Source organism: Bradyrhizobium nanningense, assembly GCF_004114535.1.
Lineage (GTDB): Bacteria > Pseudomonadota > Alphaproteobacteria > Rhizobiales > Xanthobacteraceae > Bradyrhizobium > Bradyrhizobium nanningense.
This window is the reverse complement of the sequence record NZ_LBJC01000007.1, coordinates 115,344-171,635: the sequence shown is the minus strand read 5'-3', so window position 1 is coordinate 171,635 and position 56,292 is coordinate 115,344. Positions and strand designations below refer to the sequence as shown.

The 56,292-nt window shown below is 64.5% G+C and carries 52 protein-coding genes (1 of these 52 cut by a window edge); 30 read left to right on the top strand and 22 right to left on the bottom strand.

The annotated features are described in order from the left end of the window. The 4 genes in view from XH84_RS04735 to XH84_RS04720 are tightly spaced (at most 32 nt apart) and all read right to left on the bottom strand, a layout consistent with a single transcriptional unit that may run on beyond the window. Nucleotides 1-860, bottom strand: the 5' portion of a protein-coding gene (locus XH84_RS04735) for a malate/lactate/ureidoglycolate dehydrogenase (RefSeq protein ID WP_128917005.1). The gene continues 214 nt to the left of window position 1, outside the view; only the first 860 of its 1,074 coding nucleotides appear in the window; its start codon is at nt 858-860; its stop codon lies beyond the left edge, outside the window. 11 nt (nt 861-871) lie between these two features. Beyond that, a complete protein-coding gene (locus XH84_RS04730; RefSeq protein WP_128917006.1) occupies nt 872-1,783 on the bottom strand; it encodes an NAD(P)-dependent oxidoreductase in 912 nt (303 codons plus the stop codon). Nucleotides 1,784-1,795: 12 nt separating this feature from the next. Continuing rightward, nucleotides 1,796-3,046 (bottom strand): Zn-dependent hydrolase, encoded by a 1,251-nt coding sequence (locus tag XH84_RS04725; RefSeq protein ID WP_128917007.1) that lies wholly within the window; start codon nt 3,044-3,046, stop codon nt 1,796-1,798. 32 nt (nt 3,047-3,078) lie between these two features. Then, entirely contained in the window at nt 3,079-3,996 is a 918-nt protein-coding gene (locus XH84_RS04720; RefSeq protein ID WP_128917008.1) for a LysR family transcriptional regulator, read from the bottom strand. 120 nt (nt 3,997-4,116) lie between these two features. On the opposite strand from XH84_RS04720, the gene XH84_RS04715 reads away from it, so the two are divergent. The 6 genes from XH84_RS04715 to XH84_RS04690 all read left to right on the top strand — a co-directional run bounded on the left by XH84_RS04715 (nt 4,117) and on the right by XH84_RS04690 (nt 9,701). Beyond that, nucleotides 4,117-4,932, top strand: a complete 816-nt coding sequence (locus XH84_RS04715; protein ID WP_128917009.1) for a putative hydro-lyase — start codon at nt 4,117-4,119, stop codon at nt 4,930-4,932. Between the two features lie 88 nt (nt 4,933-5,020). After that, nucleotides 5,021-6,265, top strand: coding sequence for an ABC transporter substrate-binding protein (locus XH84_RS04710; protein WP_128917010.1), 1,245 nt, complete (start codon nt 5,021-5,023; stop codon nt 6,263-6,265). 191 nt (nt 6,266-6,456) lie between these two features. Beyond that, nucleotides 6,457-7,290 (top strand): branched-chain amino acid ABC transporter permease, encoded by an 834-nt coding sequence (locus XH84_RS04705; protein ID WP_245471619.1) that lies wholly within the window; start codon nt 6,457-6,459, stop codon nt 7,288-7,290. Beyond that, nucleotides 7,290-8,285, top strand: coding sequence for a branched-chain amino acid ABC transporter permease (locus tag XH84_RS04700; RefSeq protein WP_128917012.1), 996 nt, complete (start codon nt 7,290-7,292; stop codon nt 8,283-8,285). Before XH84_RS04705 ends, XH84_RS04700 begins: the two co-directional genes overlap by 1 nt. Then, nucleotides 8,282-9,013, top strand: a complete 732-nt coding sequence (locus XH84_RS04695; RefSeq protein WP_128917013.1) for an ABC transporter ATP-binding protein — start codon at nt 8,282-8,284, stop codon at nt 9,011-9,013. The genes XH84_RS04700 and XH84_RS04695 overlap by 4 nt, the downstream gene beginning before the upstream one ends. Beyond that, a complete protein-coding gene (locus XH84_RS04690) occupies nt 8,997-9,701 on the top strand; it encodes an ABC transporter ATP-binding protein (RefSeq protein WP_128917014.1) in 705 nt (234 codons plus the stop codon). The genes XH84_RS04695 and XH84_RS04690 overlap by 17 nt, the downstream gene beginning before the upstream one ends. A 151-nt stretch (nt 9,702-9,852) precedes the next feature. Here the strand turns inward: XH84_RS04690 and otnC are convergent, their stop codons facing one another. Next, a complete protein-coding gene (otnC, locus tag XH84_RS04680) occupies nt 9,853-10,527 on the bottom strand; it encodes a 3-oxo-tetronate 4-phosphate decarboxylase (RefSeq protein ID WP_164937331.1) in 675 nt (224 codons plus the stop codon). Here otnC and ltnD point away from each other — a divergent pair. From ltnD to XH84_RS04655, 5 genes are all read left to right on the top strand, one after another. Continuing rightward, a complete protein-coding gene (gene ltnD / locus XH84_RS04675; protein WP_347338863.1) occupies nt 10,487-11,551 on the top strand; it encodes an L-threonate dehydrogenase in 1,065 nt (354 codons plus the stop codon). The two genes, otnC and ltnD, sit on opposite strands and share 41 nt — an antisense overlap. Before the next feature lie 15 nt (nt 11,552-11,566). Further along, complete coding sequence (otnI, locus tag XH84_RS04670) at nt 11,567-12,349, top strand: 2-oxo-tetronate isomerase (RefSeq protein ID WP_128917017.1); 783 nt, start codon at nt 11,567-11,569, stop codon at nt 12,347-12,349. Further along, complete coding sequence (otnK, locus tag XH84_RS04665) at nt 12,346-13,623, top strand: 3-oxo-tetronate kinase (RefSeq protein ID WP_128917018.1); 1,278 nt, start codon at nt 12,346-12,348, stop codon at nt 13,621-13,623. The genes otnI and otnK overlap by 4 nt, the downstream gene beginning before the upstream one ends. A gap of 170 nt (nt 13,624-13,793) precedes the next feature. Next, nucleotides 13,794-15,485, top strand: coding sequence for a methyl-accepting chemotaxis protein (locus XH84_RS04660; RefSeq protein WP_128917019.1), 1,692 nt, complete (start codon nt 13,794-13,796; stop codon nt 15,483-15,485). Between the two features lie 291 nt (nt 15,486-15,776). Then, nucleotides 15,777-17,873: a methyl-accepting chemotaxis protein gene (locus XH84_RS04655; protein WP_245471595.1), complete on the top strand. Its 2,097-nt coding sequence runs from the start codon at nt 15,777-15,779 to the stop codon at nt 17,871-17,873. Nucleotides 17,874-17,949: 76 nt separating this feature from the next. Here the strand turns inward: XH84_RS04655 and XH84_RS04650 are convergent, their stop codons facing one another. Beyond that, complete coding sequence (locus tag XH84_RS04650; RefSeq protein WP_128917020.1) at nt 17,950-19,458, bottom strand: acetyl-CoA acetyltransferase; 1,509 nt, start codon at nt 19,456-19,458, stop codon at nt 17,950-17,952. A 108-nt stretch (nt 19,459-19,566) separates the two neighbouring features. Beyond that, nucleotides 19,567-20,700: a nitronate monooxygenase gene (locus XH84_RS04645; protein WP_128917021.1), complete on the bottom strand. Its 1,134-nt coding sequence runs from the start codon at nt 20,698-20,700 to the stop codon at nt 19,567-19,569. A gap of 337 nt (nt 20,701-21,037) precedes the next feature. On the opposite strand from XH84_RS04645, the gene yghU reads away from it, so the two are divergent. Further along, nucleotides 21,038-21,913, top strand: coding sequence for a glutathione-dependent disulfide-bond oxidoreductase (yghU, locus tag XH84_RS04640; protein ID WP_128917022.1), 876 nt, complete (start codon nt 21,038-21,040; stop codon nt 21,911-21,913). 101 nt (nt 21,914-22,014) lie between these two features. Here yghU and XH84_RS04635 read toward each other — a convergent pair whose 3' ends face one another. The 4 genes from XH84_RS04635 to XH84_RS04620 form a co-directional block, all read right to left on the bottom strand. Further along, complete coding sequence (locus tag XH84_RS04635) at nt 22,015-22,632, bottom strand: flavin reductase family protein (RefSeq protein WP_128917023.1); 618 nt, start codon at nt 22,630-22,632, stop codon at nt 22,015-22,017. A 133-nt stretch (nt 22,633-22,765) separates the two neighbouring features. After that, a complete protein-coding gene (locus XH84_RS04630; RefSeq protein ID WP_128917024.1) occupies nt 22,766-24,043 on the bottom strand; it encodes an acyl-CoA dehydrogenase family protein in 1,278 nt (425 codons plus the stop codon). Nucleotides 24,044-24,364: 321 nt separating this feature from the next. Beyond that, nucleotides 24,365-24,745, bottom strand: a complete 381-nt coding sequence (locus XH84_RS04625; protein ID WP_128917025.1) for a VOC family protein — start codon at nt 24,743-24,745, stop codon at nt 24,365-24,367. Between the two features lie 132 nt (nt 24,746-24,877). Next, nucleotides 24,878-25,657, bottom strand: a complete 780-nt coding sequence (locus XH84_RS04620; RefSeq protein WP_128917026.1) for an SDR family NAD(P)-dependent oxidoreductase — start codon at nt 25,655-25,657, stop codon at nt 24,878-24,880. A gap of 181 nt (nt 25,658-25,838) precedes the next feature. On the opposite strand from XH84_RS04620, the gene XH84_RS04615 reads away from it, so the two are divergent. Genes XH84_RS04615 through XH84_RS04605 form a run of 3 tightly spaced genes read left to right on the top strand, consistent with a single transcriptional unit; the run spans nt 25,839 to nt 27,991 of the window. Beyond that, complete coding sequence (locus XH84_RS04615) at nt 25,839-26,627, top strand: enoyl-CoA hydratase/isomerase (protein ID WP_104462367.1); 789 nt, start codon at nt 25,839-25,841, stop codon at nt 26,625-26,627. Next, a complete protein-coding gene (locus XH84_RS04610; RefSeq protein ID WP_128917027.1) occupies nt 26,624-27,610 on the top strand; it encodes a phosphotransferase family protein in 987 nt (328 codons plus the stop codon). The genes XH84_RS04615 and XH84_RS04610 overlap by 4 nt, the downstream gene beginning before the upstream one ends. Nucleotides 27,611-27,613: 3 nt before the next feature. Next, nucleotides 27,614-27,991 (top strand): DUF6285 domain-containing protein, encoded by a 378-nt coding sequence (locus XH84_RS04605; RefSeq protein WP_128917028.1) that lies wholly within the window; start codon nt 27,614-27,616, stop codon nt 27,989-27,991. 166 nt (nt 27,992-28,157) lie between these two features. On the opposite strand, the gene XH84_RS04600 is transcribed toward XH84_RS04605, so the two are convergent. Beyond that, entirely contained in the window at nt 28,158-28,937 is a 780-nt protein-coding gene (locus XH84_RS04600; protein ID WP_128917187.1) for an enoyl-CoA hydratase-related protein, read from the bottom strand. A gap of 213 nt (nt 28,938-29,150) precedes the next feature. On the opposite strand from XH84_RS04600, the gene XH84_RS04595 reads away from it, so the two are divergent. Then, complete coding sequence (locus tag XH84_RS04595; RefSeq protein ID WP_128917029.1) at nt 29,151-30,425, top strand: acyl-CoA dehydrogenase family protein; 1,275 nt, start codon at nt 29,151-29,153, stop codon at nt 30,423-30,425. Between the two features lie 167 nt (nt 30,426-30,592). Here the strand turns inward: XH84_RS04595 and XH84_RS04590 are convergent, their stop codons facing one another. Continuing rightward, nucleotides 30,593-32,170, bottom strand: a complete 1,578-nt coding sequence (locus XH84_RS04590) for a fatty acid--CoA ligase (protein ID WP_128917030.1) — start codon at nt 32,168-32,170, stop codon at nt 30,593-30,595. A 271-nt stretch (nt 32,171-32,441) separates the two neighbouring features. Then, a complete protein-coding gene (locus XH84_RS04585; RefSeq protein WP_128917031.1) occupies nt 32,442-33,314 on the bottom strand; it encodes an SDR family oxidoreductase in 873 nt (290 codons plus the stop codon). A 106-nt stretch (nt 33,315-33,420) separates the two neighbouring features. Here XH84_RS04585 and XH84_RS04580 point away from each other — a divergent pair, with 106 nt between their 5' ends. From XH84_RS04580 to XH84_RS04560, 5 genes are all read left to right on the top strand, one after another. Beyond that, nucleotides 33,421-34,230: a crotonase/enoyl-CoA hydratase family protein gene (locus tag XH84_RS04580; protein ID WP_128948013.1), complete on the top strand. Its 810-nt coding sequence runs from the start codon at nt 33,421-33,423 to the stop codon at nt 34,228-34,230. A 108-nt stretch (nt 34,231-34,338) separates the two neighbouring features. Further along, nucleotides 34,339-35,883, top strand: coding sequence for an acyl-CoA synthetase (locus tag XH84_RS04575; protein ID WP_128917033.1), 1,545 nt, complete (start codon nt 34,339-34,341; stop codon nt 35,881-35,883). Between the two features lie 75 nt (nt 35,884-35,958). Beyond that, nucleotides 35,959-36,363, top strand: a complete 405-nt coding sequence (locus XH84_RS04570) for a YccF domain-containing protein (RefSeq protein WP_128917034.1) — start codon at nt 35,959-35,961, stop codon at nt 36,361-36,363. A gap of 189 nt (nt 36,364-36,552) precedes the next feature. Continuing rightward, a complete protein-coding gene (locus XH84_RS04565) occupies nt 36,553-37,605 on the top strand; it encodes a medium chain dehydrogenase/reductase family protein (protein ID WP_128917035.1) in 1,053 nt (350 codons plus the stop codon). 189 nt (nt 37,606-37,794) lie between these two features. Continuing rightward, on the top strand, nt 37,795-38,358 hold the full coding sequence (locus XH84_RS04560) for a hemerythrin domain-containing protein (RefSeq protein WP_128917036.1): 564 nt from the start codon (nt 37,795-37,797) through the stop codon (nt 38,356-38,358). Nucleotides 38,359-38,696: 338 nt separating this feature from the next. Here XH84_RS04560 and XH84_RS04550 read toward each other — a convergent pair whose 3' ends face one another. Further along, nucleotides 38,697-39,611 carry a LysR substrate-binding domain-containing protein gene (locus XH84_RS04550; protein WP_128917038.1) on the bottom strand — a complete coding sequence of 305 codons (915 nt, stop codon included), beginning with the start codon at nt 39,609-39,611 and terminating at the stop codon, nt 38,697-38,699. Between the two features lie 179 nt (nt 39,612-39,790). Here XH84_RS04550 and XH84_RS04545 point away from each other — a divergent pair, with 179 nt between their 5' ends. From XH84_RS04545 to ppc, 3 genes are all read left to right on the top strand, one after another. Then, nucleotides 39,791-40,144 (top strand): hypothetical protein, encoded by a 354-nt coding sequence (locus XH84_RS04545; RefSeq protein ID WP_181769390.1) that lies wholly within the window; start codon nt 39,791-39,793, stop codon nt 40,142-40,144. Between the two features lie 14 nt (nt 40,145-40,158). Further along, on the top strand, nt 40,159-40,683 hold the full coding sequence (locus XH84_RS04540; RefSeq protein WP_128917039.1) for a hypothetical protein: 525 nt from the start codon (nt 40,159-40,161) through the stop codon (nt 40,681-40,683). A gap of 381 nt (nt 40,684-41,064) precedes the next feature. Next, entirely contained in the window at nt 41,065-43,863 is a 2,799-nt protein-coding gene (ppc, locus tag XH84_RS04535) for a phosphoenolpyruvate carboxylase (RefSeq protein WP_128917040.1), read from the top strand. A gap of 131 nt (nt 43,864-43,994) precedes the next feature. Here the strand turns inward: ppc and XH84_RS04530 are convergent, their stop codons facing one another. From XH84_RS04530 to XH84_RS04515, 4 genes are all read right to left on the bottom strand, one after another. Then, the gene (locus XH84_RS04530; protein ID WP_128917041.1) at nt 43,995-45,107 is read right to left on the bottom strand and encodes an SMP-30/gluconolactonase/LRE family protein; all 1,113 of its coding nucleotides are present in this window, start codon (nt 45,105-45,107) and stop codon (nt 43,995-43,997) included. 116 nt (nt 45,108-45,223) lie between these two features. Beyond that, nucleotides 45,224-46,138, bottom strand: a complete 915-nt coding sequence (locus tag XH84_RS04525) for an SDR family oxidoreductase (RefSeq protein WP_128917042.1) — start codon at nt 46,136-46,138, stop codon at nt 45,224-45,226. Between the two features lie 126 nt (nt 46,139-46,264). After that, nucleotides 46,265-47,404 (bottom strand): thiolase C-terminal domain-containing protein, encoded by a 1,140-nt coding sequence (locus tag XH84_RS04520; RefSeq protein WP_128917043.1) that lies wholly within the window; start codon nt 47,402-47,404, stop codon nt 46,265-46,267. 4 nt (nt 47,405-47,408) lie between these two features. Beyond that, complete coding sequence (locus tag XH84_RS04515; protein ID WP_128917044.1) at nt 47,409-47,822, bottom strand: Zn-ribbon domain-containing OB-fold protein; 414 nt, start codon at nt 47,820-47,822, stop codon at nt 47,409-47,411. A gap of 178 nt (nt 47,823-48,000) precedes the next feature. On the opposite strand from XH84_RS04515, the gene XH84_RS04510 reads away from it, so the two are divergent. The 4 genes from XH84_RS04510 (at nt 48,001) to alkB (ending at nt 51,593) form a co-directional block, all read left to right on the top strand. Continuing rightward, a complete protein-coding gene (locus tag XH84_RS04510) occupies nt 48,001-49,350 on the top strand; it encodes an amidase (RefSeq protein WP_128917045.1) in 1,350 nt (449 codons plus the stop codon). Beyond that, a complete protein-coding gene (locus XH84_RS04505) occupies nt 49,343-50,029 on the top strand; it encodes a DUF2848 domain-containing protein (RefSeq protein ID WP_128917046.1) in 687 nt (228 codons plus the stop codon). The genes XH84_RS04510 and XH84_RS04505 overlap by 8 nt, the downstream gene beginning before the upstream one ends. Before the next feature lie 157 nt (nt 50,030-50,186). Beyond that, complete coding sequence (locus XH84_RS04495) at nt 50,187-50,930, top strand: 2OG-Fe(II) oxygenase (RefSeq protein WP_128917048.1); 744 nt, start codon at nt 50,187-50,189, stop codon at nt 50,928-50,930. A 9-nt stretch (nt 50,931-50,939) separates the two neighbouring features. Continuing rightward, nucleotides 50,940-51,593: a DNA oxidative demethylase AlkB gene (alkB, locus tag XH84_RS04490; protein WP_128917049.1), complete on the top strand. Its 654-nt coding sequence runs from the start codon at nt 50,940-50,942 to the stop codon at nt 51,591-51,593. Nucleotides 51,594-51,715: 122 nt separating this feature from the next. On the opposite strand, the gene XH84_RS04485 is transcribed toward alkB, so the two are convergent. The 3 genes from XH84_RS04485 to hpaH form a co-directional block, all read right to left on the bottom strand. Continuing rightward, nucleotides 51,716-53,344 carry a thiamine pyrophosphate-dependent enzyme gene (locus XH84_RS04485; RefSeq protein ID WP_128917050.1) on the bottom strand — a complete coding sequence of 543 codons (1,629 nt, stop codon included), beginning with the start codon at nt 53,342-53,344 and terminating at the stop codon, nt 51,716-51,718. Nucleotides 53,345-53,429: 85 nt separating this feature from the next. Continuing rightward, on the bottom strand, nt 53,430-53,828 hold the full coding sequence (locus XH84_RS04480; protein ID WP_128917051.1) for a 5-carboxymethyl-2-hydroxymuconate Delta-isomerase: 399 nt from the start codon (nt 53,826-53,828) through the stop codon (nt 53,430-53,432). 32 nt (nt 53,829-53,860) lie between these two features. Further along, complete coding sequence (gene hpaH, locus XH84_RS04475) at nt 53,861-54,667, bottom strand: 2-oxo-hept-4-ene-1,7-dioate hydratase (protein WP_128917052.1); 807 nt, start codon at nt 54,665-54,667, stop codon at nt 53,861-53,863. A gap of 111 nt (nt 54,668-54,778) precedes the next feature. Here hpaH and hpaR point away from each other — a divergent pair, with 111 nt between their 5' ends. After that, entirely contained in the window at nt 54,779-55,297 is a 519-nt protein-coding gene (hpaR, locus tag XH84_RS04470) for a homoprotocatechuate degradation operon regulator HpaR (protein ID WP_128917053.1), read from the top strand. A gap of 115 nt (nt 55,298-55,412) precedes the next feature. Beyond that, nucleotides 55,413-56,189 (top strand): HpcH/HpaI aldolase family protein, encoded by a 777-nt coding sequence (locus XH84_RS04465; RefSeq protein ID WP_128917054.1) that lies wholly within the window; start codon nt 55,413-55,415, stop codon nt 56,187-56,189. Nucleotides 56,190-56,292 lie beyond the last annotated feature (103 nt).

Genomic DNA, 56,292 nt, shown 5'->3' with positions numbered 1-56,292 from the left:
GCGAGATTCTCGCCGGTGCCGAGCTTGTCCGGGTCGATGACGATCGAGAGCATGCCGTTGAGGACGTTGTACTTGCCGTCGGACGGACCCTTGACCACCTGGCCACCGGAGAGTGCGCCGCCGAGGATTTCGCACACCAGCGCGAGCCCCGAACCCTTGTGCTCGCCGAACGGGAGGATGGCGCCGTACGGCGGGATCACGGTGTAGCGCGGATTGACCGTGGGCTTGCCTTCATCGTCGATGATGGTGCCGGGCTCCAGCTCGACGCCCTTGTTGTGGGCGACGCGGGTCTTGCCCTGCGCGATCCTGCTGGTGGCGAAGTCGAGCACGATCGGGTCCTTGTCCCGGCGCGGAATGCCGACGCAGAACGGGTTGGTGCCGTGGCGCGCATCGCTGCCGCCCCAGGGCGCTACGATCGGACGCGATATCACGTTGACGAAGTGGATCGAGACCAGGTCGTGGTCGATGCACTGCTCGGCCCAATGGCCGATGCGGCCGATGTGATGCGAATTGGAGAGGCCGACGAGGCACACGCCGTTGCGCTTGGCACGCTCCGCCGCCAGCTCCATCGCTTCATGGCCGATCACCTGGCCATAGCCGGTGAGGCCATCGAGAGTGAGGAGTGGGCCGGTGTCGAGCACGATCTTGACGTGCTGGTTTACGGCGAGGCCGCCGTTGGTGACGCTCTGGACGTAGCGCGGGATCATGCCGACGCCGTGCGAGTCGTGTCCCTTCAGATTGGCCTCGACAAGATTGGTGGACACGAGCTCGGCCTCGCGGTCCGAGGAGCCGCCGGCCTTGACGATGGCGTGGATGGCATTGGTGAGCGGCTCTGCCTTGATAGTGCGGTAATCGGCCATTGTTGTTGCTCTTATCCCTTCACGATCCGGCGGCAATGGACCCATGCGGCTTCAATCAGGTTCTCGCTCGCTTCGGGCGTACGGAACGCCGAATGCGCCGAGAGCGTCACGTTCGGAATCTTCGTCAGCGGATGATCGCCGGGCAGGGGCTCGGTGTTGAAGACGTCGAGGCCGGCATGACGGATATGGCCCGACTTCAGCGCCTCGATCATGGCGGCTTCGTCGACGATCGCGGCGCGGGCGGTGTTGATGAGGATGACACCGCGCTTCATCGCAAAGATCTTCTCGCGCGTGATCATGCCGCGCGTTTCGTCGTTGAGCAGCAGATGCAGCGACACCACGTCGCTTTTCGCTAGCACCGTGTTGAGATCGGTGAAGTCGACGCTCGGATGGCTCTTCGGCGAGCGGTTCCAGGCGATTACTTTCATGCCGCTGCCGGACGCAATGCGCGCGACCTCCGCGGCGATGCCGCCAAAGCCGATCAGCCCGAGCGTCTTGCCGGTGAGCTGCATGCCGTCCTCGCGCAGCCAGTTGCCGGCGCGCATCTCGCGATCCATCATCGCGATGACGCGGGCCGAGGCCCACATCAGCGCGATCGCGGATTCGGCGACCGCGGTGTCGCCATAGCCCTTGATCAGATGCACGGAAATGCCGAGCTGGCTAAGCTCATCCGGGTTCATGTAGCTGCGCGCACCGGTGCCGAGGAACACGACGTGCTTGAGGCCGGCGCATTCCTTCGCGACCTCGGTCGGCAGCGCGGTATGGTCGACGATCGCGATTTCGGCGCCGTCGAGAATATCAGGATATTCCTCCGGCTTGATATCGGGGTTCCGGTGAATTCGCACCTTGGGATCGCCGGGCCTCGTTAGCCGCTCCATGATCACGGCCAAGGTTTCATTGGCGTCGACGAAAACTCCGCGCATGGCTCTCTCCGGTCAGGACGCGACGCCGGCGATTGCCAGCACGGTATGCATGAGGACGTTGGTGCCCGCGGCGCAGTCGGGCTGCGTCGCGTCCTCCAGCTCGTTGTGGCTGATGCCGTCCTTGCAGGGCACGAACACCATCGCGGCAGGCATGATTGTGTTGAGGTTGCAGGCGTCATGGCCGGCGCCGGAGGTGATGCGGCGGGATGAATAGCCGAGCGTCTTCGCCGCGCTCTCGACCGCCGCGATCAGCTTGGGATCGAAATGGGTCGGCGGCTTGCGCCAGACCAGATCGATCTTCACCTCGACCTTGCGGCGGGCGGAAATCTCGGCAATCGCTCCGCGCAAATCGCGGTCGAGAGCATCCATGATCGCGCCGTCTGCACTGCGGCAATCCATCGTGAAGGCGATCTCGCCGGGAATGACGTTGCGCGAGGGATTTGCGATCACGGCCTCGCCGATGGTGCCGACCGCGTTCGGCCCGTGCTTCCTGGCAATGGCTTCCATCGCCAGCACGATCTCCGACAACGTCGCCAGCGCATCGCGGCGCAGCGGCATCGGTGTCGAGCCGGCATGGCTCTCGAAGCCGGAAATCTTGCCGTCGTACCACAACACGCCCTGGCCGGAATCGACGACGCCGATGGTCTTGCCTTCGGCCTCCAGGATCGGGCCCTGCTCGATGTGCAGCTCGACGAAGCAGCCGAGCTTCTGAAAGCCCACCGGCTTGTCGCCGCGATAGCCGATGCTATCCAGCGCCTGGCCGACAGTGGTGCCCTCGGCGTCCTTGCGCGACAAAATGTCGTCGGTGGTGAAATCGCCGACGTACGCCGCGGAGGCCATCATCGCGGGTGCGAAGCGCGAGCCTTCCTCATTGGTCCAGTTGACGACGCAGATCGGTGCGTCGGTCTCGATCCCCGCGTCGTTCAGCGTGCGGATCACTTCGAGCGCACCAAGTGTGCCCAGAATGCCGTCATATTTGCCGCCGGTCGGCTGGGTGTCGAGATGCGAGCCGATGCCGACCGGCGGCTTCGACATGTCGCGGCCTTTGCGCAGGCCGAATTGCGAGCCGAGTGCATCGGTGTGCACCTCAAGCCCTGCCTCCTCGCACGCCTTGCGGAACCAGTCGCGCACCTGCTTGTCCTCGGCACTCAGCGTCAGCCGCCGTACGCCACCCTTGGCCGTCGCGCCAAATTGCGCGGTCTCGTGGATGGAGCCCCAGAGGCGGGCGGAATCGATTTGCAGGTTGGTGACGGCTCGGCTCATGCGTTCGTTCTCTCGATTTTCCGGCGCCTTTTTCAATGACCCGCCAGCGCGGGCGCGTCAACCGCGAGGCTGCTCTGCGCAATCTGCCGTGCAAGCTCGGCGACGCGCTCCACGGCGACGACGTCAGGCGAGGCGAGCCAGCTTGCGGTGAAGGTCAGCGGCGCGATGGCAAGATCGGTGTCGAGCAGTTGCAGCCGCCCGTCGGCGAGCTCGCTCTCGACGATGGCGTCGGGAATCACGGCGACGCCGAGCCCTTCCACTGCCATGTGGATCACGGTCGCAAGCGAAGCGGAGGCGTGCAGTCGGATCGGCGGCAGCTCCGGCCGGTCGAATACCTCGCGCACGACCTCGTAAGGCTTGGTCTTGCGCGGGAAGGTGATGATCGGAAACCGCGCAAGCTCCGCCGGTGTCACAGGGCCCTTGCCGAGCCCGAGCGAAGGACTTGCGAGAAAGCCGATCGGATAGTCGGCGAGCACGCGGTTGTGCACGCCGGAGGCGGACAGGGGGCCGACGACGAAGGCGAGCTCGATCTCCTGCGCGAGCAGGCGTGCGGTGAGGTTCGGCGTGATGTCGACCTCGATCTCCAGCGACAGGTTCGGATAGACCTGGTTCACGCTCTTCACGAGGCGCGGCAGCCAGGTGTGCACGATGGTCTCGGCGACGCCGAGCCGCATCACGCCGCGCATCGCCGAACGGTCGCCAATCTCGGCCATCATCTGTGCACGCAGGCCGATCAGCTTCTCCGCATAGACCATCATCTGCCGGCCGCTCGGGGTGGGTGAGGCCACGCGATGATCGCGGTTGAGCAGCTTCACGCCCATTTCGCGCTCGAGCTGGGCGATCCGCTGGGAGATCGCCGGCTGGGTCGTGTTGAGGCGTTGGGCGGCGCCGCGAAAGCTGCCGAGCTTCACAACCCAAAGGAATGTCTCGATCGACCTGAAGTCCAGCATTGGAAGGATTTTCCCGATCGATAAATCAGATTTATCGAGATTGATTAGAAACGACGATTAGACTTTATAGCACGCTTGGTGTTGGCTTGTCTTTGTCGAGTTTATAGGCAGGTCGATCACATGACTGTTTTGGTGGCAGCGCAGCAAACTGAAACGCCCGACACGCTCCCGAGCCGCAAGGCCCGGCTCGCTTACCGCGAGGGACAGGTCGCCTCCACCGCCGGAATCGCTCCCGGCTTCGTTCAGGGCAATCTCGCGATCCTGCCGGCGGACTATGCCGGCGCCTTCCACCGCTTCTGTCAGCTCAATCCGAAGCCGTGCCCGATCATCGGCATGTCCGACGTCGGCAGTCCTTTCATCCCCGCGCTCGGCGCCGATCTCGACATCCGCACCGACGTGCCGCGCTATCGCGTCTGGCGCGATGGTGAGGTCGTCGACGAGCCGACTGATGTGACGAAGTACTGGCGGGACGATCTCGTGACCTTCGTGCTCGGCTGCTCGTTCTCGTTCGAAGAGGCGCTGCTCGACGAGGGCATGCCGATCCGCCACATCGAGCAGAACGTGCGCGTGCCGATGTACCGCACCAACATCGCCTGCGGCGAGGCCGGCCCGTTCGCAGGTCCCATGGTGGTGTCGATGCGGCCGTTCAAGCCGGCGGACGCGATCCGCGCGGTGCAGATCACCTCGCGCTATCCCGCCGTGCACGGTGCGCCCGTGCATCTCGGTCATCCGCATCTGATCGGCATCAAGGACATCTCCAAGCCCGACTACGGCGATCCCGTGCCGGTCGCCGACGACGAGATTCCGGTGTTCTGGGCCTGCGGCGTGACGCCGCAATCGGTGATCAACGCCGCGAAGCTCCCGTTCGCGATCACGCATTCGCCCGGCCTGATGCTGGTAACGGATCTCAAGAACAGGACCATGGCCGTGATTTAGTGGGCAGCATCTGCTGCTTCTTCGAGCTTTACCGCATCCATCAATCGCTTCATTCGATCAGCCAAATTCAGTCACAGGGGACTTTGCCATGACGATCACTCGCCGCGACGTGTTGTTAGGAGCCACCGCCACTGCCGCTCTGGTGCCGCTCGCTGCGCGCGCGCAGACGCCGGAAGTCGTGATCGGCGTGATCTATCCGTTCTCCGGCGGCAGCGCGCAGCAGGGCGTCGACGCGCAGAAGGCGTATGAGACTGCGCTCGAAGTCATCAACAAGGATACCGACTTCGATCTGCCGCTGGCCAAGGGCGAAGGCCTGCCGGGTCTCGGTGGTGCCAAGGTCCGCCTCGTCTTCGCCGACCACCAGGCCGATCCGCAGAAGGGCCGCGCCGAGGCCGAGCGCCTGATCACGCAGGAGAAGGTCTGCGCCATCATCGGCACCTATCAGAGCGCGGTCGCCGTCACCGTCAGCCAGATCTGCGAGCGCTACCAGGTCCCGTTCGTCTCCGCCGACAATTCCTCGCCGAGCCTGCATCGCCGCGGCCTGAAATATTACTTCCGCGCCGCGCCGCACGATGAGATGTACTCGGCCGCGATGTTCGACTTCTTCGATGCCATGAAGAAGAAGGGCACCAAGATCGAGACGCTGTCGCTGTTCCACGAAGACACCATCTTCGGCACCGATTCCGGCAACGCCCAGGCCAAGATCGCGGGCGAGCGCGGTTACAAGATCGTCACCGACATCAAGTATCGCGCCAACTCGCCCTCGCTCTCGGCCGAGGTGCAGCAGCTCAAGTCCGCGAATGCCGACGTGCTGATGCCCTCGAGCTACACCACCGACGGCATCCTCCTGGTCAAGACCATGGCCGAGCTCGGCTACAAGCCGAATGCGATCGTGGCGCAGGACGCCGGCTTCTCCGAGAAGGCGCTCTATGATGCCGTCGGCAACAAGCTCGAAGGCGTGATCTCGCGCGGCACCTTCTCGCTCGACCTCGCGCAGAAGCGCCCGATGGTCGGCAAGATCAACGACATGTTCAAGACGCGATCGGGCAAGGACTTCAACGACCTGACCTCGCGCCAGTTCATGGGCCTGATCATCCTCGCCGACGCCATCAGCCGCGCCAAGTCGACCGACGGCGAGAAGATCCGCGATGCGCTGGCGGCGACCGACATCCCGGGCGAGCAGACCATCATGCCCTGGAAGCGTGTCAAGTTCGACGAGATGGGCCAGAACAACGACGCCGATCCGGTGCTGCTGCAATATGTCGGCGGCAAGTTCGTCACCATCTTCCCGCCGCAGGCCGCGATCGCCGAGGCGATCTGGCCGATGAAGTAAGCAAAAGCGGGACTGAGACAGTAGTTCCCGTCCTCATCCTGAGGGCGGGTGCAGCCCGCGTCTCGAAGGACGAGGGCGGGCCATCCTTCGAGACGCGCGCTGCGGCGCGCTCCTCAGGATGAGGTCGGAGTGTGGGGGACGATGCAGTGACAGCCCAAGCCATTATCCAAAGTCTCGCAAGCGGCCTTCTGATGGGGCTGCTCTACGGGCTGATCGCAGTCGGCCTCGCGCTGATCTTCGGCCTGATGGACGTCGTGAACTTCGCCCATGGCGAGTTCCTGATGATCGCGATGTATGTGAGCTTCTTCCTATTCACGTTCTTCGCCATCGACCCCTTGCTGTCGGCGCCACTGGTTGCCGCGGCACTCTTCGTGTTCGGGGCCGTCATCTACCTCTTGGTTGTACGCTTCGCCATGCGGGCCAAGGCCAATGCCGGCATGGTGCAGATCTTCTCCACCTTCGGTCTTGCCATCGTGATGCGGGGCCTGGCGCAATTCTTCTTCACGCCGGACTATCGCAGTATCCCGCAATCCTGGCTTGGCGGAAAAACAATATCGATCGGCGGCATCTTCCTGCCGGAGCCGCAGCTGATCGGTGCGCTGGTCTCGATCGCCGCGTTCGCCGGCCTCTACTTCTTCATCCACCGCACCGATTTCGGCCGTGCGCTGGAGGCGACACGCGAGGATCCCGGCGCGGTCGCCCTGGTCGGCATCGACAAGAACCGCGTGTTCGCGCTCGGCTGGGGCCTCGGCGCAGCACTGGTCGGTCTTGCCGGCGCGATCATGGCGGTGTTCTTCTACATCTACCCCGACGTCGGCGCGTCCTTCGCGCTGATCGCCTATGTCACGGTGGCGCTCGGCGGTTTCGGCAGCGTGTTCGGCGCGTTTGCCGGCGGCATCATCGTCGGTCTCGTCGAAGCGGTCACCGCCTTGGTGCTGCCGCCGTCGCTGAAGTCGGTCGGCATCTACGCCGTCTATCTGCTTGTCGTCTTTATCCGGCCGCGCGGCCTGTTCGGGTCGATGTGATGGACAAGACTTTCGCCGCGCGGCGCCGCCGCGACCTCATCATCGCCGCGGTGCTGGCGGCCCTCGCCGCGCTCGCGCCGCTGTTCGTCAAGGACGTCTACGTCCAGAACATCCTGATCCTGACCCTGATGTATGCGGCGCTGTCGCAGAGCTGGAACATCCTCTCCGGCTATTGCGGGCAGATTTCGCTGGGCCACGCGCTCTACTTCGGCATCGGCGCCTACACCACCGAGCTTCTCTTCACGAAGTTCGGCGTGCTGCCCTGGTTCGGCATGCTCGGCGGCGGCGTGATTGCGGCCCTGATCGCAATGGGGCTCGGCTATCCCTTCTTCCGCCTGCGCGGCCACTACTTCGTCATCGCGACCATTGTCATCGCAGAAATCGGCCTGCTGCTGTTCCAGAACTGGGAATGGGCGGGAGCTGCGATGGGCATCACCGTTCCGATCCGCGGCGACAGCTGGCTGAAATTCCAGTTCATGCGCACCAAGCTGCCGTACTTCTATTTCGCGCTGGCGCTCTGCTGCCTCGCCTGGTTCGTCACCTGGTGGCTGGAGGACTCCAAATGGGGCTTCTGGTGGCGTGCGGTGAAGGACAATCCGGAGGCGGCCGAAAGCCTCGGCGTCGTCGTGTTCAACTCCAAGATGGGCGCGGCAGCCGTCTCCGCCTTCCTCGTCGCCATCGGCGGCGCCTTCTATGCGCAGTTCCTCGCCTATATCGACCCTGAGAGCGTGATGGGCTTCCAATTCTCGCTGCTGATGGCGCTGCCGGCGGTGCTCGGCGGCATCGGCACCCTCTGGGGGCCTGTGCTCGGTGCGGCCATCCTGATCCCGATGACGGAGCTGACGCGCTCCTATATCGGAGGCTCCGGCCGCGGCGTCGATCTGATCGTCTACGGCGCGCTGATCGTGGCGATCTCGCTCGCCTTGCCGCAAGGTCTGGTGAGCCTGTTCTCGCGGACAAAAGCCAAGAACCAGATCAAGGGAGCCACACGATGACCGCGCTCCTCGAAACCCGCGGCGTCTGGCAGCGGTTCGGCGGCCTCGTCGCCAACAGCGACGTTTCGATCTCGGTCGGCCGCGGCGAGATCGTCGGCCTGATCGGCCCCAACGGTGCCGGCAAGTCGACGCTGTTCAATCTCATCGCCGGCGTGCTGCCGCCGACCCAAGGTTCGATTCTATTCGACGGCGACGACGTCACCCACATGCCGGCGGCCGAGCGCTGCCAGCGTGGCATCGGGCGCACCTTCCAGGTGGTGAAGAGCTTCGAGACCATGACTGTCATCGACAACGTCATCGTCGGTGCGCTCGTGCGTAACACCGTGATGCGCGAAGCCCGCCGCAAGGCGCACGAGGTGCTGGAGTTCACCGGCCTTGCCGCGCGCGCCGACGTGCTGGCGAGCGACCTCGTGCCGGCCGAGAAGCGTCGCCTCGAAGTCGCACGCGCGCTCGCGACCGAGCCGAAGCTGCTGCTGCTCGACGAAGTCCTCACCGGCCTGACGCCGACCGAGGCGCAGACCGGCGTTGCGCTGGTGCGCAAGGTCCGCGATGCCGGCGTCACCGTCTTGATGGTCGAGCACGTCATGGAGATCGTGATGCCGCTGGTCGACCGCGCCATCGTGCTCGACCTCGGCAAGGTGCTAGTCGAGGGCAAGCCGAACGATGTCGTCCGAGATCCCAAGGTGATCAAGGCATATCTGGGAGATCGTCATGCTGTCGGTGCGTGAAGTCACCACTGCCTATCAGGGTCTGGTCGCGATCTCCGCGGTCTCGATCGAGGTCCAGAAGGGCGAGATCGTCTGCGTCGCCGGCGCCAACGGCGCGGGCAAGTCGACGCTGCTGAAGTCGATCGCCGGTGCCGAGCGTCCGCGCTCGGGCAGCGTGACCTTCGACGGCAAGCGCCTCGACGGCATGGCGCAGCACCATATTACGGCCACCGGCATCGCCTATGTCCCGGAGAACCGCCGCCTGTTCCCCCGCCTGTCGGTGCGCGACAATCTTCGCCTCGGCAGCTATCTCTACCGGGGCGAGGCGAACCGCGAGGCGCCGCTCGACCTCGTCTTTCAGCTGTTTCCGCGTCTGTCCGAGCGCCTCGAGCAGCGTGCCGAAACGCTCAGCGGCGGCGAGCAGCAGATGCTCGCGATCGGCCGCGCGCTGATGACGCGCCCGCGGCTTCTGATGCTGGACGAGCCCTCGCAGGGCATCATGCCAAAACTCGTCGACGAGATCTTCCAGGCGGTAAAACGCATCCGCGACGCCGGCATGACCGTCCTGATCGTCGAACAGCGCATGGCCGAATGCCTCGAGATCGCCGACCGCGCCTACATCCTGCAAACCGGCCGCGTGCTGATGCAGGGCCCGGCCGCGGAGATCAAGGGCAATCCCGACGTGAGGAAGGCGTATCTGGGGCTGTAGTTGCGAAGTGTGGCGCAAGCTCGCCCCGCGCACTCAGTGTCATCGCCCGACTTGATCGGGCGATCCAGTATTCCAGAGACGCCAGAGGGATACGGATAGGCCGCGGCGTACTGGATTCCCCGCCTTCGCGAGGAATGACAGCGGTGGGGAGCTAGTGCTCGTGCCCATGCTCCGGCAGCGTCACCCCGAACACCTTCACCAGATCTTTCACCTGCTCCGGCGACAGATATCGCGGGTTCATCCCGCGGAGCAGCAGGTACAGCTTCGCCGTCTCTTCCAGCTCCTCCGTTGCGAACACCGCGGCCTCCAGCGTGTCGCCGGCGACCACCGGGCCGTGATTGGCGAGCAGTACGGATGAATATCTTCCCGCGAGGCCCTTGATCGCATCCGCCACGGCGGGATCGCCGGGGCGGTAATAGGGCACGAGCGCGGTGGCGCCGCATTTCATCAGGTAATAGGCCGTCATCGGCGGCAGTGCGGCGCGCGGGTCGATCTCCGGCAGCATCGACAGCGCGACCGAATGCGTGGAGTGCAGATGCACGATCGCGCGCGCACTGCCGCGCGTGTCGTAGAGCGCATTGTGCAGCGGAACTTCCTTGGTCGGGGCATCGCCAGAGACCAGCCGGCCCTGATCGTCGAGCCGCGACAGCTTTGCCGGATCGAGGAAGCCGAGCGAGGCGTTGGTCGGCGTCACCAGCCAGCCGCCGCCGTCCAGCCTGACGCTGATATTGCCGGAGGAGCCCGGCGTCAGCCCGCGCTCGAACAGGGACCGTCCGAAGCGGCAGATGTCCTCGCGCAGCCGGATCTCATTGCTCATGGCCGTCATGTCCGCTTGTCTCATGCTTTGGCAGCGCGGCCAAGCCGTGATATCGGTTCGCCGAGCCGCCGCAAAGGCCGGCCGTCCAGGAAACGTTCGCAAGGGTCAGTTGCATATGTCCGCCTCCACGTCTCAAAATCAGCGCATCGCCGTCATCGGGCTCGGCTCGATGGGCTACGGCATGGCGACCTCGCTGAAGCGCGCCGGCCACATCGTCACCGGCTGCGACGTTTCGGCTGACGCGGTGGCGCGTTTCGCGAAGGATGGCGGCGCGGGCGCCAAAACGCCGGCCGAGGCGGCCGGAAATGCCGACATCGTCGTCAGCGTCGTCGTCAATGCTGGGCAGACCGAGGCTGTTCTGTTCGGCAAGGATGGTGCCGCCGAGACCATGCCCGAAGGCAGCGTCTTCATCTCCTCCGCCACGATGGACCCGGACGTGGCGCGCCGGCTTGCCAAGCAGCTGGAGGCGACGGGCCGGCATTATCTGGACGCTCCGATCTCCGGTGGGGCGCAGCGCGCCGCGCAAGGCGAGCTGACGATTCTGGCCTCCGGCAGTCCTGCCGCGTTTGCGAAAGCGCGGCCGGCGCTCGATGCCATGGCCGCGAAGCTCTACGAGCTCGGTGATGCCGCCGGTCAGGGCGCCGCCTTCAAGATGATCAACCAATTGCTCGCCGGCGTGCACATCGCCGCCGCCAGCGAAGCGATGGCGTTCGCGGCCAAGCAGGGCCTCGACATCCGCAAGGTCTATGAGGTGATCACGGCCTCCGCCGGCAATTCCTGGATGTTCGAGAACCGCATGCCGCACGTGCTTGACGGCGATTACACGCCGCGGAGCGCGGTCGAGATTTTCGTCAAGGACCTCGGCATCATTCAGGACATGGCGCGCAGTGCCCGGTTCCCCGTGCCGGTCTCCGCCGCCGCACTCCAGATGTTCCTGATGACATCAGCCGCCGGCATGGGCCGCGACGACGACGCGTCGGTGGCGCGCATGTACGCGCAGGTTACCGGCGTGAAGCTGCCCGGCGACAAGTAAGTTAAGGGGATTCCAATGCCGCGTTTTGCCGCCAATCTCTCGATGATGTTCACCGAGGTGCCGTTCCTCGATCGTTTCGATGCCGCCGCGCAAGCCGGCTTCACCGCGGTCGAGTTTCTCTTTCCCTACGAGCATCCAGCTGAGGTGGTTGGCGAGCGGCTCAAGCGCAACGGCCTGACCCAGGCATTGTTCAACCTGCCGCCGGGCGACTGGAATGCGGGCGAGAAGGGCTTTGCGGCGCTGCCGGCGCGGTTCAATGATCTCAAGGCGAGCCTGGAGACGGCGCTGCCTTACGCCAAGGCGACCGGTGTCAAACGCCTGCACCTGATGGCCGGCATCGCCAACCGCGGCGAACGCGTCGCGATCGAGGCTTTCTACAAGTCGGTGGCATGGGCCGCGGAGTTCTTCGCGCCCCACGGCATCGACGTCGTGATCGAGCCGATCAATGCGCGCAACGTGCCCGGCTATTTCCTCAACGATTTCGGCTTCGCCCGCGACCTGATCCAGGAGCTGAGGCTGGCGAACCTCAAACTGCAGTTTGACATCTATCACTGCCAGATCATCCATGGCGACGTCACCATGCGGCTGCGCGAGATGATGCCGATCATCGGCCACGTCCAGATCGCCAGCATTCCCTCGCGCAACGAGCCCGACGGTGAGGAGCTCAACTATCCGTTCTTGTTCGAAGAGCTCGACCGCCTCGGCTATACCGGCTTCGTCGGCTGCGAATACAATCCGCGCGGCAAGACCACCGACGGCCTTGCCTGGTTCAAGCCCTACGCTGGAGTGAAGCCGTGACACTTGCGTTGGGCTGCATCGCCGACGATTACACCGGCGCTTCCGATCTCGCCAACACACTGACACGCGCGGGCCTGCGCACCGTGCAGACCATCGGTGTGCCCTCTGACGATCTCGCGCTGCCCGAGGTCGATGCCGTCGTGGTGTCGCTGAAGAGCCGCTCGATCGAGGCCGGCCTTGCCGTCTCGCGCTCGCGCGCGGCGGACAAATGGCTGCGCAGCCGCGGTGCGGGCCATGTGCTGTTCAAGATCTGCTCGACCTTCGATTCCACGGATGCTGGCAATATTGGCCCGGTGATGGACGCGTTGCGTGCCGATAGCGGCGAAGGCGCCGTTCTGGTGACGCCGGCGTTCCCGGAGACCGGCCGCACCGTGTACCAGGGCAACCTCTTCGTCGGCGCCGTACCGCTCAACGAGAGCCCGCTGAAGGATCATCCGCTCAACCCGATGCATGATTCGAACCTGGTGCGCGTGCTCGCGCGTCAGAGCAGGACGCAGATCGGTCTCGTCGACCTCGCCACCGTCACGCGCGGCGTGGATGCCGTGCGGGCGCGGCTGGCCGAGCTTGCAGGCAAGGGCATCGGCGCTGCCATCATCGACGCCGTGTTCGACCGCGACCTCGAGACCATCGGCCTCGTGGCCGGCGAACATCGCCTGTCGGTCGGGGCTTCCGGCATTGGCCTTGGGCTCGCGCGCGCGCTGGTATCGACGGGCAAGGTCAGGTCCGGTGCCGCGAGCAGCGAGACCGGAGCTGCCGTCGGCGGACCTGCAGCGTGTCTTGCCGGAAGCTGTTCACAGGCCACGCTTCAGCAGATCGCGAATGCCGAGCGCATCATGCCGGTGCTCCATCTCGACCAGGACCGTATTATTACGGGAGCGAAGGAAGCCGAGCGCGCGCTCGACTGGGCGAGGCCGCGACTTGCCGACGGCCCGGTGCTGATCGCCTCGAGCGCGAAGCCTGAAGAAGTCGCCGCATTGCAAGCCCGTCACGGACGCGACGCCGCGGGCCACGCCATCGAGCAGGCCATGGCCGATATCGCGGAAAACCTCGTGAAAGCAGGGGTTCGGCGGCTCATCGTCGCCGGCGGCGAGACATCCGGCGCGGTCGTCGACCGCCTCGAAATCCCGGGCTTCCTCGTCGGCGCCGAGATCGCCGCGGGCGTCCCCGTGTTGCGCGCCGTTGGCGCCGAAGCAGGCGAGATGCTGCTCGCGTTGAAGTCCGGAAATTTCGGCGGCCCGGAGTTTTTCGCGGATGCGCTTAGGCTCATGCGCTGAACGCAGGGCGTTCTTAGGCCCCTGTTCATTTCTTTCGACTTCCGTGCTCGCGCGGAGTCGTAGTTAACATCTTTCGCAGACGGTCTGCTGTCTGATGTCGGCGCTGTTCCGCTTTGGTTGATTCTTAGAGCTTCCGACGCGCGCCCGCGCCAGCACAACGAGACCCGATTATGTTTGCCAAGCTTTCCATCCGCGCCAAGATCATAAGTGTCGTGGCGTTCCTGCTGGTCGCGATGACCGGCATGGGCCTGCTCGCCGTCTCGAAGATGCGGTCGATGAATGCCAACACCGTCGACATCACGACGAACTGGATGCCCAGCGTCAAGGTGATCGGCGATCTGCGCGCCGCAGTCATCACGTATCGGAACGTGGTGCGCCAGCACATGCTGGCGGAAGCTCTGGAAGACAAGCTCGCGACGGAGAAGACCGCTGTCATGGTGACCGAAGCGCTCGCCAAGACGCGCAGCAAGTATGAGGCCATGATCAGCTCGCCGGAAGAGCGCGCGCTCTACAGCCAGTGGTCCAGGCTCTGGGACGATTACAAGAAGGGCACCGAGGACGTGATGGCCTTGTCGCGCAAGGAGGCTGGCAAGATCCCGCGCGAGTCGCAGGAGCTGAACTCCAAGACCGTCAACAAGATCGGCCTTCAGGCGGATGAGGTCCTGAACAAGGACATCGAGCTCAACACCAAGGGCGGCGAACAGGCCGCTCAGGATGCCGCCGACAGCTACGCCTACGCCTTCATGCTGGTTTCGGTCATTCTCGGCGCCGCCGTCCTGATCGGCATTGGTCTCAGCTTCTATCTCGTCCGCGACGTCTCCAGCGGCATCAATTCCATCACCGAGCCGATGCAGGCGCTGGGCCGGGGGGATCTGACGGCCGAAGTTCCGCATCGCGGCGAGAAGACGGAGATCGGCGCCATGGCCGATGTGCTCCAGATCTTCAAGGAGGCGCTGATCGCCAAGAAGGCCGCGGACGAGGCTGCGGCGGCCGATGCTGAAGCCAAGATCGAGCGCGGCCGCCGCGTCGACAACATCACCCGCGAATTCGAAACCATGATCGGCGAGATCGTCCAGACCGTGTCGTCGGCTTCGACCCAGCTGGAGGCCTCCGCCTCGACGCTGACGTCGACTGCCGACCGCTCCCAGAGACTGGCGACCACCGTGGCTGGAGCTTCGGAAGAAGCCTCGACCAACGTGCAGTCGGTGGCCTCGGCGACCGAGGAGATGGCCTCGTCGGTCGGCGAGATCAGCCGTCAGGTGCAGGAATCGGCGCGGATGGCGGGCGATGCCGTCGGCCAGGCACGCGCCACCACCGAGCGCGTCAGCGAGCTGTCCAAGGCCGCCGCCCGCATCGGCGACGTCGTCGAGCTGATCAACACCATCGCCGGCCAGACCAATCTGCTGGCGCTGAACGCAACCATCGAAGCCGCACGTGCCGGTGAGGCCGGCCGGGGCTTCGCGGTGGTGGCCTCCGAAGTGAAGGCGCTCGCCGAACAGACCGCGAAGGCGACCGGCGAGATCGGCCAGCAGATCTCCGGCATCCAGGCGGCGACCAACGATTCGGTCGGCGCCATCAAGGAGATCTCCTCGACCATCGAGCGTCTCTCGGAGATCTCCTCGGCGATCGCGGCCGCGGTGGAGGAGCAGGGCGCGGCGACGCAGGAGATCGCCCGCAACGTGCAGCAGGCGGCGCAGGGCACCCAGCAGGTCTCCTCCAACATCACCGACGTGCAGCGCGGCGCGACCGAGACCGGCACGGCTTCGTCGCAAGTGCTGTCGGCGGCGCAAATGCTGTCGAACGACTCGGGCCGGTTGAAGAACGAAGTCAGCAAGTTCCTGACCGACGTCCGCGCGGCCTGACTTTCTCCAACAGGTATTCGACTACGCGAGAGCGGCGCCACCGGCGCCGCTCTTTGCTTTTAGGCAAGCGCCCGGCAAGGCCGGACGCGGCTTCGCCTGATCGAAGCGATCCCTGCGGCTTGCTCCGCACATGGCGGCAACGATTCGATAATCATAAAGTCGATGAGCCGCGTGCAGAGGCGAGGTTCGCGATGATCTTTGATGTGAGACAACCTCGCGTTGCCGGAGCCGGGTATTGCTTCCGTGGAACTGCTCTTTTTCTGGGACAGTGCTCACGAGAGGAAGCGAGCCGTGCACTTGCGAATTGGAACGATCCTGCCTCTGATTGTCTCGGCCCTCGCCCTAATGGGGGTGGCCGCCACCGGTTACACGGCCTTTGGGGCCTATCACGACCGAGAGGAGGCGCACGCCTTCGTCGAGCTCAACGGGATATCGCAGCAACTGCTGCTGAGCGCCGGACAATGGGCTCTGGAGCGGGGCATGACCAACGCGGCGCTGAACGCGCCCGAGCCCGTCGCTGCAGACCGCCGCGCCGAAATTGACGGACTCCGTGCAGCTTCGGGGCGGGCGTTCCGCGATGCCGCGCAGCGCCTGCGCAGCCAGCCCGCCCTGAAATCCATCGATACCAACATTGCGGAGGCTGAGCGCGCGCTTCAGGGGTTCGAGAGCCTCCGCCGCAAGGTGGACGCGGATCTGGTCAAGCCGAAGGCTGAGCGCGATCCTGCAATCGTCAATGCAGTCGTTCCGGCCCTGACCGAACTCATCGAGATCGCCGCCAACCGGCTGCGACTGACTTTGGAGACGTTGACGGATACGCCATCGGCGGCAATGACGCGGCTTGTAGGGCTTCGCAATCTCACCGCGGAGATGGCTGAGAATGCCGGTCGCGAGCGAGCCTTCCTTGCGGGCTTGATCAGCGCCCATGCGAAACTCACCGCGGACGGCATCGGTGTGGTGTCCGGATTCCGCGGTCATGTCGAGCTCGCCTGGGAGACCATCTCACCTGTGGCCCACCGCGCCGATATTTCGGCGGGTCTTGGCCAGGCGATCAAGGACGTGGAGGAGAAATACTTCCGCACTTACGGTTCGCTGCGTGCAGATGTCATCGGCGACGGCAAGACGGGCGAATACAAGATGTCAGGCAACGACTATGTGGCGCGTGCGACGAGCGCCATCAACGCGATCCTGCAGCTCGGTCAGGCCATCGCAGCGGATGCGGATCGGGAGGCAGCGGGGCTGGCCGCAAGAAGCACGTCAAATCTGGTCGTCAGCGGCGGCATTCTCCTTGCGAGCGTCGTTCTCGCACTGCTCAGCTTCTGGATCGCATTCTCGCGGATCTTGCGCCCGCTGTCTGCCCTGACGAGCGCGATGGGCGAACTTGCCGCCGGCAATTTCTCCGTCGTCCTGCCCGGCCTCGGCCGTAAGGACGAAATCGGCGACATGGCGCACGCGGTCGAGGTCTTCAAGGTCAAGGCCGAAGAGAAGGCGCGCATGGAGGCCGAGGCGAAGATCAGGCAGGATCAGATTGCGGCCGAGCAGCGAAAGGCCGACATGCACAGGCTCGCCGGCGCATTTGAGACGGCCATCGGCGAGATCGTCGAGACGGTATCCTCTGCGTCGACCGAGCTCGAAGCCTCGGCCGGGACGTTGAATACGACTGCCGAGCGCGCACAGCAATTGGCGGTCGTGGTCGCGGCGGCGTCGGACGAAGCGTCGTCCAACGTGCAATCGGTCGCGTCGGCGACGGAGCAGCTATCGTCCTCCGTCAACGAGATCAGCCGGCGCGTGCAGGACCAGGCCCAGATGGCGAGCGAGGCCGTCGGCCAAGCGGGACGAACCAACGAGAGGATCGGCGAATTGTCGAGAGCGGCCGCCAGAATTGGCGACGTCATCGAGCTGATCGACCAGATCGCCGGACAGACCAATCTCCTGGCTCTCAACGCCACGATCGAGGCCGCGCGCGCGGGCGACGCCGGCCGTGGCTTTGCCGTGGTCGCTTCCGAGGTGAAGGCACTCGCCGAACAGACGGCGAAGGCCACCGGAGAGATCTCCCAGCAGATCACCGGCATTCAGGCGGCCACCCAGGACTCCGTCGGTGCGATCCGGGAAATCGGCGGCTCGATCGGGCGCCTGTCGGAGATCGCCTCGGCCATCGCGGCGGCCGTCGAAGAGCAGGGGGCAGCCACTCAGGAGATCGCGCGTAACGTTCAGAAGGCGGCCCAGGGAACGCAGCAGGTGTCGGCCAATATCGGCAATGTCGAGCACGGCGCCACCGAGACCGGTTCGGCCTCGTCTCAGGTGCTGTCGGCCGCGCAGATGCTGTCGCGCGACTCCAATCGCCTCAAGCTCGAGGTCGGCAAGTTCCTGGACTCGGTCCGCGCCGCCTGAGGCGCGGGGGCTGAGATCTCGTGCCCCCGGGACGCAGGGCGGCATTGCATGCCGCACCGCGTCCGGGACACGAGAGCTACGCCACCCGCCACTCCGGCACCGCGTCCGCGGCCATCGCGATCTCGCCGAGCGATCCCACTGGCGTCCGCTCCATCTCGAGCAGATGCGCCAGCGTCGCGCTATCGCTCGCCGGAATCCGCGCCAGCGTGCGGCAGTCATCCGCGGTGCGCAGCATCACGACGCCGTGCTCGACCTCGCCGCCGCGGCCGTAGAGCACCGTAAAGCTCTCGACCTTGCCTTTGCCTGAGGCCTCGGTGACGAACTCCGGCACCGCGCCCTTGTTGCGGTCGGCCTCGCCTTGCACGCTGGTTTCCTGCGTCAGCGCCGCGAGCGGCGGCGTCTTCGAGACCACCAGCGCGTGATGCTTGGTGACGAAGCCGCCCTGGCCATAGAGCAGGCCGATCCTGGCGCCGTCGCGCACGCGCCGCACCATCGCGCAGGCCGCGTGCGTCATGTAGGTGTTGAGCGGTGCGCCGAAGAAGGTGAGGCCGCCGGTCACTGTCGGCTGCACGTCGTCACCCAGACCTAGCGTCCGCCGCGCCATCTTGGGCACGCAGGGGAAGCAGCTGTAGAGCTCGATCGCGTCGAACTCTTGGCCGTCGCCGCCGGCGAGCTCCATCACGTTCCTGAGCACGGCGTTCTGCGGATGGCTCTCATAGAACTGGTCGCGCAACAGATAGTCGCGCGGCTCTTCCGCCGAGGCGCCGCCGAGCGGATAGACCAGCTTCTCTTCGGGAATCCCGGCCGCACGGGCCTTGGCAAGGCTGGTCAGCAGCAGGGCGCCGCCCATGTTGACGCTGGGATTGGCGACCATGAGCTTGTTGTAGGGCCACGCGATCAGGCGATTGTCCGCCGTCGGCGTCGTGATCTCCTCCCGCGCATAGCGCCGCTTCAGCCAGGCATTGGGATTTTGCGCGGCGGCTTCCGAATAGCGCGACCATAGCGTGCCGGATTCCGCCATCGCTTCGCGCGGCGTCTGGCCCCAATGCGCGGAGGAAGCCGCCTCGTAGAACGGATAGACCGTGACGGGGCGGAACACGCCGAGCTTCACCGCCAGCGGCTTCTGGAACGCCGCGCCGCGCTTGGGCTCCTCGACGTCATGGGCGAACGGCGTCCATGGCAGTTTTGCGCCGGCGCGCTCCGCCTTGGTCGCGGTTGACTGCGCCTCGGCGCCGCAGATTGCTGCCACGGTGCACTCACCGCGCGCGATGCGCTTGGCGGCTTCGTGGATGTAGCGGATCGGGCTCTCGCCGCCGACCGGACCGTAATAGCAATGTGCGGGCGTGATGCCGAGGCGTTGCGCCAGAAGCTGCTCCGGATCGCGATAGCGCCAGCTCAGGAAGTTGACGACATCGAGCGACTGCACCTCGCCGAGCAGCTTTGCGCCGGCATCTTGCTCGGCGCGTCGCAGCGCCTGTTCGAGCAGATCCAGTGGTTCGAGGCCTTCGGCAATCTCCTTCGGGCGGTCGACGATCTCGCCGACGCCGACGATGACGGGGATGCGGTCAGGGGAAACAGTCGTCATTGTTCTTGCTTCTTCTCTCAGATATCTCAGACCATCGAAGGATGGGCCGCGGGCTCTCGTGGTTCGAGACGGCGCGTGCGCGCCTCCTCACCACGAGGGTCTATACCGTCACTCCGCCACCAGCGCGTTCATGTGCTCGACGGCTTCGGCGAACTCTTCCTTGAACTCCTGCACCACGGCGCCGGCGGACTTTACGCTGTCGATCAGGCCGACGCCCTGACCGACGAAGTAGCTGACGAGATCGCGCGCCTTGGCGTTGCCGCCAGCGGCGGCGCGGTCGATCGAGTTGAAGGCATCGCGGCTGATGATGCTTTGCAGCGGCATCGGCAGTGCGCCCGGGCTGTCCGGCGCGCGGTCCCAGGCATCGGTCCAGACCGAGCGGAGCTGCCGCGCCGGCTTGCCGGTGCGGCCCTTGGAGCGCACCGCGTCGCGCGAAGAGGCCGCGATCATCTTCTCGCGGAAGATCTCGCTGGTCTCGGACTCGACGGTGGCGAGCCACACCGAGCCGGTCCAGGCCCCGGCCGCGCCCATCGCCATGCAGGCCGCCATCTGCCGGCCCGTCATGATGCCGCCGGCCGCCAGCACCGGCACGTCGCGGACCTTTTTGATCGCCTTGATCACCTCGGGCACCAGCACCATGGTCGAGACCTCGCCGCAATGGCCGCCGGCTTCGGTGCCTTGCACCACGAGGATGTCGACGCCGGCCGCGACCTGGCGCAGCGCGTGCTCCTTGGCGCCGACGAGCGCCGCGACCGGCACGCCGTGCTTCTTGCCCATCTCGATCATCGCCTTGGGCGGCACGCCGAGCGCGTTGGCGATCAGGCGAATCGGATGATTGAAGGAGACCTCGAGCAGCTGCAGCGCGGTTTTTCCGTCGAACGGCTGCGGCTGATTGGCTGGAACCTCCGTAGTCGTCAGCTCGATGTCGTATTTCTTCAGGAGGTCGCGCGTGTAGGTGCGGTGCTGCTGCGGCACCCGCGCTTCGAGGCTCTTCCAGGTGACGTCCTTCTCGCCCGCCGTCGAGATGTTCTCGGGGATCAGCACGTCGATGCCGTAGGGCTTGCCGTCGACGTGATCGTCGATCCATTTCAGCTCGCGTTCGAGCGTATCTGGCGTGTGCACGGTCGCACCCAGCACGCCGAAGCCGCCGGCGCGGCTGACGGCGGCGACGACATCCCGGCAATGGCTGAAGGCCAGCAGCGGGAACTCGATTCCCAGCATGTCGCAGATCGGCGATTTCATGGTGCTCTCTCCCGGCGGCCTTCGCGTTCTCGTTGCTTTAACTGGCGACGCGAGACGATCGATGACATGCCGGATTCGGCAAGGCATCTTGTGTGTAGGCGTCGCGCTCTTCCTAGTGCCTACGGCGCCGCCGTCATTCCGGGGCTCGCGTCAGCGAGAGCCCGGAATCCATTTCTCTGAGCATTCCTGGCGGCCCGATGCCCCCCGACTGACCGCAGGGGAGCCCGCCACGACAAAACGTGAAGTTGCCCCGCCCAAAAATGCGTTGCGGCGCCCTTGTCATCGGCCGTTCCCGGGCTAATTAATGCAGACGCATCTTTCCGCCGGAGCCCCCCGCATGACCGACACCCCCGCCTACGTGCCGCCCAAAGTCTGGACCTGGAACAAGGAGAATGGCGGGCAGTTCGCCAGCATCAACCGCCCGATCGCCGGCCCCACCCACGACAAGGAGCTGCCCGTCGGCAAGCACCCGCTCCAGCTCTATTCGCTGGCGACCCCCAACGGGGTGAAGGTCACGGTGATGCTGGAGGAGTTGCTGGCGCTCGGCCACAAGGGCGCCGAATACGATGCCTGGCTGATCAGGATCGGCAACGGCGACCAGTTCGGCAGCGGCTTTGTCGACATCAACCCAAACTCGAAAATCCCAGCGCTGATGGACCGCTCGGGCCCGGAGCCGATCCGAGTGTTCGAATCCGGCTCGATCCTGTTCTATCTCGCCGAGAAGTTCGGTGCCTTCCTGCCGAAGGACGTCAAGACCCGCACCGAGGCGATGTCATGGCTGTTCTGGCAGATGGGCAGCGCGCCCTATCTCGGCGGCGGCTTCGGCCATTTTTACGCCTACGCCCCGTTCAAGATCGAGTACGCCATCGATCGCTTTGCAATGGAGACCAAGCGCCAGCTCGACGTGCTCGACCGGCGCCTTGCCGACAACGAATATCTCGCCGGCAAGGATTATACGATCGCTGACATGGCGGTGTGGCCCTGGTACGGCGCGCTCGCCAAGGGGCTGGTCTATGGCGCCGGCGAATTCCTGTCGGTGCAGGACTACAAGAACGTGCAGCGCTGGACCGACCAGATCGCGCAGCGCCCCGCCGTGAAGCGCGGCCGCATGGTCAACCGCGTCTCCGGCGATCCCGCCAGCCAGCTCCACGAGCGCCACGACGCCAGCGATTTCGAGACCAAGACGCAGGACAAGATCGAGGTCGTGACGTAGCGCGTAGGGTGGACTGGCTAGTGGGCTGCGCGATGCGCAGTCCGCTGGCGTAATCCACCATTTGTCCATACATTCGGCGGATTACGCTTCGCTAATCCGCCCTAGGATTTCGTCGCCCCCTCGGCCGCCGGAAACACCACGCGGTCATCGGTGCGGCAGTAGCGGTCGGCGAACATGCGGCCGATCGGGTGGTAGCGGTCCATATGCACCCGCATCGTCTCGTCGTCCCAGAGCTCGTCGCGAATGTGGAAGTGGATGCCTTCGCCCATGATCAGCCGGCGATCGTCGTTGACGTCGATCAGCTTCCAGAGCTTGCATTCCATCGCCCAGGGCGTGTCGGCGAGCCGCGGCACCGCGATCTCAGTCGAGGGCGCAAGCTTCAGCCCGAGATAATCAGGCTCGCCGATCTCGGGCGGAAAGTCGCCGCTGCTCGCGTGCATCGCCCGCGCCAGCGGCTCGTCGGCAAGGTTGACCACGAATTCGCCGGTGCGCTGGATGTTGAGGAAGGTGTCCTTGTCCTGTCCGTTTGGCTTGCGATTGGCCGCGAACATGCAGAGCGGCGGATCCTCGCAGAAGGCGTTGAAGAAGCTGAATGGCGCCGCGTTGACCACGCCCGTCGGCCCGAGCGAGGTCACCCAGGCGATCGGTCGCGGCAGGATGAAGGAGGTCAGCACCTTGTAGCGCTCGCGTGGCGTCAGGTCGCTGGCGGCGTAGTCCATGGTAGCTCCGAGGGAGGGGAGAGCTTCGTAGGGTGGGCAAAGCGAAGCGTGCCCACCACCTCTCGCGTTGGCCGTTATGGTGGGCACGGCGCGCGAAGAGCGCGCCTTTGCCCACCCTACGGCATCTCGTCGATCACGCCATGCTCAGCTCGTGCCGTCCCACCACCATCCAGTGCACCTCGTCCGGACCGTCGGCAAAGCGCAGATGGCGGACGTCCTGGTACATCTCGGCGAGCGGGGTCCAGTGCGAGATGCCGGTGGCGCCGTGCATTTGGATCGCCTGGTCGATGATCTTGCAGGCGCGCTCCGGCACCATGGCCTTGACCATGGAGACCCAGACGCGGGCCTCCTTGTTGCCGAGCACGTCCATCGCCTTGGCGGCCTTCAGCACCATCAGCCGCATCGCCTCGATCTCGCAGCGCGCCTGCGCGATGATCTGCATGTTGCCGCCGAGATGGGCGATCTTCTTGCCGAAGGCCTCACGGGTAAGGCCCCGCTGCACCATCAAATCGAGCGCCTTCTCGGCCTTGCCGATGGTACGCATGCAGTGATGGATGCGGCCCGGGCCGAGACGGAGCTGCGAGATCTCGAAGCCGCGGCCTTCGCCGAGCAGCATGTTCTCCTTCGGCACCCGCACATTGTTGAAGCGCATATGCATGTGGCCGCGCGGAGCGTGGTCCTGACCGAACACATACATGGGCCCGAGCACCTCGACGCCGGGCGTGTCGCGCGGCACCAGGATCTGCGACTGCTGCTTGCTCGGCGCGGCATCCGGATTGGTCTTCACCATCACGATCAGGATCTTGCAGCGGGGATCGCCGAGACCCGAGATGTAATATTTCTCGCCGTTGATGACCCATTCGTCGCCGACCAGCTTTGCGGTGGTCGAAATGTTCTTGGCGTCGGAGGAGGCGACGTTCGGCTCGGTCATGACATAGGCCGAGCGGATTTCGCCGTTGAGTAGCGGCTTCAGCCACTTCTCCTTCTGCTCCTTGGTGCCGACGCGCTCCAGCACCTCCATGTTGCCGGTGTCGGGCGCCGAGCAGTTCATGGTCTCGGAGGCCAGCGGGCTCTTGCCGAGCTCGGCCGCGATATAGGCGTAGTCGAGATTCTTCAGGCCCTGGCCGGTCTCGTCGTCGGGCAGGAAGAAGTTCCAGAGGCCTTCCTGCTTGGCCTTGTTCTTGGCCTTCTCCAGGACTTCGAGCTGCTTCGGCGTGAAGCTCCAGCGATCTTCCTTGGCCTCGCCGGCTTTGGCGAACTCGATCGACATCGGCTCGACGGTGTCGCGGATGAATTTCTTGACATGATCGTAGAGCGGCCGGACCTGCTCCGACATTCTGAGATCGTTGAGCTCGTCGCCGGGATTGAGGGTGTAATTGGTGGTGCGGGGAATGTAGCTGTGTTTTGTCATTGTTCCTCCCGGGGACGCTGAGATCGTTCTGGCGGCAGAATAGTGCCAGTGCGGGCAAAGTGCGAGCGCGCATTTTTTCGCGCGAAGCCGTGCCATGCGATGGAATATCGCGAAGACGTTTGAAATGTTGTTTGAATGGGGCTGGGAGAACTCCCCCCAGTGTCGTCCCGGACAAGCGCAGCGAAGCGGAGCGCAGATCCGGGACCCATAACCACGGGAAGAAGTTCGACGACGACTCGAAGTTGCCAGCTCGCCCCACAACCACACTCTGTGGTTATGGGTCCCCGCGTTCGCGGGGACGACACCGGGTCCGAGGCTACGTTAGTTCGGCAGCCGATGCATCGCGCAGATCTTGTTGCCGTCGAGATCGCGCAAATATGCGAGATAGAGCTTGCCGCCGGGGCCCTGGCGAATGCCGGGCGGATCCTCGATCGGCTTCCCGCCGGCCGCGACACCCGCCGCGTGCCATTTGTCGACCTGCTCCGGGGAATTGGCGGCGAACCCGATCGTGCCGCCATTCGCGCAGGTCGCCGGTTCGCCGTTGATCGGCTTCGACACCGAAAACACGCCGGTCTTGGTGATGTAGAAGATGCGGTGGCCGTCGACCCTGGCCGGCCGGACCTCGAGCGTGCTCAGCAAATTGTCATAAAACGTCTTGGCTTTGTCGAGATCGTTGGTGCCGATCATGATGTGCGAGAACATTTGCCCATTCCCTTCTGCGCTGACAAAACGAGAAGCCGTAGGGTGGGCAAAGCGCAGCGTGCCCACCACGACATTCGAAAAATGCTTATGGTGGGCGCGGCGCAAGGGCGCCTTTGCCCACCCTGCAAGAGATCAAAACGCCGTATAGCCGCCGTCGATCACGAACGTGTCCGCGGTGTGATAGGACGACGCCTTGCTCATCAGGTACACCGCGATGCCGCCGAAATCGGATGCCTCGCCGAAGCGTCGCTGCGGAATCCGCGGCATCACGTTGGCGACGAATTTGTCGTTGGCCATGATGCCTGCGGTCATGTCGCTCTTGATCCAGCCGGGCAGGATCGCGTTCGCGGTGACGCCGTGCCGCGCCAGCTCGACGCCGAGCGCGCGCACCAGCGCGTTGATCGCGGCCTTGGTCGCGGCATAATGCTCGTTGCGCGCGGTGCCGAAGATCGAGGCGAGGCTCGAGGTCGCAACCAGCCGGCCGAAGGGATCACCGGCATTGGCGCGCTCGGTCATGTGCTTGGCCGCGGCCTGGAAGGCGTGGAACACGCCGTCGAGATTGGTCGCGAACATCGTGCGCCATTCTTCCTCGGTGCGCTCGATGAACGAGCGCCGGCCGCCGCCGCCGATACCGGCGTTGGCGAAGCAGCCGTCGACCCGACCAAACATGTCGAGCGTCGCCTTCATCGCGGCATTGACCGAGGCCGGATCGGTGACGTCGCAGACGCGAGTGTCGACCTTGCCTGATAGCCCGGCCATGCTCGCGGCAGCAGCCTTGTTCTTGTCGGGATTGCGACCCCAGATCGAGACGTTGCAGCCCTGGCCGGCCAGCGCCTGCGCAATGCCGAGGCCAATGCCGCCATTGCCGCCGGTGATCACGGCGACGCGGCCGGTGAGGTCGAAAATGTTCATGGGGCGTTTCCTGTTCTTGGCAAGGCTTCTTCACACGCGGCCCATCAGCCGCTGCGCGCAAGATTGCTTGCTATGCTCTGATCACCATGGACAAGCCCGCGCCAAAAATCAAATATGCGCCCCGGTAAAACGAAATTCCGGTCTGCGAAACTGACTTAAGGCCGCAACTGACGAGGACACCATGCAGTTCAAACACGTCACGCTCGATTTCGATGGCTCAGTCGCAATTCTCAGGCTCGACCATCAGGAGGTGATGAACGCGGTCTCCGTGGACATGCTGGGCGGCCTCGCTGAGGCGCTCGATACGATCGAGGAGAAGAAGGACGAGGTGCGCTGTGTGGTGCTGACCGGCGCGGGCCGGGCCTTCTGCACGGGCGCGAATCTGCAAGGGCGCAACAACCAGTCGAAGAAGACCAAGGCCGGGTTGACGCTGGAGACCGGCTTTCATCCTTTCCTGCGCCGTATCCGCAATCTGCACTGCCCGATCGTCACGGCGGTCAACGGCCCGGCGGCCGGCGCCGGCATGAGCTTCGCGCTGCTCGGCGACATGATTTTGTGCGCGCGCTCCTCCTACTTCCTTCAGGCCTTCAGGCGTATCGGCCTCGTGCCGGATTGCGGCTCGACCTGGCTGCTGCCGCGCCTCGTCGGCCGAGCGCGTTCGATCGAATTGTCGTTGATGGGTGAGCGGCTGCCGGCCGAGAAGGCGCTGGAATGGGGCCTCGTCAACCGCGTCTATGACGACGGCGTGCTGATGGAGGAGGCGATGAAGCTCGCGCGCGACCTCGCCAGCGGCCCGACGGTCGCGCTGTCCCTGATCCGCAAGCTCTATTGGGACAGCCCCGAGAATTCCTTCGAGGATCAGCTCAACCTCGAATTCCAGTGCCAGCTCCGCGCCGGCGACACCCAGGATTTCCGCGAGGGCGTCGGCGCGTTCCTGGAAAAGCGCCCCGCGCAGTTCAAAGGCAAATGATCGAGGCCGAGCTTTCACGCAGCGTCCAGCGCTGGTGCAAGGGCGCGACCGGCGTCACCGGCGCGGCCAAATTGTCGGGCGGCGCCAGTCAGGAAACCTGGCGTTTCGACATTACCCATCCCGATGGGCCTATCGGCGCGATCCTGCGGCGCTCGCCGAAGGGCTATGGCGCGGCGCCGACGCGCGCGGCCGGCCTTGCCGCCGAGGCGCAGCTGATGCAACTCGCCTTCGAGGCCGGCCTGCCATCGCCGCGCGTGATGCACGTGCTCGTGCCGGAGGACGACCTCGGCACCGGCTTCATCATGCAAAGGGTCGAGGGTGAGACCATCGCGCGCAAGATTCTTCGCGATGACGAATATGCGGCGGCGCGGCCGCATCTCGCGCGCCAGATCGGCGGCATTCTCGCTGGCCTGCATCGACTGCCAAAGGACAAGCTGCCCGAGTTGCGCAGCCGCGGCGCGAGCCAGGAGATCTCCGAGTTCGAACGCGACTATCGCAGCCTGAACTGGCCCAAGCCCGTGTTCGAGCTGGCGCTACGCTGGCTGCGTGATCACGATCCCGGCCCGTCGGCCGAGACGACCCTGGTGCACGGCGATTTCCGCAACGGCAATCTCATCATCGGTGCCGACGGTGTGCGGGCCGTGCTGGACTGGGAGCTCGCCCATCTCGGCGATCCCATGGAGGATCTCGGCTGGGTCTGTGTGAATTCATGGCGTTTCGGCGAGATCGACAAGCCCGTCGGCGGTTTTGGCACACGCGAGGAATTGTTCGCGGGCTATGAAGCTGCCGGCCGCAAGGTCGACCCCGCGCGCGTCGAATTCTGGGAAGTGATGGGGACGCTGCGCTGGGGCATCATGTGCGGCGGCATGATGCAGCGGTTCCGCGAGGGACCCGACCATTCCATGGAGCGCGCCATGATCGGCCGCCGCGCCAGCGAAACCGAGATCGATCTGTTGCGGCTGCTGGCGCCGCGCGGGAGCTGATACATGCAGGACGAGCCGACCCCGATCGAGCTGACCAAATCGGTCGCCGATTTCCTCCGCAACGACATCACGCCGCTGATCTCCGGCCACCAGGCCTTCAAGCTGCGCGTTGCCATCAACATCCTCGACCTCGTGACGCGGCAGCTGACGCGGGAGGAGGGGAGCGATGCTGCGGAAGTCGAGCGGTTGCGTGCGCTGCTCGGCGAGGACGGATCGGTCAAGGAGCTGAACCGCGCACTCGCCGAGCGCATCGCCAAAGGCGAGGTCGATCTCGCAACCCCAGGCCTCGCCGAGCATTTGTGGGCGACCACGATGGACAAGCTCGCCGTCGATCAGCCGAACTACGCGTCGTACAGGCGCGAGCTGGGGCGGGGCGGGTAGGGAGGTTGTGCCTCCTCTTCACTGTCATCGCCCGCGAAAGCGGGCGATCCAGTATTCCAGAGACGACTGTGAGATGCAGAGAAGCTGCGGCGCATTGGATGCCCCGGTCGAGCCGGGGCATGACACCGATAATGTGGAGAGCGCTCGTCGTCGAGACGCGACAGACTCACTTCCCCACCCATTTCGGCGGCCGCTTCTCCGAGAACGCCTTCGGGCCCTCGATGTAATCCTGCGAGGCCGCCATCGCCTGCACGGCCGGATAATCGCGCTGCTCCGCGATCGCCTGTTCCAGCGACACGCCGAGCCCTCGCTGGATCGCCTGCTTGGACGCCCTGATCGACATCGGCGAGTTCTTGCTGATCATCTCCGCCCAGCGCAGCGCCGCGGCGAGCGCCTCGCCTTGCGGCACCACCTCGTTGACGAAGCCGAGCTCAAAGCCTTCCTTGGCGCTGACATGGCGCGCGGTGAGGATCATGCCCATGGCGCGCTTGAGGCCGATCTGTCGCGGCAGGCGGTGCAGGCCGCCGGCGAGCGCGGCAAGGCCCACGCGGGGCTCGGGCAGGGCGAAGGTCGCATTCTCCGAGGCGATGATGAGATCGCAGGCCAGTGCGATCTCGAAGCCGCCGCCCATGGCGACGCCGTTCACCGCGGCGATGATCGGCTTGTCGCAGTCGAAGCGCGCGGTGAGGCCGGCAAAGCCGCCCTTGTCCCAGCCGCGCTTGCCTCCGGCCGCCTGCCACTTCAGATCGTTGCCAGCGCAGAACGCCTTGTCGCCGCTGCCTGTGACGATCGCGATCCATTGCTCGGGATCTCCGGAAAAATTGTCAAACACCTTCTGCAGTTCGAAATGCGCATCGGTGTGCAGCGCGTTGTAGACCTCGGGCCGTGACAGCGTCACGATCGTGATCGGCCCCTTGCGTTCCACCTTGGAAAATTTCAGCTCCATCGCGCGCTCCCGCATTTTCTTCTGAAGGAATATCAGCGTCATACTAGCGCGCGTCGGCACTGGCGCACCATCGAATTGCGCCGGTGCGCCTTGCGCCTTCGTCACGCCTCGCCTTGCTTGACTTGGCCGCGCTCTTCTCACCTTAATCGTGCGAAGCAAAAGTGCGCCTAGCGCCTTAACGCAAAACGATAAAATCAATCCGGGAGAGAACCTGTGGATTTCTCATTGCCTGCCGATCTCGTCGCCTATCTCGGAGAGCTCGATCGTTTCATCGCACGCCAGATCAAGCCGCTGGAAGAGGCCGACGACAACATCCGCTTCTTCGACCACCGCCGCGAATGGGCGCGCACCGATTTCGAAAATGGCGGCCTGCCGCGGCACGAGTGGGAAGCGCTGCTGCGCAAGGCCAAGGATCTTGCGGACGCCGCCGGACATCTGCGCTTTCCGGTACCGAAGCAATATGGCGGCAAGGACGGCTCCAATCTCTGGATGGCTGTGATCCGCGAACATTTTGCTGCGAAGGGCCTCGGCCTGCACAACGATCTCCAGAATGAGCATTCGATCGTCGGCAATTTCCCCGTCGTCACCATGCTCGATCGTTATGGCCGCGACGACCAGAAGGCGATGATCGACGGCTCGATCAAGGGCAAGTACCGCATCACCTTCGGCTTGACCGAGCCGCATCACGGCTCGGATGCGACTCACATGGAGACGCGCGCGGTGCCGGCCGCGCGCGACAACGTCAAGGGCTGGATCATCAACGGCGAGAAGATGTGGACCACCGGCATGCACGTCGCCACGCATTGCGCGCTGTTCGCGCGCACCAGCGGCAATGACGGCGATGCCCGCGGCATCACCTGCTTCCTGGTGCCGGCCAAGAGCCATGGTGTCAAGGTCGAGGAATACATGTGGACCTTCAACATGCCGACCGATCATCCGCGCGTCAGCTTCACCGACGTGTTCGTGCCGGAGGATGCATTGTTCGGCGAAGTCGGACGCGGCCTGTCGCTCGCGCAGTGCTTCGTGCATCAGAACCGCATCCGCCAGGCGGCCAGCTCGCTCGGCGCCGCGGTCTATTGCATCAACGAGAGCGTCAAATACGCGCGCGAGCGAAAGCCGTTCGGCAAGGCGCTCGCCGAGAACCAGGCGATCCAGTTCCCGCTGGTCGAGCTCGCGACGCAGGCCGAGATGCTGCGCCTTCTGATCCGCAAGACTGCCTGGGAGATGGACCAGCTCACCGAGGAGCAGATCGAGCGCACGCTCTCGGACCGCGTCTCGATGTGCAATTACTGGGCAAACCGCCTCTGCTGCGAATCCGCCGACCGCGCCATGCAGGTTCATGGCGGCATGGGCTATTCACGCCACAAGCCGTTCGAGCACATCTATCGCCACCATCGCCGCTATCGCATTACGGAGGGCAGCGAGGAGATCCAGATGCGGAAGGTGGCGGGGTTCCTGTTCGGCTATATGGGGCCGGGGAAGCATTAGCTGTTGTTGCGCGTTATCTCTCCCTGAGTCGTCCCCGCGAACGCGGGGACCCATAACCCCAGGGAGGAGTTCGGGGCGAGCCGGTCACTCCAAATCTTCGCATAACCGCTCCCTGTGGTTATGGGTCCCGGGTTTGCGCTGCGCGCGCCCCGGGACGACAGCGTTGATCAATTCACCCGCCGATCCTTGCCGGCCCAATGCGGCTCCCGCAATTGCCGCCGCAGGATCTTGCCGCTCGGATTGCGCGGCAGCGCCGGCAGGAACTCCACGCTCTTCGGCGTCTTGTAGCCGGCGATGCGCGTGCGGGTGAAGTTGATGATGTCGGTGGCGGTCGCTTCCTTGCGGGGCTTCATCACCACGACGGCCTTCACCGCCTCGCCCCATTTGTCATCGGGCACGCCGATCACGGCGGCTTCCGCGACATCGGGATGATCGCACAACGCGCTCTCGACCTCGGCGGGGTAGATGTTCTCGCCGCCGGAGATGATCATGTCCTTGATGCGGTCGTGGATGTAGAGGTAGCCGTCCTCGTCCATGTAACCGGCATCGCCGGTACGCAGCCAGCCGTCGCCGCGCAATGTCGAAGCGCTCGCCTCCGGCAGATTCCAGTAGCCTGCCATGTTGGAGCCCGAGCGCGTCGCGATCTCGCCGACTTCACGCGGCGGCAGTGGCTTGCCGTCGACGTCCAAAATCGCGATCTCGACGCCCGGCAGCGCCTTGCCGGCCGAGCGCATTCGTTCGAGGCCCTCGACGTGATCCTCCGGCGGCAGTGCGACGATGGTGCCGGTGGTTTCGGTCATGCCGTACAGCTGCACGAAGCCGCACTTGAAGATCTCGATGCATTCCTTCAGCAGCGCCGCCGGTATGGGCGAGGCGCCATACAGCATGTATTTCAGCCGCGAGAAATCGACCGTCTTCGCGCGCGGCTGCCGTACCACGAATTGCATCGCCGCCGGCACCATGAACAGTTTCGTGATGCCCGACTGCTCGAAGAAGTCCAAGATCTTGGTCGGGTCGAATTCGCGGGCGATCACGCCGCGGGCACCGTGATAGAGGCCCATCACGCCCCAGCCCGAGCCGCCGATGTGGAACACCGGCATCGCGACCAGCGATACGTCGTCTGTCGACCACCGGTTCCACTCCGGCTTGTCCTCGGCATTGCCTGACTGCACCAGGTTGAGGAAGTTGGCGTGGCTCAGCATCGCGCCCTTCGGCTTGCCCGTGGTGCCGGACGTGTAGAGCTGGATTGCGATGTCCTTGGCATCGATCGGCACCCTGGGATCATCGCCGCTCTGCGCGTCGCGCAAGGCCGTAAATTCCTGCCATTCCGGCGCACCGCCCTCGGTGGTGATGATGCTGCGTACGACCGGCAGCTGGTCCTTGATCTGGCGGATGAGGGTGATGAACTCGGGTCCTACGAACAGCACGGGCGCCTTGCAATCTTCGACGATGAAGGCGACCTCGGGCCCGGCGAGCCGCCAATTCACTGGCGCGGTCACCACGCCGGCCTTCATCGCGCCCATCAGCAGCTCGAAATAGAGATCGCTGTTCTTGCCGAGATAGGCGATGCGATCGCCGTGTCTGACGCCCATCGCAAGAAGCGCGTTGGCGACCTTATTGGTCTTGACGTCGAATTCGGCAAAGCTGGTGAGGCGGCCCTCGAACTCGTAGGCGACGGCATTCCCGCGGCTCCTGGCGCGCTCGCGCACCATGTCGGCGAGGTTGGCCAGTTTCTGTGTGGACATGTTTCTCCCGTGGCGTCTTGTTTTTATGCCGCGGAGTTTGGCGTCATCCGCCAGTGAAGACAAGATGGGAGTCCCGCCGTCGTCCCAGACAAGCGCGCCATAAGCGCGCGGCCGATCCGGGACCCATAACCACAGGGAGCAGTTTTGCGAAGATTCGTGGTTACCAGGCCACGCCACGACTTCTCCCTGTGGTTACGGGTCCCCGCCTTCGCGGGGACGACAGTTGAGAGCGGGGTGAAAGCGTTAGCTCCTTACACTTCTCCCCCTCGCGTCACCCCCGCTTCGCGCGGTCCTTCTCGTTCTGCGCCATGATGCTCTCGCGCGCGGTCTTCCAGTCGTCGTCGCTCCAATCGCGGAGCTGGTAGAAATTGCCGCCCATCGCGAGGGCCTGCGCGCCGTCCATGGCGATGGTCTCGCCGTTGATCCAGTCGCAGCCGCCGGAGATCAGGAACACCGCGAGGTTCTGCAATTCCTCCATGGTGCCGACGCGGCCCATCGGGTTCATCGCCTTGGTGCGCGCGCCGGCCTCGTCGCCGGGCTTGATGCGCTTGCTCATGCCCTCGGTCGGAATTTCGCCGGGCGCGATGGTGTTGAGGCGGATGCCGTAGCGGCCCCATTCGGCCGCGAGCGACATCGTCATGGCGTGGATCGCCGACTTGCTCATCGCCGACGGCACGACGTAAGGCGAGCCGTTGCGCACCCAGGTCGTGGTGATCGAGACGACGTTGCCGGGTTGCTTGTCCGCGATCCAGCGCTTGCCGACCGCATGGGTCACGTAGAACGTGCCGTGCATGACGATGTTGGCGACCGCATCGAAGCCGCGCGGCGACAGCTCCTCGGTGCGCGAGATGAAATTCCCGGCGGCGTTGTTGATGAGGTCGGTGAGACCGCCGTCGCGAAAGATGTTCTCCACCATCTCGTCGACCGCGAGCGCGTTACGGATGTCGACGCCGTGGCTGGTGACGCGGCCGCCATAGAGATTTATCAGCTCGGTCGCGGTCTCATCGCACACGATCTTGCGGCGGCCGCAGATGTGCACCTCGGCGCCGAGCTCGAGGAAGCGCGCCGCCATCGACTTGCCGAGACCGGTGCCGCCGCCGGTCACGAGAATGCGCCGGCCGGCCAGAAGATTTTCTTTGAACATGGTGGTTTCCCCCGTAGGGATTGTCAGTTAATTGGTCGATTGACTAAATCCGGCCGCCGGCGTCCTGTAAAGCGGCAACCGGTCAGGAACAGGGGAGAATTCGTCCATGGAAGAGCGCGTCTCGATCTCGATCTCGGAAGGCGTCGCCGACGTGCGCCTGGTGCGCGCCGACAAGATGAACGCGCTGGATCAGGCCATGTTCGAGGCGCTGGTCGCCGCCACCGAGCGGCTTTCGAAGGAGAAAGGCTTGCGCGCCGTTGTGTTGTCAGGAGAGGGCCGCGCCTTCTGCGCCGGGCTCGACATGGGACGTTTTGCCGCCACGAAGGAGAAGGGCGGCAACGGAATTCCGGGTGGCGAAAATCGCGATCTCACCAAGCGCACGCACGGCCAGGCGAACTTTGCGCAACAGGCGGTATGGGGCTGGCGCCAGCTTCCTGTGCCGGTGATCGCGGCCGTGCACGGCGTCGCCTTCGGCGGCGGCTTCCAGCTCTCGCTCGGCGCCGACATGCGGTTTCTCTCGGCGGACGCGCGGATGTCGATCATGGAGATCAAATGGGGCCTCGTCCCTGATATGGCGGGCACGCCGATCCTGGCGAGCCTCGTGCGCGACGACATCCTGCGCGATCTCACGTACACCGGCCGCATCTTCTCGGCGCAGGAGGCGATGACTTATGGTCTGGCCACCCGCATCTGCGACGACCCGCGCGCGGCTGCGCTGGACGTCGCGCGCGAGATCGCGGGAAAAAGCCCCGATGCGATCCGCGCCGCCAAGCGGATGCTGAACAATCTCTCGGTCGATCCGGGTCCAGCGCTGCTCGCCGAGTCGGTCGAGCAACAGAAGCTGATCGGCAGCGCCAACCAGACCGAAGCGGTGCGCGCCAATCTGGAGAAGCGCGCGCCGAAGTTTGCGGATTGATTGTCGTTCCGGGGCGGTCCGCAGGACCGAACCCGGAACCTCGAGATTCCGGGTCTGGTCCTTCGGACCATCCCGGAACGACGATCACAACAACAAAGAAAAACAAAAATGAGCGAAACGTCTGACTTCCTCGGCATCGTCTCCGGCAACCGTCGCCGCACCCACACCGAAGTCGCAGCCCGCGCCGATCGCATCGCTTCCGGCCTCGCCAAGCTCGGCGTCAAGCCAGGCGATTGCGTCTGCATGCTGATGCGCAACGACATCGCCTTCCTGGAAGCCGCCTATGCCGCGATGCGGCTGGGTGCCTATGGCGTGCCGATCAACTGGCACTTCAAGCCGGAGGAGATCAACTACATCCTTGGCGACACCGGCACGTCGGTGCTGATCGGACATGCCGACATGCTGCACGCGCTGCGCGATGCGATCCCGAAGGGCGTCACCGTGCTCAGCGTGCCGACGCCGCCGGAGATCCTGTCCAATTACAAGATCGATCCGGATCATCTGACGACGCCGGACTTTGCAATCGACTTTGAACTGTGGCTCGCACGATTTCAGCCCTATGAAGGTCCGGTCGTGCCGCAGCCGATGAACATGATCTACACCTCAGGCACGACAGGCCATCCCAAGGGCGTGCGGCGCAACGCGCCGACGCCGGAGCAGCAGGCTGCCGGCGAGCGCATGCGCGCGATGATCTACGGCCTCAAGCCCGGCGCCCGCGCATTGCTGCCGGGCCCGCTCTATCACTCCGCGCCGAACTCGTTCGGCATCCGCGCCGGCAAGCTCGGCGGCGCATTGGTGCTGATGCCGCGGTTCGAGGCGGAAGAATTTCTGCAAGCGATCGAGCGCTACAAGATCGACACCATCTTCATGGTGCCGACCATGTTCATCCGCCTGATGAAGCTGCCGGAGAAGGTGCGCAGGAGGTACGACGTTTCCTCGCTGCGCCACGTCATCCACGCCGCCGCGCCGTGTCCGGCCGACGTCAAACGCGCCATGATCGAATGGTGGGGGCCGGTGATCTACGAATTCTACGGCTCGACCGAGTCCAGCGCCGTCACCTTCGCGACATCCGAAGACGCGCTGAAGAAGCCCGGCACGGTGGGAAAAATCTCGCCCGGCGCCGAGCTGCGCTTCCTCGGCGAGGACGGCCGTGTGCTGGGTGTGGGCGAGATCGGCGAGATCTATTCCCGCATGGCCGAGCTGGCCGATTTCACCTACCACAACAAGCCGGAGAAGCGCGCCGAGATCGACCGCGACGGCTTCATCACCTCCGGCGATGTCGGCTATATCGACGCGGACGGCTACGTCTTCATCTGCGATCGCAAGCGCGACATGGTGATATCAGGCGGCGTCAACATCTACCCGGCCGAGATCGAATCCGTGCTGCATGCCGTGCCCGGCGTGCATGATTGCGCGGTGTTCGGCATCCCCGACGCCGAATTCGGCGAGGCGCTGATGGCTGTGGTCGAGCCGCAAGCCGGCGTCACGCTCGATGAAGCCGACGTCCGCGCCGCGCTGAAGGCGCATCTGGCCGACTACAAGGTGCCCAAGCACATCGAGATCCGCATCGGCCTACCGCGCGAAGATTCCGGCAAGATCTTCAAGCGCCGCCTGCGCGATCCCTATTGGGAGCAGGCGGGGCGAAAAATTTGAGGGCTACCTTGCCGTCTTAGCAGAGACAGATTTCGATCCTATATAGGCGGGACCATTGAACCCTCGGATCATCCCATGGCCCCCGTTTCCATTCTCCTCAACATCCTCTGGATCCTCATCGGCGGCGCCTGGATGGCGTTCGGTTGGCTGATCGCCGCGGTCATCATGGCGATCACCATCATTGGCCTGCCCTGGGCGCGGGCGGCCTTCAACATCGCCGTCTACACGCTGCTGCCGTTCGGCTCGCGGGCGGTCAGCCGCTACGAGGTGACCGGTGTTGAGGACATCGGCACCGGCCCGCTCGGGGTGATCGGCAACATCATCTGGTTCGTGCTGGCCGGCTGGTGGCTGGCGCTCGGACACCTTGTGACCGCACTGGTGCTCGCGATCACCATCATCGGCATTCCCTTCGCCTGGGCCCATCTCAAGCTCGCAGGGATCGCGCTCTGGCCGATCGGCAAGGTGATCGTGCCGGCCTAGGGCATGGACCCATCTACGTCGGCGGCCGGCGGCGGAGCCGGAAATCGCTCAGCCCGTGGGCCGAGAAAGGAAGCTGGGCTGACGCATTGATCCCTCTCAATGCCACGCTGGGCTTACGAGCCATGATTTAGCGTGATCGAGGACGGTCAGAGCGGCCGCGGAATGCCCCATAAGCAAGGAAGTCCGCTGATGGGAGAGCTGCGCAATCGGGTTGTTCAGGTCAGGTGCTTCGGCGATCCTGACGTCTTGGAGGTGGTCGCCGCTCCTCTTCCGACGGCTGGCCGCGGCGAGGTAAGAGTTCGCGTGCTTGCGTCGAGCATCGTGTACACCGATGTGGTGATCCGGCGGCACCTTTATCCGCAAACGATCACTCTCAAGCCGCCTTTTGTGCTGGGCTACGACGTCGTCGGGGAAATCGATCAGCTGGGACCGAACGTGGCGGACTTCAAGCCCGGCGACCGAGTGGCTGACATGACCGTGGTGGGCTCGAATGCCACCTACCGCACCCTCCGGGCCGAGAACGCGACCCGCGTGCCGCCAGGCGTGGATGCGGCCGAGGCGGCCGCCTTGATCCTCAGCTGGACGACCGCCTACCAACTCCTGCACCGCGCGGCCCACGTGAAGCCGGGGCAGCGCGTGCTCGTGCATGGTGCGGCTGGCGCGGTCGGCCAGGCGCTGCTCACGCTCGGCAGGATGGCGGGGCTTGAGCTGTGGGGCACGGCGCGTGGCGATCACGCGGCGTTGGTGCGCGAACTGGGCGGCACGCCGATCGATTACCAGCGCGAGGACTTCACGAAGATCGTGCCAGGTGGGTTCGATGTCGTGTTCGACGGAATCGGAGAGGACGGCTGTCGCCGCTCGTTGGCGGCACTCAAGCGGGGCGGCCTGCTCTGTGCCTACGGCTACACGGCGGGCGTACAGGCGCGCCGTAACCTGTTCAGCATCTTGACGTGGACGGCGCGCCTGTATGTGTTGGGGTGGTTGCCTGGCGGCAAGCGGGTCTACTTCTACTCGATCAATTTGATGCGGGCGCGACACCCGGCCTGGTTCCGGGAGGATCTGGCGCGGCTCTTCGAACTGTTGGCGGCTCGCGCCATTCGGCCACGCGTTGCCGAGCGAATCTCTTTCGCTGAAGTTGCTGAGGCGCACCGGCGCCTCGAAGCGGGCGGCCTGGAAGGAAAGATCGTGCTGTGCCCGGATCTTCCGTCGCGAGATCAACGAGAACGCGGGCTCACGGCGTAGATGTCGGAACCTGCTAAGGCGTCAGATCTATTCGATCTTGCCGCGGTCCGCGGCTGGTTCGACCCTTGAAAAAGCAGGATGCCGTTCCCGATAAGGCGGGGGCCGCTCCCTTGATCTAGCGCAAGCAATTGAGACCGCTTTCGAGATAGCATTTGACGATTTACTTCAATGGTTCATTGGAGGCCCGCAATGATCATTGAGCGTCTATCTCGCGAACACCGCAACATTGAGACGTTGCTCGCTGTGCTTGAGCGTGAGCTTGAGATTTTCGATCGCGGGAACCACCCCGACTACGAGGTCATCCGCGCGATTGTCAGCTACTTCGAGCTCTATCCGGAGCTGTATCATCATCCCCAAGAAGAATTGGTCTTTGCCAAGCTAAAGCTTCGAGATCCAGCTGCGGCGGCAAGGGTCGGCGATCTGACGCTTGAGCACCAAAAAGGGGCGCAGCGTTTGCGCCGCGTCGTTCAGGCGATCGACGCCGTTCTGGCGGATCGGGAGATTCTTCGGCAAGATGTGGAGAACATCGTTCACGATTTCATAGAGAGCGAGCGGCGTCACATCATGATCGAAGACCGCGACTTCTTCCCCGCCGCCCTCAAGGTTCTAACGCCTTCGGATTGGACTGAGATCGCTTCTGCCTCAACAAGTCATGAGGATCCGCTGTTTAGCGATGCTGCCGAAGAAATCTTCGACGCGTTACGAGCGCGCATCGTGCAGATGGAGAAAGAGTCCGAAGTCGAACGGCATTAGAAGCGCGTTCGAGGCTGGCAGCTTGACCGCGACCCTTGCTGCCACTCCAGTTGGACAAGCCTGCTGCCTATATTGCCGGACGGTGGCTGCTACAATTTGTCATCCGGTGCCCATTCAAGCGTTCCGTTCGTGACCCGAAGCGACGATCGATGTCGGCCGCCGGCGGCAGGGCTGTTGTCCGTCCGCCGGTTTAAAACCGCGCTCGTGCACTGACGCGGACCGTTCGGCCCTGGTCTGGCGAAATGTTGTTGTTGCCGTCGGCTGTCGCCCAATAGCTCTTGTCGAAGCTGTTCTCGACATTGAGCTGTGCGAACAGGGCGGCCGAATGACTGCAGGCATCAACGGCGCCGAGACTTGGCGTGATGGTCGATGAAAGCGCGCAGTTTCGGCAAGATCTGGCGCTTGCTCGGATAATAGAGAAAAAGGCCCGGCGTTGTCGTGGCAAAGCGTGTCAACACCGCCTGCAATCGACCCTCCGAGATATGAGCCTTAACAGGTGGGCCTGGCACCTGCGCGAGTCCCAAACCCTCCACTGCCGCTTCGATCAGTGTCGGATAATCGTGTGCGACGAGCGGACCCGAGACGACTGCCTCAATAGTCCTGTTGCCATCGAGAAACGACCACGGCACGACTGATCCGTTCGGCCGGCGCAGACGCAGGCAGGCATGGCCCCGTAAGTCATCGACAAGCTTCGGTCGTGTCCGCGTGCGCAGATAGTCGGGGCTCCCGACAACGACGAACGGAAAGGGCTGAGAGAGCCTGACCACAATCATGTCGGCATCGATGAACTGACCCATCCGGATGCCGGCGTCAAATCCTCCGGCGGCGAGATCAACTCGCTCCTCGCTTGCGGCGATCTCCACTTCGATCCCGGGATAAGCCTTGCAGAATGAGAGGATGACCGGCTGCAGGATCAGCGGAACGACCGCTCTGGGAACGGCGAGCCGCAAAAGCCCGACGGGACGTTGCCCGAGTTCACGCACGGCAGCCCCGGCCGCGACGAGCTCTTCAAAAGCTGGTCTGGCGCGGGACAGGAATTGCTCGCCGGCTTGCGTGAGGCCGACACTGCGCGTTGTGCGAACGAAAAGGACAACGCCCATGCGCGCCTCGAGCGCGCGCACCGCCTGGCTCATCGCCGATGGGGTGATGCCCAGCTCAGCGGCCGCCTTTCGAAAGCTGCGGTGCCGGGCAACGCTGAGGAATGCCTCCACACCATCGATCGCGCCCTGCTTCATTGTGAAGTTCTGCTTCATGGCTTGTCCACTTTATAGCGGATAGTGCAGCGAGCAAAGCTTTCTTAAGTTCAGTTGCAGAACGAGATGCACTGGCGGGTGACTTCGATGCCTGACGCCAGAGTCGGAGCTTGAGAACGATGACGCCAGTCCGGAACGCCGCCCTCACCATCACCTTCATTCTCATAGGAGCCCTTGCCATGACTGAAGCATCCATTGCCCAAACACAAAACGTATCGCCCGTAACAACTGGAGTGATGGTTATCCTGACGGCCAAGGGCAACGTCACACGCGAACAGGTTATGGCGGTGATGCCGGCTGAAGTCCGACAGACCGTGCAGCTCTACGTCGGTGGGAAAATCCGTGAATGGTTCTCGCGTGCCGATGGCCGCGGTGCCGTCTTCCTGCTCGACACCAGAGATGTCGCGGAAGCGCACGCGATCATGGACGATCTGCCGCTGGCCCGGCAAGGCCTCGTCGATCACGAGTACATCGCAGTCGGTCCGTTGCTGCCCCTTCGGTTGCTTCTGGCCGGTCCGGAACGCCCGCAATAGCGAGGAGGCAGAGAATGCCCGCCATCAATCTGCCATTTGTCCTGAGCGTCGTCGGCGCCTTCCTGACAAGTTCAGCGGTCGGTTACATCTATGTCTGGCCGTGGCTGCGTAGCTTGCCGCGAGTCGAGGCTTTGCGATCGCTCGCGGCTTTTCATGCGTTCAGATTCTTTGGAATGAATTTCCTGGTGACTGGATTTGTGTCGCCGGAATTGAACCCGGACTTCGCCAGTCAGGTCGGATGGGGCGATCTCATTGCCGCGGCTTTGGCCCTTTTCTCGATGGCGGCACTTTCCCGGGGATGGTCAATCGCCATTCCAGCCGTCTGGGTCTTCAATATCTGGGGCACGCTCGATCTTCTGAACGCATACTATATGGGAGCAACACAGCTCAAAGATCCCGGTCTGATGGGCGCAGGGATCTACGTCCCCGCGCTTTACGTCCCGTTGCTACTTGTCAGTCACGTTCTGATCTTTCTGCTTCTGTTTAAGGTCGGACCAGCGGAAGACCACTCAGCGACTCCCGCACCGGCTCGCACCTAAGTCTCTTCGTATCCAGCCGGCGCCCGGCCTTCCCCGCGCCCTTTGGTTCGAGAGAGGGGCGAAACGGACAGCAAAACTCGGGCGGAAGACGCCGCGAGAAGGCGAAGACATGTCTATACGGATGGAAGAGAATTTTTCCTGCCCCGGACGCAGCGCACCTTTCAGCGATGCGCTGCAGAGCTGGGGCCCATGTTGCGGCGACGTGGTATGTGGCTTTCTGGGTCCCGGCTCTGCGCCGCAACGCTTAAGGGCGTTGCAGCGCGTCCGGGACACAAGCGGCCGCCGTGTGCACCGCTCCCAACTTCATCTTGCGCTGCGGCAGAAAAATATCGCACACTCGGTTGCCGGGCATCCAAGCGAGCTCGAACCAAGGAGCGAGCCATGTCCCTCCAGACCGTACCATCCGACAGCGCTGAGCAACGCGCCAACCGCCCTGAGGACGTCCAGGCCACGGAAGCGGAGGCGCGGCTGCGGGACGACATCCGCCTGCTCGGGCGTATTCTCGGCGACACCGTGCGCGATCAGGAGGGCGCCGACGTGTTCGACCTGGTCGAGCGCATCCGGCAGACCTCGATCCGGTTCCACCGCGACGAGGACCGGCTCGCCCGCCGCGAGCTCGAGCAGATCCTCGACAGCATGTCGACCTCCGAGACGGTGCGGATCGTCCGCGCCTTCAGCTATTTCTCTCATCTCGCCAACATCGCCGAGGATCAGAACAACATTCGCCAGATGCGCGCCCGCAGCGCGGGAAAGACCGGCGGCTCGGGCGTGCTGGCGGAAACGCTCGCCCACGCCAAGGCAGCGGGTATCGGCCCCGACGCGCTGCGCAGCTTCTTCAGGACGGCGCTGGTGAGCCCGGTCCTGACCGCGCATCCGACCGAGGTGCGCCGCAAGAGCACCATGGACCGCGAAATGGAGGTCGCGCACCTGCTCGACCGCCGCGAGCGCGTCGCGCTCACCGCGGAGGAGGCTGATGCCAGCGACGAGCAGCTTCGCCGCGAGGTGCTGACGCTGTGGCAGACCAATCTCTTGCGCCGGACCAAGCTCACCGTGCTCGACGAGGTCGCCAACGGCCTGTCGTTCTACGATTACACCTTCCTGCGCGAGGTGCCGCGCCTCGTCAACGCGCTGGAAGACCGGCTGGAGGAGGGCGGCGAGCAGGCGGCCGGCGACCTCGCTTCATTCCTGCGCATGGGCAGCTGGATCGGGGGCGACCGCGACGGCAATCCCTTCGTCACCGCCGACGTGATGCGCGGCACGCTGCGGCTGCAGTCGAGCCGGGTGATGCAGTTCTATCTGGAAGAGCTGCACGTGCTCGGCTCGGAATTGTCGATCGCGGCGCATCTCGCCGACGTCTCCGAGGAGCTGCGCAACCTGGCGGAACGCTCGCCGGACACCTCGCCGCACCGGAGCGGCGAGCCCTATCGTCTGGCCGTCTCCGGCATCTATGCGCGCCTGACCGCGACGGCAGAAAAGCTCGAGGTCGAGATCACGCGCCGGCCGGTCGGCAAGGGTGCGCCTTATGCGAGCGTGAAGGAGCTGCAGGCCGATCTCGACGTGCTGCACCGCTCGCTGATCTCCAACAACGCCCAAGTCATCGCCCGCGGCCGGCTGCGGCTGCTCCGGCGCGCGGTGGACTGTTTCGGCTTTCACCTCGCCCGGCTCGACATCCGCCAGAACTCCGCGGTGCACGAACGCACCATCGCCGAGCTGATGGATGCCGCCAACCCCGGCATGTCCTATCTCGCGCTCGGCGAGGAGGCCCGCATCTCGCTGCTGACGAACGAGCTGCGCTCGACGCGCGCGCTGGTGTCGCCCTTCGTCAAATACAGCGACGAGACCATGGGCGAGCTCAACGTCTTTCATGCCGCCGCGGAAGCGCATGCGAAGTTCGGCTCGGACGCCATTCCCCAATGCATCATCTCGATGTGCAAGGGCATGTCCGACATGCTCGAGGTCGCGGTGCTCTTGAAGGAGGTCGGCCTCGTCCATCCCTCCGGGCGCAGCGCCATCAACATCGTGCCGCTGTTCGAGACCATCGAGGATCTGCAGGCCTCATCCGGCATCATGGACCGCATGCTGTCGCTGCACGATTACCGGCGTCTTGTCGACAGCCGCGGCAGCGTGCAGGAGGTCATGCTCGGCTATTCCGACTCGAACAAGGACGGCGGCTTCGTCACCTCGGGCTGGGAGCTCTACAAGGCCGAGATCAATCTCGTCGAGGTGTTCGAGCGCCATCACGTGCGGCTGCGCCTGTTCCACGGCCGCGGCGGCTCGGTCGGCCGCGGCGGCGGGCCGAGCTATGACGCGATCATCGCGCAGCCCGGCGGCGCAGTGAACGGCCAGATCCGCATCACCGAGCAGGGCGAGATCATCTCGTCGAAATATTCCAACGCCGAGGTCGGCCGCAACAATCTGGAGATCCTCGCCGCCGCTACGCTGGAGGCAAGCCTGCTGCATCCGCGCCAGAGCGCGCCGCGCCGAGAATACTTGACCGCGATGGACGAATTGTCGAACCTCGCCTTCAAAGCCTATCGCGGCCTCGTCTACGAGACCGAAGGGTTCGTCGAATACTTCTGGTCCTCGACCGTCATCAACGAGATCGCGACGCTGAACATCGGCAGCCGTCCGGCCTCCCGCAAGAAAACCCGCGCGATCGAGGATCTGCGCGCCATCCCCTGGGTGTTCTCCTGGGCGCAGTGCCGGCTGATGCTGCCGGGCTGGTACGGTTTTGGCAGCGCGGTCGAGCAATGGATCGCGGAGCACCCCGACAAAGGCATGCCGTTCCTGAAAGAGCTCTACAGGGAATGGCCGTTCTTCCGCATGCTGCTGTCGAACATGGACATGGTGCTCGCGAAGAGCTCGATCGCGATCGCCTCGCGCTATGCCGAGCTGGTGCCGGACGAAGCCTTGCGCGAAAAGATCTTCGGCCGCATCCGCCGCGAATGGCATTCCTGCATCGAGACGTTGCTCGACATCATGGGCCAGGACCGGTTGCTTCAGAGCAATCCGCTGCTGGAGCGCTCCGTGCGCCATCGCTTCCCCTATCTCGATCCGCTCAATCACGTGCAGGTCGAGCTCTTGAAGGAGCACCGCGCCCAGAACCCGGACGAGCAGGTGCTGCGCGGGATTCAGCTCACCATCAACGGCATCTCGGCGGGCTTGCGGAATACGGGGTAGGGCGTCGCTGTGGCCATACACTCCGCCGTCATGCCCGGGCTTGTCCCGGGCATCCACGTTCTTCATGCCACGCGAAGGCGCGGATGGCCGGGACAAGCCCGGCCATGACGCGTGGTGATGCAATGGGCGCCTCAACAGAAATGCGCGCCCTGCGTCTCGACATAGACCGCATAGAGCGACTGGCTCGCGGTCATGAACAGGCGGTTGCGCTTCTTGCCGCCGAAGCAGACGTTGGCGCATGTCTCGGGCAACAGGATCTGGCCGATGCGCGCGCCGTCGTTAGGTGCGAATACCTGCACGCCGTCATAGCCGGGACCGACCCAGCCAGCGCCGACCCAGATGTTGCCCTCGGTGTCGACGCGGAGGCCATCCGGGAAGCCCGACTTGCCGTCGAGCGTCATGTCGATCAGCTTCTTCGGATTCGACAGCTTGGCCCCGTCGATGTCGTAGGACCACACCACGTTCTTGGCTTCAGGATAATGCGTGATGCCGGTGTCGCAGACATAAAGCTTCTTGTAGTCGTGGGAGAAGGCGATGCCGTTCGGCTTGAACGGCTCGTCGGCGACCTTGGCGAGCTGTCCCGATTGCGTGTCGAGACGATAGACGGCCTCCTTCTGGTGGGGCTGCAGCGAGCCGGTATTGGCGAGCTTGCCTTCATAGATGCTGATCGCGCCATAGCCGGGATCGGTGAACCAGATCGACTTGTCGTTGGGATGCGCGACCATGTCGTTCGGCCCGTTGAGCGGCTTGCCATTGGCCTGCTCGGCCAGCGCCGTCACCGAACCGTCGTGCTCGTAGCGGACGAGGCGGGTGCGCTCGGCGCTGATCTGGCGGCCCTCGGTGTCGAACGAGTTGCCGTTGGCCTCGTTCGACGGCTTGTGGAACTGCTCGGAGATATGGCCGTCATCGTCGAGATAGCGCAGCTGTCGGTTGGCGGGGATGTCGCTCCAGACGAGATATTGTCCCTGCGCGTTCCAAGCCGGTCCTTCAGCCCACAGGCAGCCGGTGTAGAGCCGCTTGATCGCGGTGTTGCCGACCTTGGCCTTGAAGCGCTTGGGGTCGATAACGACGATGTCGGGGTCGGGATAGCGCTGCGGCTCGGCATTGGCGCCGAAGTCGCGGGCGTCGGCATTGGAGGCGAGCAGTGTCGACGCGGCGAGTGTCGCTGCGCCTTGGAGCAACGTGCGGCGGTCGAGGCCGCCGCCTGCAGTCGTGTCGTCGGAGTCGGTCAGTATTCTTGTCATGGTTTCCTCCCAAGATTGTGTTGGGAGGGCACCATTCGCCCGCAATCAGGCGTAAAGCGGGGCGATCTCTGGACAACATAGCCAGAGATCGCAGGGCAGGGATGCCGGAAATCCGTCTAGACGGGATCCCAGGTGAAGATGTCGGCAGAGCGGTCGAGCTTGTAGAACGAGCCCTTCAGCGCCGGCATGCCGTGTTCTGCGATCGACTGCGGCGTCCAGCCTTCGCTCCGCTGCACCGAGCGGATCGGCCTGTTCTGGCTGAACAGGAAGATCTCGTTCATGCGCACGCCGAAAATCTGTCCGGTGACGTCCTTGGCGGCATCGGAGATCAGATAGCCGCAGAGCGGCGCGATCTTCTCCGGGCCCATCTGCTTGATCTTCTCGACCCGCGCCTTTTCGGCTTCGGTCTCGGTCGGGATGGTGCCGATCATGCGCGTCCAGGCGAACGGCGAGACGCAGTTGGAGCGGACGTTGAAGCGGCCCATGTCGAGCGCAATGGACTTGGAGAGCCCGACGATGCCGAGCTTGGCGGCGGCGTAGTTGGCTTGTCCAAAGTTGCCGATCAGGCCGGAGGTCGAGGTGAAGTGCACGAAGGAGCCGCTCTCCTGCTCGCGGAAGATGCGCGCCGCGGCGTGGCTGACGTAGAACGAGCCCATCAGATGCACCTTGATGACGGCCTCGAACGCCTCCACGCTCATCTTGTGGAAGATCATGTCGCGCAAAATGCCGGCATTGTTGACGACGCCGTCGAGCCGGCCGAAATGATCGGTCGCGGTCTTCACGATCTTGCTGGCGGGGATCGCTTCCGCCACCGACTCGAAGTTCGCAACCGCGGTGCCGCCACGCTTCTTGATCTCCTCGACCACCTCCTCAGCCGGAGCCGCGTTCGCGCCGGCGCCGTCGGCGGCCCCACCGGGATCGTTGACGACGACCTTGGCGCCTTCCGCCGCACACAAGAGCGCGATCTCGCGCCCGATGCCGCGGCCTGCGCCGGTGACGATGATGACCTTGTCCTGCAGTGATTTGCTCATGGGTGCCTCCTGTTGTCTCTGTCATTCCGGGGCGTGCGCAGCACGAACCCGGAATCTCGAGGTTCCCCGGTGCGCAATTGCGCACCTGAGGTCTGGTCCTTCGGACCATCCCGGAACGACGAGAAATTACCTCTCGTTCGTAAACACGATCGTGCCGCTCGCGGCGAACATGCCGCCGACGCCGTGGCACACCGAAATCTTCGCGTTCGGCACCTGCGCCGGCGCGATGCCGCGCATCTGGCGCACGCTCTCCTGCAGCGCATACATGCCGTACATGCCCGAATGCATGTAGGAGAGGCCGCCGCCATTGGTGTTGAGCGGGAGCTTAGCCCCAGGCCGCGTGTTGCCGTCCGCGATGAACTTTCCGGTCTCCTCATGCGGCATGAAACCGAGATCGCCGAGGCCGAACAGCGGCAGATGCGCAAAGGCGTCGTAGATCATGAGATGATCGACGTCCTTGTGCGCGATGCCGGCTTCCTTGAAAGCCAGCGGCCCCGCGGTCTTGAACGCGCGCGAGGAGTTGAAGGTCTCCATCTGGCTGACCATCGGCGTCTCCACGCTCTCGCCGGTGCCCATGATGTAGACGGGCTTGCGCGGAAAGTCCTTGGCGCGGTCGGCCGAGGTCAGGATCAGCGCGCCACCGCCGTCGGTGACGAGGCAGCACTGCAACAGCCGGAACGGATAGGCGATCATGCGCGAGTTGAGGACGTCGGCGACGGTGATCGGGTCCTTCATCATCGCACGCGGATTCTTCGCCGCCCATTCCCGCTGCACCACCGCCACCGAAGCCAGCTGCTCGTGGGTGATGCCGTAGGTCTTCATGAAGCGCAGCACGGGGATCGGGAACATGCTGGGCGGGCCGTAGACGCCGAACGGCGCTTCGAATTGGCCTTGCAGGCTATCGGCGGGGATCGAGCGCGGCGCCTTGCCGATCATCGACTTGCCGCTCTCGGCATGCGTGATCAGCACGGTCTTGCAGAGACCGGCTTCGATCGCGGCCGCGGCATGACGGACGTGCAGCATGAACGAGCAGCCGCCGACCGAGGTGCCATCCACCCAGGTCGGCTTGATGCCGAGATAGTGGCAGACCTGCTGCGGCGTTTCGACCGCGGTGGCAAAGCCGTCGATGTCGGACAGCTTCAGCCCGGCATCGGCGATGGCATTGAGTGCGGCGTCCGCGTGCAGCTGGAGCTGCGAGGCGTTGGGGATGATTCCGAGCTCGGTGGTCTCGGCCGCGCCCACGACGGCAACCTGATTCCTGCGCATGGCCTTACCCCTTCGCCGGACGAAACACGGGGAGGGTGATCTTGTCGTCGAGCGCCTGGAAGGCGACCTCGAGCTTCATGTCGAGCTCGAGCGCCTCCGGCGTCTGCGGGCAGTCGATGATGTTGCTCATCATCCGCGGGCCTTCGGCCAGCTCAACCACGGCGATCGCGTAAGGCGGCGTGAAGCCTGGCGCGGCCGGCCGGTGGTTGATCACGTAGCTGTAGAGAAAGCCCTTGCCGCTCGCCTTGAAGACGCTGACCTTGCGCGAGGCGCAGGACGGGCAGAACGGGCGCGGCGGGAAGTAGACATGCGCGCAGGCGTCGCAACGCTGCAGGCGCAATTCGCCGGCTTTGGTGCCGTCCCAGAAATGCTGGGTCTCCGGCGTCGGTTTCGGTCGCGCGCGCTGCGGTTCGGCCATATTGGCGGCTCCTCCCAAGAGACAGGCTTCGCGCCCGCCTGTTTCGATCTTGATGCGACAATCGACCATGGTGCGTCAACGGTCCAGCAATACGCATGCATGCCATCATGCGCACAATGCTTGTGTCGAACTGAGGCAGCGCTATAGATTGCGCGCGCCAATATTCCGTGAGACAGACATGCCCGATTTTCCGACACTGGCGAAACTCGCCGAGGACCTCGAAAGCGGCCGCACCACCGCCCGCAAGCTGGTCGAGGCGTGCATCGCCAGGATCGCCGATCCCTCAGGCGAAGGCCGGCGCACCTTCCTCCATGTCGACAAGGACGCCGCGCTCGCGGCGGCGGACGCGATGGACGGCCTGCGCAAGGTCAAGGCGGCGCCGTCGCGCTATGCCGGCATTCCCGTCTCGATCAAGGATCTCTTCGACATCAAGGGCCAGGTGACGCGCGCCGGCTCCCGTGCCCTCGACGATTCCCCGCCGGCCGAGCAGGATGCGGCGACGGTGGCGCGGCTGCGCAAGGCCGGCTTCGTCGTGATCGGCCGCACCAACATGACCGAGTTCGCCTATTCCGGCATCGGTATCAATCCACACTACGGCACGCCGAAGGGGGCCTGGAACCGGGCCGAGGGGCACGTGCCCGGCGGTTCGTCCTCAGGCGCGGCGGTGTCCGTGCTCGACGGCATGGCACACGGTGCGCTCGGCACCGACACCGGCGGCTCCTGCCGGATTCCGGCGGCCTATAACGGCATCGTCGGCTACAAGCCGACGCAGCGGCGGGTGCCGCTCGACGGCTCGGTGCCGCTGTCGTTCTCGCTCGACAGCATCGGGCCCTTGGCGCGATCGGTCGGCTGCTGTGCCATTCTCGATGCCGTCCTCGCGAACGAGCCGATCGCCCTGCTGAAGCCACGCCCCGTGAAGGGCATGCGGCTGGCAGTGCCGACCACGATCGCGCTCGACGATCTCGACGCACCGGTCGCTGAGACCTTTGAACGCGCCCTGAAATCGCTCGCCGATCATGGCGCCATTATCGAGCGCATCGAGATGGCCGAATTCCACGACATCGGCCCGATGAATGCCAAGGGCGGCTTTGCCGCGTCCGAGAGCTATGCCTGGCATCGCTATCTCATCACGTCCAAGGGGGATGTCTACGACCCCCGCGTCTCCGTGCGGATCATGCGCGGCGAGGCGCAGAGCGCGGCCGACTACATCGATCTCCTCAACGAGCGCCGCTCGCTGATCGCCCGCGTCAATGCACGCATCGCGTCCTATGACGCGCTGGTGCTGCCGACCACGGCGAACACGCCGCCGAAGATCGCAGATCTCGCCGACGACAAGGCATTCACCACGCAGAACCTGCGCGCGCTGCGCAACTGCACCTTGATCAACATGATCGACGGCTGCGCCATCTCGCTCCCTGCGCATCGCCAGGGCGACGTTCCCGTCGGCCTGATGCTGGCAGGCGCGGGCGGCTCGGACCGCCGTATCTTCGAGCTTGCTGCCGGCATGGAGGCCGTCATTCGTGTTTGACCTCACTTTCACCGTCGACGCCCAGGGTACCAACACGCCGCTGACGCTGGCGATCGACCAGATGGTCATCGCCGGCTGGACCGGCCGGGATCCCGTCGCGCGCGACAAGCACATCAAAGAGCTGCAGGAGATGGGCATCGCCCCGCCGGCCTCGACGCCGATCTATTACCGCGCCTCGGCGCGGCGGCTGACGCAGGAAGACAGCATCGAATGCACCGGCGGCGATTCGAGCGGCGAGGTCGAGTTCGTCCTGATCGGCTGGCAGGGCCGCATCTTCGTCGGTTGCGGCTCCGACCACACCGACCGCAAGGTCGAGGCTTATAGCGTCACCGTATCCAAGCAGATGTGCGACAAGCCGATCGCCTCCACGCTGTGGGAGCTCGAGGACGTCATCGGCCATTGGGACAAGATGATCCTGCGCTCCTACGCCACGATCAAGGGCGAGCGCATGCTCTACCAGGAAGGCACGCTGGACGCGATGTTACCGGTCGCCGACCTCATCGCGCGTGGTTTCCCCGGCGGGAAGCTGCCCGACGGCTGCGCCATGTTCGGCGGCACCTTCGCCGCCAAAGGCGGCATCCGCCCCGCCGACCGCTTTGACTTCGAGCTTGAAGATCCGGTGCTGAAGCGGACGATCAGGCACGGCTATGACGTGGTGACGCTGCCAGTGCGGGGCTGAGCTCTCTCCGCGTCATTGCGAGGAGCCCTTGCGACGCAGCAATCCAGGCTGGTTCCGCGGAGGGATTCTGGATTGCTTCGCTGCGCTCGCAAGGACGGGGAGATAATCGTCGGAAATCGGGTGGCGGCGCGAACGTCGGACTGCAAAGGTGGTTGTTATGACCATGACCGCACGAAAATCAGCCCAGCCCGCACTCGACCCCGCAAACCACGTCGACGCCCTCGACTGGCCGCAGATCACCGCCGAACTCGGCTCCCAGGGCTGCGCCGTCCTCAAGAACCTGCTGACGCCGGACCAGTGCCGCGCCATTGCCGCGCTCTACCCCGACGATGCGCATTTCCGCAGCCGCATCGTCATGGGCCGCCACGGTTTTGGCCGCGGCGAGTACAAGTATTTCGCCTATCCGCTGCCCGACCTGATCGCGCAGCTCCGTCCGGCGCTCTACGCGCATCTGCAAGGCATCGCCAATCGCTGGAACGAGGCGATGGGGATCGACATCCGCTATCCCGCCTCGCTTGCGGCATTCCTGAAACGCTGCCACGAGGCCGGACAGGCGCGGCCGACGCCGCTGCTGCTGCAATATGAGGCCGGCGACTACAATTGCCTGCATCAGGACCTCTATGGCGAGCACGTGTTTCCGATCCAGGTCGCGATCCTGCTGTCCGAGCCGGGTCGCGATTTCACCGGTGGCGAGTTCGTGCTGACCGAGCAGCGCCCGCGGATGCAGTCGCGGGCCGAGGTCGTGCCGCTGGCGCAGGGCGATGCGGTCGCCTTCGCCGTGCATCACCGCCCGGTGCAGGGGACACGCGGCACCTATCGCGTTAATCTCCGCCATGGTGTCAGCCGGATTCGTTCCGGCCAGCGCCACACGTTGGGTGTGATCTTTCATGATGCCAAATGAGTGCAACGATTGACGGCTGATCTGTTCGACAGCGTCGCCGAGGCGCAGCCGTCACGCGAGGAGATCGCCGACGGCGCCGTGCTGCTGCGCGGATTCGTCAAGCCGATCGAGAGCGAGCTGATTGAAGCCGTGCAGGCGATCGTAACGCAATCGCCATTCCGGCGGATGACCACGCCCGGCGGCTATCAGATGTCGGTGGCGATGACCAATTGCGGCGAGCGCGGCTGGATCACCGATCACACCGGCTACCGCTACGATCCGATCGATCCGCGAACCGGTGCGCCATGGCCGGCGATGCCGGCCGTGCTGCGCGATCTCGCCCGCCGCGCGGCGGAGCAGGGCGGCTTCCAAAACTTCGCGCCTGATGCCTGCCTCGTCAATCGCTACGAGCCCGGCACGCGGTTGTCGCTGCATCAGGACAAGGACGAGCTGGACTATTCGGCGCCGATCGTCTCGGTGTCGCTCGGACTGCCCGCGACCTTCCTGTTCGGCGGCCTCGCCCGCAGCGACAAGCCGCGCCGCTTCCGCCTGGTGCATGGCGACGTCGTCGTCTGGGGCGGAGCCAGCAGGCTCGCCTATCACGGCGTCGCCCCGCTCGCCGACGGCGAGCACGCGCTGCTTGGGGCGAAGCGGATCAATCTGACGTTTCGCAGGACGCGGTGATCTATCTCCTCATCCTGAGGAGCGCGCTCTTGCGCGCGTCTCGAAGGATGAAGGCCGAGCTGCAGCAGCAGGGCCTTTCATGGTTCGAGACGGCGCTTCGCGCCTCCTCACCATGAGGGTCCTCACGGCTTCGGCGGGTGGATGAACGCCCACGGGCTGACTTCGGAATCCCTGGTCACTTCCACCGAAATCAGATACGGCCCGCCATGCGCGAGTGCCCTCTCCATCGCCGCCTTGAACTGATCCGGCGCGGTCACGCGCGCTGCGGCCACACCGAAGGACTCCGCGAGCTTGACGAAATCAGGATTGACGAGGTCGGACGCCACGACACGGCCGTCGAAACGTTCACGCTGGTCGCGGCGGACATTGCCGTAGGCATTGTTGTTGAACACCAGCGTCACAACCCCGATGTTGAACTGCACGGCGGTGGAGAGCTCCTGCACGCCGAACATGAAGCCGCCGTCGCCGGTGATCGCCACCACCGGCTTGTCAGGATTGGCCACCTTGGCGCCGAGCGCGGTCGGGAAGCCCGAGCCGAGCGTGCCCTGGTAGCCTGAGGTGATGAAGGTGCGGGGCTGGTAGATCGGAAAACCGTACCAGGAGGCGAAGCCGACTTGCGACAATTCATCGGTCACGATCGCATTCGCCGGCAGCACCTCGCGCAGGATGTTGAGATACGCCATCTGCGGCTGAATGCGCTGGATCTCCGCTTGCGCGGTCGCGGTGGCCTCGCGGATGTCCTCCCGCCGGCCACGGGTCCGCGCATAGCCGGCCTTCTTCACCGCCGTGACGAGATCGGCCGTTCCGGCTTTGGCATCGGCGACGATGGCGGCATCGACCACGACCCGGCGCATCTCGGTCGGGTCGATGTCGATCCGAATGGATTTCAGCCCCTTCGGCTGATAGGGCCAGCGGAAGCCCGATGCCGGCAGCTCTGCGCGGGTGCCGATGGCGATCATCAAATCGGTTGCCGGCCAAAGCTTGTAGGCCGCAGCCATGGTCAGGCCGAGCTCGTGCGCGTTGGAGACGATGCCGCGTCCGCTGCGGAAGGCGACGACGGGCGCATCGATCATCTCGGCGAGCTCGAGGATCTCCTCGCCGGCCTCGATCGCGCCGCTGCCGACGAAGATCATCGGCGCTTTGCTGTTCTTGATCAGCGCGGCCGCCTGCTTCACCAGATCGGGGTCGGGTGGCGGGGCCGGTAGGGGCTCCAGCACCTGCGCTGAGGCCGTGTCCACACGCTGGGTGAAGACGTCCCAGGGCATCTCGACCGAGGCGGGGCCGCGCCGTCCCGAATTCATCTCCTGGAAGGCGCGCGCCACGACCGTCGGCGCGTTGCCGGGATATTCGATCCGGTCGGCCCATTTCACATAGGTGCGAAGGGTGGCGAGCTGGTCGGGCATCTCGTGCAGGTGGCCGCGGCCCTTGCCCAAGAATGACGTCGGCACCTGGCCGGTGACGCACAGCACCGGCTCGTTGCAGCCGAAGGCGGTGAGCAGCGCCGCGCTCGCATTGAGCACGCCGGGGCCGGGCACTACGCTGAACACGCCGGGCCTGCCGCTGGAGCGCGCATAGCCGAAGGCCATGTAGCCGCAGGCCTGTTCGTGCCGTGCACCGATCACCTTGAGCTGGGCCTGGTGGAAGGCGTCGAACAGGCCGTAGACCTGCGCGCCGGGCAGGCCGAACACGGTGTCGACGCCGTGGGCGACCAGGCCGCTTACGATTGCTTCGCCGCCGGTGAGGGTGGTCATTGCATTCATCCACTTCAATTGGGTTGAGGAATCCTCGACAATGCCATTTTGGCAGAACTCGGACGCCCGCGGCTTCGAAAAAACATCAGCCCGCTTGTGCTTCTGCTTTCAGGGCGTCGTGGATGTTGTTGCGCTTCCAGCTGGTGTCCTTGTCGTTGATCTGCATGTCGAATGACAACGCGAACTTGCTGGCGGCAAAGACGGGATCGAGATGGCGGGAGAGCGCCTGGAAGACGTGCTCGCCGGCCTGCTGCCGCGTCTTGAGGTCGCGGCCCTCGCCGATGCGCAGCACCATGTCGAGAAAGCCGTAGTCCTGCCTGGCGTCGGCGACCGCATAATACTCGCAGCGGATGGCGCGCACGCGGATGCCGCCGAGTGGGAAGATGCCGGTCTCGCTAGCTGCCTTGCGCACCACTTCGCACACCAGCTTCATATCGAGACGGCCGTCGAGATTGGCCGAATATTCGATGGTGAAATGCGGCATCGCGGTTTCACTCCCTGTGTCGTCTTATTGCTTTACGCGAAGTAGCAGCTGACCGAGCCGTAGGCGCCATAGTCGGCCTGAATTGTGTCGCCCTTGCGGGTCTCGATCGGACGGATGAAGGAGCCCGCCAGCACGACCTGACCCGGTTCGAGCGCCAGCCCGAGCGGCGCGATCTTGTTGGCGAGCCAGGCGACCGCGGTCGCGGGATGATTGAGCACGCCGGCGGCAAGGCCGGTTTCCTCGAGCTGACCGTTCTTGAAACACAGCGCGCCGATCCAGCGCAGGTCTGCGTCGAGCGGGCGGATCGGCCGTCCCCCGAGCACGATGCCGGCATTCGCCGCATTGTCGGCGATGGTGTCGAAAATCTTTCGCGTCGCGTTCGTCTTGGGATCGACGCGCTCGATCCGTGTGTCCAGAATCTCCAGCGCCGGCACGACGAAGTCGGTGGCATTGAGCACGTCGAACATCGTGCAGTCCGGGCCTGAGAGGTGCTTGCTCATGACAAAGGCGAGCTCGGCTTCGACCCGCGTCGCGATGAGGCGCTCGGTCGGAATGATCCCGCCATCGGCAAAGAACATGTCGTCGAGCAGCACGCCGGAATCCGGCTCGTCGATATTGAGCGCGTTCTGCATCGCCTTCGAGGTCAGGCCGATCTTGTGGCCTTTGACGAGGCGCCCCTCCGCGATCTTGATGTCGACCCAGGCCTTCTGAATCGCGTAGGCGTCGGCGATGGTGATATCAGGGAAATCCTGTGAGAGCTGCCGGATCTGCGTGCGGGTCTTCTCCGCCTGGTGCAGACGCCTTGCGCAAGCTTGGATATCGTCGCGAGAAAGCGCCATTTGCGATCTTACAAATTGAGGTGCCGGGAGATGCTTAACATGTTAAATGAATGCGTCAAACCCCATTCCGGTTTGCTGCACCGCAAACTTCCTGCGGTTTGAAAGGGCACCATGGTGAAGAAACCGGCTGATCCAGCGAATGGAAGCGCGCCTGCCGCGCGGCAGGTGCCGATGCGCGATTTTTCGCGCTCGCTGCCGATGTCGCTGCTGCGGGCTCGCGAAGCGGTGATGCGGCAGTTTCGTCCCTCGCTACGCCAGCACGGCTTGACCGAGCAGCAATGGCGCATCCTGCGCGCGCTGGCGGCGATCGACGCGGTCGAGGTCACGGAACTCGCGCGTACGGCGTTCCTGCTCGGACCGAGTTTGTCGCGTATCCTGCGCGATCTCGAAGCGCGCAATCTGATCGAGCGCAAGACCGCGAAAGCGGACCAGCGCCGCAGCATGGTCTCGATCTCGAAAGAGGGGGTGAAGCTGATGGCCGCCGTGGCGCCGAATTCGGAGGCGATCTATGCCGAGATCACGCGGCGCTTTGGCGCACGCAAGCTCGCCGAATTGCAGGAGATGCTCGGCGCGCTGGAACAGAGCCTTGCCGGGCTCGGAAGCGCGGATGATACCCTCGCGGAGGGATGAACCCAGATATGCGTGCGTGCGCGGCGAGAGCCATGGACATTCACGCTTTTTTTCGCTCAAAGTGCGGCCCAACCCGATCCGCGGCGAGTGAGAGCAACAGGGAAGGAAAGGCAACGTGGCGAACAAAGTCAAAGAGATCTGGAAGTCGGGCAAGGCCGTGGTCAACGCATGGCTTGCGATTCCCTCCGGCTTCTCGGCCGAGATGATCGCGCAATGCGGCTTCGACAGCGTCACCGTCGACATGCAGCATGGCGTGCAGGATTATCTGTCGATGGTCCAGTGCTTCCAGGCCATGGACAAGCATCCGATCACCCCGATGGTCCGCGTGCCCTGGAACGAGCCGGGCATCATCGGCAAGGTGCTCGATGGCGGCGCCTATGGCGTGATCTGCCCGATGGTCAACACCCCGCAGGAAGCCAGGAACCTGGTCTCCTATTCCAAATATCCGCCGCAGGGCGTGCGCTCCAACGGCCCGATCCGCGCCGGCATGTACGGCACCGCCGGCTCCTATCAGAAGACGGCGAATGCCGATACCATTCTGCTGCCGATGATGGAGACCAAAACTGCGGTCGAGAACATGGAAGCGATCCTCGATGTCGAGGGCATCGACGGCGTCTATATCGGCCCGTCCGATCTCGGCTTCTCCTACGGCCTCGAGCCCAAGCTTGACCGCAGCGAGCCCGAGATCCTCGCGATCTACGAGAAGATCATCAGGGAATGCGGCAAGCGCGGCCTCAACCCCGGCATCCATTGCAGCGGCGCCGAAGGCGCAGCGCGCGCCATCAACATGGGCTTCAAGCTGGTGACGCTCTCGAACGAAGTCGGCCTGATGACGACCTACGCCAAGATGCAGGTCAATGCGACCCGCAAGGATTCGGGCGGCAAGGCTTAACCTCTCTTACTGTGTCCCGGACGCGCCGCAGCACGAAGTGATGCAGCGCAGAGCCGGGACCCAGAAGCCAACGCCGCACACGACGTAACACCGGGCCCCGGAT

Coding starts and splice junctions, on each gene's coding strand:
- XH84_RS04485 (WP_128917050.1), bottom strand. CDS start 53,344: ATGACCACCCTCACCGGCGGCGAAGCAATCGTAAGCGGCCTGGTCGCC.
- XH84_RS04480 (WP_128917051.1), bottom strand. CDS start 53,828: ATGCCGCATTTCACCATCGAATATTCGGCCAATCTCGACGGCCGTCTC.
- ppc (WP_128917040.1), top strand. CDS start 41,065: ATGTCCCTCCAGACCGTACCATCCGACAGCGCTGAGCAACGCGCCAAC.
- otnC (WP_164937331.1), bottom strand. CDS start 10,527: ATGACGGCCATGAGCAATGAGATCCGGCTGCGCGAGGACATCTGCCGC.
- XH84_RS04540 (WP_128917039.1), top strand. CDS start 40,159: ATGCCCGCCATCAATCTGCCATTTGTCCTGAGCGTCGTCGGCGCCTTC.
- XH84_RS04600 (WP_128917187.1), bottom strand. CDS start 28,937: ATGGAGCTGAAATTTTCCAAGGTGGAACGCAAGGGGCCGATCACGATC.
- XH84_RS04700 (WP_128917012.1), top strand. CDS start 7,290: ATGGACAAGACTTTCGCCGCGCGGCGCCGCCGCGACCTCATCATCGCC.
- XH84_RS04630 (WP_128917024.1), bottom strand. CDS start 24,043: ATGACAAAACACAGCTACATTCCCCGCACCACCAATTACACCCTCAAT.
- XH84_RS04625 (WP_128917025.1), bottom strand. CDS start 24,745: ATGTTCTCGCACATCATGATCGGCACCAACGATCTCGACAAAGCCAAG.
- XH84_RS04550 (WP_128917038.1), bottom strand. CDS start 39,611: ATGAAGCAGAACTTCACAATGAAGCAGGGCGCGATCGATGGTGTGGAG.
- XH84_RS04650 (WP_128917020.1), bottom strand. CDS start 19,458: ATGACGACTGTTTCCCCTGACCGCATCCCCGTCATCGTCGGCGTCGGC.
- XH84_RS04725 (WP_128917007.1), bottom strand. CDS start 3,046: ATGAGCCGAGCCGTCACCAACCTGCAAATCGATTCCGCCCGCCTCTGG.
- XH84_RS04525 (WP_128917042.1), bottom strand. CDS start 46,138: ATGAGCAAATCACTGCAGGACAAGGTCATCATCGTCACCGGCGCAGGC.
- XH84_RS04705 (WP_245471619.1), top strand. CDS start 6,457: ATGGGGCTGCTCTACGGGCTGATCGCAGTCGGCCTCGCGCTGATCTTC.
- XH84_RS04645 (WP_128917021.1), bottom strand. CDS start 20,700: ATGAAATCGCCGATCTGCGACATGCTGGGAATCGAGTTCCCGCTGCTG.
- XH84_RS04710 (WP_128917010.1), top strand. CDS start 5,021: ATGACGATCACTCGCCGCGACGTGTTGTTAGGAGCCACCGCCACTGCC.
- XH84_RS04590 (WP_128917030.1), bottom strand. CDS start 32,170: ATGTCCACACAGAAACTGGCCAACCTCGCCGACATGGTGCGCGAGCGC.
- XH84_RS04575 (WP_128917033.1), top strand. CDS start 34,339: ATGAGCGAAACGTCTGACTTCCTCGGCATCGTCTCCGGCAACCGTCGC.
- XH84_RS04690 (WP_128917014.1), top strand. CDS start 8,997: ATGCTGTCGGTGCGTGAAGTCACCACTGCCTATCAGGGTCTGGTCGCG.
- XH84_RS04545 (WP_181769390.1), top strand. CDS start 39,791: ATGACTGAAGCATCCATTGCCCAAACACAAAACGTATCGCCCGTAACA.
- XH84_RS04580 (WP_128948013.1), top strand. CDS start 33,421: ATGGAAGAGCGCGTCTCGATCTCGATCTCGGAAGGCGTCGCCGACGTG.
- ltnD (WP_347338863.1), top strand. CDS start 10,487: ATGTCCTCGCGCAGCCGGATCTCATTGCTCATGGCCGTCATGTCCGCT.
- XH84_RS04560 (WP_128917036.1), top strand. CDS start 37,795: ATGATCATTGAGCGTCTATCTCGCGAACACCGCAACATTGAGACGTTG.
- XH84_RS04530 (WP_128917041.1), bottom strand. CDS start 45,107: ATGACAAGAATACTGACCGACTCCGACGACACGACTGCAGGCGGCGGC.
- XH84_RS04720 (WP_128917008.1), bottom strand. CDS start 3,996: ATGCTGGACTTCAGGTCGATCGAGACATTCCTTTGGGTTGTGAAGCTC.
- XH84_RS04510 (WP_128917045.1), top strand. CDS start 48,001: ATGCCCGATTTTCCGACACTGGCGAAACTCGCCGAGGACCTCGAAAGC.
- XH84_RS04605 (WP_128917028.1), top strand. CDS start 27,614: ATGCAGGACGAGCCGACCCCGATCGAGCTGACCAAATCGGTCGCCGAT.
- XH84_RS04660 (WP_128917019.1), top strand. CDS start 13,794: ATGTTTGCCAAGCTTTCCATCCGCGCCAAGATCATAAGTGTCGTGGCG.
- XH84_RS04620 (WP_128917026.1), bottom strand. CDS start 25,657: ATGAACATTTTCGACCTCACCGGCCGCGTCGCCGTGATCACCGGCGGC.
- yghU (WP_128917022.1), top strand. CDS start 21,038: ATGACCGACACCCCCGCCTACGTGCCGCCCAAAGTCTGGACCTGGAAC.
- XH84_RS04565 (WP_128917035.1), top strand. CDS start 36,553: ATGGGAGAGCTGCGCAATCGGGTTGTTCAGGTCAGGTGCTTCGGCGAT.
- XH84_RS04570 (WP_128917034.1), top strand. CDS start 35,959: ATGGCCCCCGTTTCCATTCTCCTCAACATCCTCTGGATCCTCATCGGC.
- XH84_RS04730 (WP_128917006.1), bottom strand. CDS start 1,783: ATGCGCGGAGTTTTCGTCGACGCCAATGAAACCTTGGCCGTGATCATG.
- XH84_RS04495 (WP_128917048.1), top strand. CDS start 50,187: ATGACCATGACCGCACGAAAATCAGCCCAGCCCGCACTCGACCCCGCA.
- XH84_RS04695 (WP_128917013.1), top strand. CDS start 8,282: ATGACCGCGCTCCTCGAAACCCGCGGCGTCTGGCAGCGGTTCGGCGGC.
- XH84_RS04515 (WP_128917044.1), bottom strand. CDS start 47,822: ATGGCCGAACCGCAGCGCGCGCGACCGAAACCGACGCCGGAGACCCAG.
- XH84_RS04585 (WP_128917031.1), bottom strand. CDS start 33,314: ATGTTCAAAGAAAATCTTCTGGCCGGCCGGCGCATTCTCGTGACCGGC.
- XH84_RS04520 (WP_128917043.1), bottom strand. CDS start 47,404: ATGCGCAGGAATCAGGTTGCCGTCGTGGGCGCGGCCGAGACCACCGAG.
- hpaR (WP_128917053.1), top strand. CDS start 54,779: ATGGTGAAGAAACCGGCTGATCCAGCGAATGGAAGCGCGCCTGCCGCG.
- XH84_RS04610 (WP_128917027.1), top strand. CDS start 26,624: ATGATCGAGGCCGAGCTTTCACGCAGCGTCCAGCGCTGGTGCAAGGGC.
- otnI (WP_128917017.1), top strand. CDS start 11,567: ATGCCGCGTTTTGCCGCCAATCTCTCGATGATGTTCACCGAGGTGCCG.
- XH84_RS04715 (WP_128917009.1), top strand. CDS start 4,117: ATGACTGTTTTGGTGGCAGCGCAGCAAACTGAAACGCCCGACACGCTC.
- XH84_RS04615 (WP_104462367.1), top strand. CDS start 25,839: ATGCAGTTCAAACACGTCACGCTCGATTTCGATGGCTCAGTCGCAATT.
- XH84_RS04635 (WP_128917023.1), bottom strand. CDS start 22,632: ATGGACTACGCCGCCAGCGACCTGACGCCACGCGAGCGCTACAAGGTG.
- hpaH (WP_128917052.1), bottom strand. CDS start 54,667: ATGGCGCTTTCTCGCGACGATATCCAAGCTTGCGCAAGGCGTCTGCAC.